The organism is Flavobacterium sp. SM15, from assembly GCF_022012335.1.
Classification (GTDB): domain Bacteria; phylum Bacteroidota; class Bacteroidia; order Flavobacteriales; family Flavobacteriaceae; genus Flavobacterium.
Window position 1 is genome coordinate 1 of the sequence record NZ_JAKLTO010000010.1, and the last position, 57,671, is coordinate 57,671.

General features: G+C 37.3%; 46 protein-coding genes (1 of these 46 running past the window's edge). 18 read left to right on the forward strand and 28 right to left on the reverse strand.

Annotation, left to right across the window (positions count from 1 at the left end; all coding sequences use genetic code 11):
- Positions 1-6,372: choice-of-anchor J domain-containing protein (locus LZZ90_RS13365; protein WP_237791211.1), on the reverse strand; the 6,372-nt coding region annotated here is incomplete at its 3' end.
- An 802-nt stretch (positions 6,373-7,174) separates the two neighbouring features.
- Here LZZ90_RS13365 and lysA point away from each other — a divergent pair.
- Entirely contained in the window at positions 7,175-8,380 is a 1,206-nt protein-coding gene (lysA, locus tag LZZ90_RS13370) for a diaminopimelate decarboxylase (protein ID WP_237791212.1), read from the forward strand.
- A 173-nt stretch (positions 8,381-8,553) separates the two neighbouring features.
- Positions 8,554-9,765 (forward strand): hypothetical protein, encoded by a 1,212-nt coding sequence (locus tag LZZ90_RS13375; protein ID WP_237791213.1) that lies wholly within the window; start codon positions 8,554-8,556, stop codon positions 9,763-9,765.
- A 7-nt stretch (positions 9,766-9,772) separates the two neighbouring features.
- Here LZZ90_RS13375 and pafA read toward each other — a convergent pair whose 3' ends face one another.
- The 13 genes from pafA to guaA all read right to left on the reverse strand — a co-directional run bounded on the left by pafA (position 9,773) and on the right by guaA (position 25,174).
- Entirely contained in the window at positions 9,773-11,383 is a 1,611-nt protein-coding gene (gene pafA / locus LZZ90_RS13380; RefSeq protein WP_237791214.1) for an alkaline phosphatase PafA, read from the reverse strand.
- Between the two features lie 42 nt (positions 11,384-11,425).
- Complete coding sequence (locus tag LZZ90_RS13385) at positions 11,426-11,833, reverse strand: hypothetical protein (RefSeq protein ID WP_237791215.1); 408 nt, start codon at positions 11,831-11,833, stop codon at positions 11,426-11,428.
- A 24-nt stretch (positions 11,834-11,857) separates the two neighbouring features.
- Complete coding sequence (locus tag LZZ90_RS13390) at positions 11,858-12,799, reverse strand: nitronate monooxygenase family protein (protein WP_237791216.1); 942 nt, start codon at positions 12,797-12,799, stop codon at positions 11,858-11,860.
- Between the two features lie 8 nt (positions 12,800-12,807).
- Complete coding sequence (locus LZZ90_RS13395) at positions 12,808-14,424, reverse strand: S8 family serine peptidase (RefSeq protein ID WP_237791217.1); 1,617 nt, start codon at positions 14,422-14,424, stop codon at positions 12,808-12,810.
- A 26-nt stretch (positions 14,425-14,450) separates the two neighbouring features.
- Positions 14,451-15,638, reverse strand: a complete 1,188-nt coding sequence (mnmA, locus tag LZZ90_RS13400) for a tRNA 2-thiouridine(34) synthase MnmA (protein WP_237791218.1) — start codon at positions 15,636-15,638, stop codon at positions 14,451-14,453.
- A 6-nt stretch (positions 15,639-15,644) separates the two neighbouring features.
- Positions 15,645-16,361, reverse strand: coding sequence for a toxin-antitoxin system YwqK family antitoxin (locus LZZ90_RS13405; RefSeq protein WP_237791219.1), 717 nt, complete (start codon positions 16,359-16,361; stop codon positions 15,645-15,647).
- Positions 16,362-16,415: 54 nt separating this feature from the next.
- The gene (gene proC, locus LZZ90_RS13410; RefSeq protein WP_237791220.1) at positions 16,416-17,258 is read right to left on the reverse strand and encodes a pyrroline-5-carboxylate reductase; all 843 of its coding nucleotides are present in this window, start codon (positions 17,256-17,258) and stop codon (positions 16,416-16,418) included.
- 26 nt (positions 17,259-17,284) lie between these two features.
- Positions 17,285-19,174, reverse strand: a complete 1,890-nt coding sequence (yidC, locus tag LZZ90_RS13415) for a membrane protein insertase YidC (RefSeq protein ID WP_237791221.1) — start codon at positions 19,172-19,174, stop codon at positions 17,285-17,287.
- A gap of 85 nt (positions 19,175-19,259) precedes the next feature.
- Entirely contained in the window at positions 19,260-20,876 is a 1,617-nt protein-coding gene (locus tag LZZ90_RS13420; RefSeq protein WP_237791222.1) for a CTP synthase, read from the reverse strand.
- 103 nt (positions 20,877-20,979) lie between these two features.
- A complete protein-coding gene (locus LZZ90_RS13425; RefSeq protein WP_237791223.1) occupies positions 20,980-21,210 on the reverse strand; it encodes a DUF3820 family protein in 231 nt (76 codons plus the stop codon).
- 1 nt (position 21,211) lies between these two features.
- Positions 21,212-21,616: an OsmC family protein gene (locus LZZ90_RS13430; protein ID WP_237791224.1), complete on the reverse strand. Its 405-nt coding sequence runs from the start codon at positions 21,614-21,616 to the stop codon at positions 21,212-21,214.
- Complete coding sequence (locus LZZ90_RS13435) at positions 21,616-23,568, reverse strand: LysM peptidoglycan-binding domain-containing protein (RefSeq protein WP_237791225.1); 1,953 nt, start codon at positions 23,566-23,568, stop codon at positions 21,616-21,618. Before LZZ90_RS13435 ends, LZZ90_RS13430 begins: the two co-directional genes overlap by 1 nt.
- 76 nt (positions 23,569-23,644) lie before the next feature.
- Positions 23,645-25,174 (reverse strand): glutamine-hydrolyzing GMP synthase, encoded by a 1,530-nt coding sequence (gene guaA, locus LZZ90_RS13440; protein ID WP_237791226.1) that lies wholly within the window; start codon positions 25,172-25,174, stop codon positions 23,645-23,647.
- Between the two features lie 168 nt (positions 25,175-25,342).
- Here guaA and LZZ90_RS13445 point away from each other — a divergent pair, with 168 nt between their 5' ends.
- The 5 genes from LZZ90_RS13445 to LZZ90_RS13465 all read left to right on the forward strand — a co-directional run bounded on the left by LZZ90_RS13445 (position 25,343) and on the right by LZZ90_RS13465 (position 29,993).
- Positions 25,343-25,903 carry a hypothetical protein gene (locus LZZ90_RS13445; protein WP_237791227.1) on the forward strand — a complete coding sequence of 187 codons (561 nt, stop codon included), beginning with the start codon at positions 25,343-25,345 and terminating at the stop codon, positions 25,901-25,903.
- 128 nt (positions 25,904-26,031) lie between these two features.
- The gene (locus LZZ90_RS13450) at positions 26,032-27,045 is read left to right on the forward strand and encodes a bifunctional oligoribonuclease/PAP phosphatase NrnA (protein WP_370640707.1); all 1,014 of its coding nucleotides are present in this window, start codon (positions 26,032-26,034) and stop codon (positions 27,043-27,045) included.
- 84 nt (positions 27,046-27,129) lie between these two features.
- Positions 27,130-27,699: a gliding motility-associated peptidyl-prolyl isomerase GldI gene (gene gldI, locus LZZ90_RS13455; RefSeq protein ID WP_237791228.1), complete on the forward strand. Its 570-nt coding sequence runs from the start codon at positions 27,130-27,132 to the stop codon at positions 27,697-27,699.
- A gap of 7 nt (positions 27,700-27,706) precedes the next feature.
- Positions 27,707-28,789, forward strand: coding sequence for a peptidylprolyl isomerase (locus LZZ90_RS13460; protein WP_237791229.1), 1,083 nt, complete (start codon positions 27,707-27,709; stop codon positions 28,787-28,789).
- A 70-nt stretch (positions 28,790-28,859) separates the two neighbouring features.
- A complete protein-coding gene (locus LZZ90_RS13465; protein WP_237791230.1) occupies positions 28,860-29,993 on the forward strand; it encodes a peptidylprolyl isomerase in 1,134 nt (377 codons plus the stop codon).
- Positions 29,994-30,066: 73 nt separating this feature from the next.
- Here the strand turns inward: LZZ90_RS13465 and LZZ90_RS13470 are convergent, their stop codons facing one another.
- Positions 30,067-30,501 (reverse strand): hypothetical protein, encoded by a 435-nt coding sequence (locus tag LZZ90_RS13470; RefSeq protein ID WP_237791231.1) that lies wholly within the window; start codon positions 30,499-30,501, stop codon positions 30,067-30,069.
- 223 nt (positions 30,502-30,724) lie between these two features.
- Between LZZ90_RS13470 and LZZ90_RS13475 the strand changes: the two genes are divergently transcribed.
- Both LZZ90_RS13475 and LZZ90_RS14110 read left to right on the forward strand, forming a co-directional pair.
- Complete coding sequence (locus LZZ90_RS13475) at positions 30,725-31,576, forward strand: class I SAM-dependent methyltransferase (protein ID WP_237791232.1); 852 nt, start codon at positions 30,725-30,727, stop codon at positions 31,574-31,576.
- Positions 31,577-31,872: 296 nt separating this feature from the next.
- Positions 31,873-32,799, forward strand: coding sequence for an acyltransferase family protein (locus LZZ90_RS14110; protein ID WP_370640708.1), 927 nt, complete (start codon positions 31,873-31,875; stop codon positions 32,797-32,799).
- Between the two features lie 85 nt (positions 32,800-32,884).
- Here LZZ90_RS14110 and LZZ90_RS13480 read toward each other — a convergent pair whose 3' ends face one another.
- The 9 genes from LZZ90_RS13480 to katG form a co-directional block, all read right to left on the reverse strand.
- Entirely contained in the window at positions 32,885-34,063 is a 1,179-nt protein-coding gene (locus tag LZZ90_RS13480; protein ID WP_237791233.1) for an AIR synthase related protein, read from the reverse strand.
- 200 nt (positions 34,064-34,263) lie between these two features.
- The gene (locus LZZ90_RS13485; protein WP_237791234.1) at positions 34,264-35,118 is read right to left on the reverse strand and encodes an OmpA family protein; all 855 of its coding nucleotides are present in this window, start codon (positions 35,116-35,118) and stop codon (positions 34,264-34,266) included.
- Between the two features lie 66 nt (positions 35,119-35,184).
- Positions 35,185-35,940 carry an OmpA family protein gene (locus LZZ90_RS13490; protein WP_237791235.1) on the reverse strand — a complete coding sequence of 252 codons (756 nt, stop codon included), beginning with the start codon at positions 35,938-35,940 and terminating at the stop codon, positions 35,185-35,187.
- A gap of 586 nt (positions 35,941-36,526) precedes the next feature.
- Positions 36,527-38,716: a glutamine synthetase III gene (locus LZZ90_RS13495; RefSeq protein WP_237791236.1), complete on the reverse strand. Its 2,190-nt coding sequence runs from the start codon at positions 38,714-38,716 to the stop codon at positions 36,527-36,529.
- Between the two features lie 231 nt (positions 38,717-38,947).
- Positions 38,948-40,042, reverse strand: coding sequence for a hypothetical protein (locus LZZ90_RS13500; RefSeq protein ID WP_237791237.1), 1,095 nt, complete (start codon positions 40,040-40,042; stop codon positions 38,948-38,950).
- A gap of 161 nt (positions 40,043-40,203) precedes the next feature.
- Positions 40,204-40,728, reverse strand: a complete 525-nt coding sequence (locus LZZ90_RS13505; RefSeq protein WP_237791238.1) for a hypothetical protein — start codon at positions 40,726-40,728, stop codon at positions 40,204-40,206.
- A gap of 160 nt (positions 40,729-40,888) precedes the next feature.
- Positions 40,889-44,314, reverse strand: a complete 3,426-nt coding sequence (locus tag LZZ90_RS13510) for a methylmalonyl-CoA mutase family protein (protein WP_237791239.1) — start codon at positions 44,312-44,314, stop codon at positions 40,889-40,891.
- A gap of 116 nt (positions 44,315-44,430) precedes the next feature.
- Positions 44,431-45,090, reverse strand: coding sequence for a VOC family protein (locus tag LZZ90_RS13515; protein WP_237791240.1), 660 nt, complete (start codon positions 45,088-45,090; stop codon positions 44,431-44,433).
- A 12-nt stretch (positions 45,091-45,102) separates the two neighbouring features.
- Entirely contained in the window at positions 45,103-47,310 is a 2,208-nt protein-coding gene (katG, locus tag LZZ90_RS13520; protein ID WP_237791241.1) for a catalase/peroxidase HPI, read from the reverse strand.
- 215 nt (positions 47,311-47,525) lie between these two features.
- On the opposite strand from katG, the gene LZZ90_RS13525 reads away from it, so the two are divergent.
- Positions 47,526-48,236 (forward strand): DUF4197 domain-containing protein, encoded by a 711-nt coding sequence (locus tag LZZ90_RS13525; protein WP_237791242.1) that lies wholly within the window; start codon positions 47,526-47,528, stop codon positions 48,234-48,236.
- A 302-nt stretch (positions 48,237-48,538) separates the two neighbouring features.
- Complete coding sequence (locus tag LZZ90_RS13530) at positions 48,539-49,696, forward strand: MFS transporter (RefSeq protein ID WP_237791267.1); 1,158 nt, start codon at positions 48,539-48,541, stop codon at positions 49,694-49,696.
- On the opposite strand, the gene LZZ90_RS13535 is transcribed toward LZZ90_RS13530, so the two are convergent.
- From LZZ90_RS13535 to pyrF, 3 genes are read right to left on the reverse strand one after another with little or no spacing between them, the layout of a single operon-like run.
- Complete coding sequence (locus tag LZZ90_RS13535) at positions 49,693-50,478, reverse strand: ABC transporter substrate-binding protein (protein ID WP_237791268.1); 786 nt, start codon at positions 50,476-50,478, stop codon at positions 49,693-49,695. The genes LZZ90_RS13530 and LZZ90_RS13535 overlap by 4 nt on opposite strands.
- Before the next feature lie 24 nt (positions 50,479-50,502).
- Entirely contained in the window at positions 50,503-50,892 is a 390-nt protein-coding gene (locus LZZ90_RS13540; RefSeq protein WP_237791243.1) for a DoxX family protein, read from the reverse strand.
- 36 nt (positions 50,893-50,928) lie between these two features.
- Positions 50,929-51,741, reverse strand: a complete 813-nt coding sequence (pyrF, locus tag LZZ90_RS13545; RefSeq protein ID WP_237791244.1) for an orotidine-5'-phosphate decarboxylase — start codon at positions 51,739-51,741, stop codon at positions 50,929-50,931.
- Between the two features lie 157 nt (positions 51,742-51,898).
- On the opposite strand from pyrF, the gene LZZ90_RS13550 reads away from it, so the two are divergent.
- The 7 genes from LZZ90_RS13550 to LZZ90_RS13580 all read left to right on the forward strand — a co-directional run bounded on the left by LZZ90_RS13550 (position 51,899) and on the right by LZZ90_RS13580 (position 57,203).
- Positions 51,899-53,029: an AI-2E family transporter gene (locus LZZ90_RS13550; protein WP_237791245.1), complete on the forward strand. Its 1,131-nt coding sequence runs from the start codon at positions 51,899-51,901 to the stop codon at positions 53,027-53,029.
- Positions 53,030-53,082: 53 nt separating this feature from the next.
- On the forward strand, positions 53,083-53,640 hold the full coding sequence (locus LZZ90_RS13555; protein ID WP_237791246.1) for an AraC family transcriptional regulator: 558 nt from the start codon (positions 53,083-53,085) through the stop codon (positions 53,638-53,640).
- Between the two features lie 6 nt (positions 53,641-53,646).
- The gene (locus tag LZZ90_RS13560; RefSeq protein WP_237791247.1) at positions 53,647-54,093 is read left to right on the forward strand and encodes a response regulator; all 447 of its coding nucleotides are present in this window, start codon (positions 53,647-53,649) and stop codon (positions 54,091-54,093) included.
- Positions 54,094-54,110: 17 nt separating this feature from the next.
- Positions 54,111-55,907 (forward strand): sensor histidine kinase, encoded by a 1,797-nt coding sequence (locus LZZ90_RS13565; RefSeq protein WP_237791248.1) that lies wholly within the window; start codon positions 54,111-54,113, stop codon positions 55,905-55,907.
- Between the two features lie 187 nt (positions 55,908-56,094).
- Positions 56,095-56,247: a lmo0937 family membrane protein gene (locus LZZ90_RS13570; RefSeq protein WP_237791249.1), complete on the forward strand. Its 153-nt coding sequence runs from the start codon at positions 56,095-56,097 to the stop codon at positions 56,245-56,247.
- Positions 56,248-56,281: 34 nt separating this feature from the next.
- The gene (locus LZZ90_RS13575; protein ID WP_237791250.1) at positions 56,282-56,503 is read left to right on the forward strand and encodes a hypothetical protein; all 222 of its coding nucleotides are present in this window, start codon (positions 56,282-56,284) and stop codon (positions 56,501-56,503) included.
- Between the two features lie 37 nt (positions 56,504-56,540).
- A complete protein-coding gene (locus LZZ90_RS13580) occupies positions 56,541-57,203 on the forward strand; it encodes a hypothetical protein (RefSeq protein ID WP_237791251.1) in 663 nt (220 codons plus the stop codon).
- Between the two features lie 46 nt (positions 57,204-57,249).
- Here LZZ90_RS13580 and prfA read toward each other — a convergent pair whose 3' ends face one another.
- Positions 57,250-57,671, reverse strand: the 3' end of a protein-coding gene (prfA, locus tag LZZ90_RS13585) for a peptide chain release factor 1 (RefSeq protein ID WP_237791252.1). The gene runs 652 nt beyond the window's last position; 422 of the gene's 1,074 nt are visible here — the last part of the coding sequence; its start codon lies beyond the right edge, outside the window — the gene reads right to left on this strand; the stop codon is at positions 57,250-57,252.

Here is a 57,671-nt window from a genome sequence, read left to right on the forward strand (position 1 = left end):
CGTTGGTAAAGCATTAACTGTAATTACCGCTGAATCTGTAACTGATTGGATACATAAACCTGCATCTGCAGAAGCTACATTCACTAAAGCATAAGTGCTATCCGCTGTTAAAGCTGGAGTCGTAACACTAGCTGTTCCTGAAGCGTCAAGCGTTACCGTTTGATTTGCTCCACCGTCAACTGTATAAGTTATTGTAGCATTTGGTGTTCCGTTGAACGTTACCGTAGCAGTTCCTCCGGAACAAATTGTGGTTGTTCCTGAAATAGTTGCTGTTGGTAGCGCATTTACCTGTGCTGTTATTGCTGTTCTAGGTCCGATACATCCGCCAGCATCTACAACACTCACATAATAAGTTGTTGAACCGATTGTCGAAGTATCTGGAGTTGGAGCAGTTGTGCTTCCTGTTCCACCTACTGGCTGTGTATACCACATTAACGTATAACCTGCCGGAGCATTGGCTGTTAATGACGAACCTGTCTGAGTAACACAATAATTTGCCGGAGAAGTCACACTTGCAACTTCGTTGATTCCTTGATAAGTTATTGAAATCGTTTTATCACAATAACGTGTTTTCCAATGATATACATAAACACCAGGAGTATTGAATCCTGAAATATTTGTAGATTTAACGTTTGGTGTTTCAATAATAGTCGCAGTCGGGTTAGCAGCATCAGCAATCCACTGGCCTATTCCTTCTGCTTCAACAAGAGTAGTCACTTCATTACAAGTTAATGTCTTGTCGGCAGTTTTAATTTCATTGTTTACTTTGAAATTCGCCGCATCTAATAGATTTCCAATTACATTTTCTTTAGATCTGAAGATAAAACGTGTAGTATTCTGACCAACAGGAACGGTGTAAGCTCCTTGGTTAAAATGCCAGTTTACATCTGTAGGATTTGATTCTGTAACCAAAGTAAATGGTCCCGAAGGTGGTCCTGCATACAACTGAACAGTACTTCCGTTTACTTGTCTCGGAGCATGTGCAAAACTGTAATCGATTACAGTAGCCTCCGAAGTATCAAGGTCTTTATACAAACCTTTGACATTAGGATCACTTGGATTCCAACTGGTTACAGGATCTGCTAACAATTGAATACATTGTCCTCCAGAATAAGGTCCTGTTCCTACCGTATTTAAAGCTTCATTAAAAAAGATCGCATCCCATGTATCTAAATTCACTCTCCATCCCGGTACAACAAATTCGGTTCCAATAGTACTTACACCGGTAACTCGCTGCATCGGCGGATTTTCAAAATCATAGTTAACCGCATCAACATTACATAAATCTAACGGGGTTTTAACACACACTTTGAACTGTCTTGTACTTGGCGCAGCACTATTTAAGGTTAAACGAACTTTATAAGTATCACCAACAATTAATTCGCTGGAATACATTGCCATGATTGAATTGTTGTTACTACATCTCATCTCCTGAAGACCGCTTCCCGTAACTTTATACAAAGTCATGGTCATATCCGGATAAGGTTCATCACCGGAAGAAATATAGAAATTACCTGTAAAGCCATTAGCTTCGATAATGTGCACTCTTGATGTTGCGGTAAATTCAAACCAAACATCTCCATTATTGGTTCCGGTACAAGACATTGGTTCCGGTGAAGGCGTTGCTCCCACAAGAGTCACAACATCTCCGGAAACTGTACATTCTTCGTTGGCATTAATTGGTAATACAAGAGCGTTGGAAGCATCATCATTTCGTACAAATACTTTTGGTCCAGACCAAAAACTGTTATTTCCGCTACCGCAAACAGCTCTTACAAAATACTCGTAAGTTGCCGCATTTGCATCAGTAAAATCTGAAGCCTGAGGTGTATAAGAATTGGTAAACACCATAGTTCCAGATTGAGGCAACTCTCCAAAACCAACCGGTTGGATATATACCTCCCATTGTGTTTCTGAACCACCTGCTGTCCAGGTAAGTACTGATTGACTGTTAACCGCTATGTTTGTTGGCTGTGGACAAACCACCGTGCTACAAGACGAAACTCCCGTATAAAGTGTTCTTCTTGGGGTTCCTAAACCTGGTACACTTGACCAGATTACGTTATTCGAAGCATCTTTAATTCTTACCTGTGCATTTGGCCATTGATTAGGAACTGTTCCAATTGCATCCCAGAATAAAGAGAATTCAACACCGTTACATAAAGAAATTATAAACTCTGATGGAGGCGCCTGTGTTGAAGGGGTTGAACTTGGGAACCTCATCTCCTGTACAATAACACCGTTTTGAATCACCTGAATTGGTCCAGCCGGTCCACTACCTACTGCTCCATTGTCTAAAACAATAGTGTACTGACACATATCAACAAAGCTACATCGGGTTGTAAATTCAAATGGTCCAACCCATTCTCCTTCTTGTGGCCCATTACAAATCGCTCTAATATAGTATTCATATCTAGTTGCAGGAGTAAGTCCTGTAACCGTGTATGGATTAGCAGTTGCAGTATAAAGATATTGCGGCTGTGTAGCTCCTACCGGTGCAGGAGTTCCGTAAGGCTGAACAGAAATTTCCCAAGAAGTTTCCGAACCGTTAGCATCCCAACGAATCTGTGTCTGAGTATCTGTTATTGCCTGAGCAATCGCATTTGATGGTGGCGCACATGCTGGAATATCTTCAACAACAACTTTGTCAATGAACAATAGTTGTCCTCTATATCCCCAAGGGTTTGGCGTCTCAGTTGGTATAAACCATGCAATATTTATATTTCCAGTAATACCCGCTGGCAGGTTAATAATTTTTTCTTTATACAGTTCATTGTTGATTAAAACAGGATCGGAAGACGAATCATACAAAACAGTGGTAAATTCACTTACTTCCACTCCGTTAGTAGATAATCTAATCTCTAAATCTTCTGTAAAGTCTGAACTGTAAACTCTATAATAATAACGTAATCTTTGGTTTGCTGTTACATTGATTGTTGGAGAAATCAACCAATCATTGTTAGCACCATTAGAACCGGTAAAGATTCCAGCTGCATGATTTCCTTCGTAAGGATTAACCGTTACATCTAAATTCCACTGATTTCTGTCGTTATTAGCATTTTTGATTCTCCAACAGTTTTCACTTGTAGAATCAGTATTAAACGTTTCAACAAATGGAGTACTGAATGGAGTACATAAGGTTCTGAAATAAATTGGTCCAATCCAATTACTCGTGTTAGAAGTACCACAATAAGCTCTCACATATACTTCATAATCTGTAGCCGGAGCTAAACCTGTAGCATTATAAACCGCATTTGGAGCTGTAAAAGTAAAGCCTGGAGTTCCTGTACCAACTAAAGTACCTGAACCTGTCGGAACACCTGTTCCTTGTGGCTGGATCGCTACTTCCCACTGAGTTTCCGCATAACCTTGCCTCCATGACAACCTTGCTGAATTTTGAGTGATAAGAGCTGAACTAATCGCTGAAGGATCTGGACAAGCCGGAGCATCTTCAATTTTCACATCATCAATATTCAATACCGATAATGTTCCAGGAGATGGAGCACCAGGAGGTACTCTAAACGCGATATAAACAGGTCCAGTTCCTGTAAAATAAAGTGATTGTTCCTGATATACCGTGTTGTAAAATTCCATCCAAGGCATAATTTCGGTGAAACTTGCCGGATTGGTATCTGTAGTAGAAATTAATACCTGAACACCATGTCTAGGACTAGGAGCAAATATATGTGCTAAAGCTCTATACTTAAACGTTAATTTTTTATTTCCTACCGCATTAATTACAGGAGAAATCAACCAATCGTTAAATCCGGTTGGAGCTGCAAAACCTCTACTGATAGCTGCTTCTCCTCCGGCACTGATAGCCCATTTTAAATTATCCGTATTGGCATCGTTAATCGACCAACAGAATTTTTTTGTGTTGATGTCAGAATCGTTAAAAGTTTCTGTATAAGGAGCATTGAAACTACCACACAAAGTTGTAAAAGCAATCGGCCCTACCCAGTTACTTTTTTGAGTGGATGAACAGTATGCTCTCACATAATACTCATAACGGATTGCAGGGTTTAAACCTGAAGCTGTATAAGTTACATTTGGAGTTGCAAAAGTAACGTTGGCATCACCTACGCCCACTAAAGTTCCGTTTCCTGTTGGCACTCCAGAACCTAAAGGCTGAATTGCCACCTCCCATTGTGTTTCAACATCACCCATTACCCATTTTAAATCTGCTGAGTTGGTAGTGATATTTTGAGCAATCGGAGTTATCGGATCTGAACACGCCGGTTTGTCTTCAATGAAAACATCATCAATAATAACCCTTGTTGCTGTTTGACCCGTTCCCGGTACAACAACAAAAGCAATATTAATTGGACCTGTGAACGAGGTTGGAATATTGATTATCTTTTCTAACGCCGTAGCATTTGTAATTGTTGTTTCCGGCAATAATTCCGTAACAAAATCTGCTGCACCAATACCGGTTGTAGAAATACGAACAGAGTATTTTCCTGTTGGGGTACCTCCACTAACACTGTATTTATAACGCAATCTTTTCTGAACACCAGTAAAGTTTACTTGCGGACTGGCCATCATATCATGATTTCCATTCTGATAAGTACTGGTTTGTAAAAATGTATTGGTAGAATAAGACCAGGTTAATCCGTCGTTATTCACATCAATTGGAGTCCAACATGCTTCTGAAACAGTTGCAGAAGTCCCTGTAAACTGAGTTGAATACGGTGTAGAAAACGGTGTACATTGTGTTTTAAATGGAAAACCCGCACTCCAAGGACCAGGTGTACCACCACATACCGAACGAACATATAATTTATAAGCTGTATTTGCTGTTAATCCAGAAGCGGGATTGTCAACATTTGTACTCGTTGGAGTTCCAGATGTTCCGGCAGTTGGAGCAGCAGCAGCAGTCGGTAATACTAAATATTCCCATGCGTTTGCTAAGTTTCCAACATTATTCCAAGAGAACAATCCACTTGTTTGCAATAAATTTTTATAACTGTATACTGAAGGAGCCGCACAAGTAGCGAATTCTACTTTTAAATTAAAACAGATACTAGCAGTTGGTGTTAAATTCGAAGACAAAACGATGTAATAGGTTTGTCCGGCCTGCACATAAACATTGGAAAGTTGTTTAGGTCCTACTGCATTGGTAGTCATTCCTGCAAGACAGGAAACCCCTACACTGGCACAATCCTGATAAACAAATGTTCCTGTTGAAGTATTCGCAAAACAACCGGCACCACCAGCACTTCCCAAAGGATTGGTAGTAATGGTCATCAAACCGGTTTGTGTTGGTGTAAATTTAAAGAATGCTTTTGCCCCAGAAAGGTAATTCCCTGTAACTCCTGAAGCTAAACATCCTGTACCTGCTGTCGGATAAGTAACCGCAGCATTCTGAAAAATATTCAAATTTGCATTTAACACATAAGGAACTGCCTGGGTTGGTGCAATCACGATAGGATCGTCGCAACGCGTTCCAAGAATAAGCGTCTTGAATGGAAAGGGACCTACCCAACCGCTTGCTGTGGTAGCATCACAAATCGTTTTAATATAAACATCATAATTGGTGTTAGCAGACAATAAAGACGCATTATAACTATTTGCAGTACCTGTACCGGCAGCTGCAGGTGCATTGCCCTGTGGAACTACCTGAATCTCAAAATTGGAAGCGGTTGGATGTGTCCAAGATAGTGTTGCGCTATTTGAGGTTAAATTACTTACTGTGAAATTGGTTTGCTCAACTTTCAAACAACCTTCGATCACCCGAACGTTATCAACATACCAAGAATCGCCACTTGCAACAGCCCCAGTTTGGGTATTTACTGCTACAAATGCGAAATAAACATCCAATCCAGCCGGAATACCCGTTGGGATTGGTACATTTTTTTCTTCATAAGTTGTTGCTAACTGTGCTTCCGTCCAAGTTTGCAAGATTACGTTAAAACCGTCGATGTCCGGCTGTGAAGAAGTGGACATACGCAATTGGTAAATAGTACCATTATCAGTAGCACTCCCTTGTTTCGTTAGAAAACGAACTTCTCCATTTACAGGAACAGTTACTAAAGGAGTGGCTAAATAGTATTCTGCGGTATTACCTGAACCGATATTATCGGAAGCAGGATTAATATAAGCAGCATTCCCTCCAAGATATCCATCTGGGATGGTTGTCCAACTAGCTACTCCGAAAGTGTTTTGGAAGCGGGTCCAGCTGCCTGGAATACCACCTTCAAAACCTTCAGTAGACAATTGGCTGTAACCTGAAAAGGAGAAGATTAAGAGAAAGAAAAACAAGAGTTTCTCTTTTAGTTTATTATGCAAAAGGTACTCATGAGTTTTGGAGAAAAAATCATCAATACAATTCCATAAAAAACCTGATTGAGTTGGGTGTAATTTTTTTTGCATTTTCATTACAATTTTCAGTTATGGTTCTGCAATAAAAATACCCATAGTATATATACTATTATATGGTATAGCTTTCCTTTTTACCGAATTTAGAAAGCCAATATCAAATCATAAAACACTGTAAAACAAATGGTTATTAATATTTTTTACATTTTTCTAACATTGCGTTAAATTTGAATTAAAATATGGTTTTTTTCTTACTATGAGGTAAAACAATTGGTTTTTACGATGATAAAATCAAACTGATTTTTGCAAAAACCACGAAGAAAAGTGTAAAAAAACAATTGTATTTTTTTGACAGTAATAAAGAAAAACGATCTCACTTTTGCATGAAAAATTTACAACCTAACTCACCATTCTTTTTATGGCTCATCAAAATCACTTCATTTTTTGAACACGAATTACCGTTTGATTAAAATTTTGAGTCGCTCAATTTATTGAAATATTGAAAAATAAAGAATCATTTCATATTATTTTAAGTTGAGTAATTAGCAATAAAAAAAGCCCCTCAATCGAGCGGCTTTTGAAATGATTAAGTGTTTACAAAGTTGTGAGCATTTGTAGAGGCAAGGATAGTAAAAATGCTTAAAACAATCAATCCCTAGTTTTAATGATTTTCTTCTAACTAAATTTAGTGAAAAGAAAAAACCTACATTACCGTTATTAAGTTCAACCAACAATAAGACAAAAAACCAACAACATGTTAAAAAAATAAAAATCAAGTTATATTTTCGTTATAATTATCAATTCAACAATAATCAAATCAAAAACTTTGCTATTTTTACGAAAAATTTAATTAAAAATGGAATCTAATCAATTACTCTCAGTGGCAGAAGAGTTCGGGTGTCCGCTGTATGTGTACGACGCCGCGAAAATCGAATCACAGTACAACCGTTTAACCAATGCGTTTTCCAAGGTGGAGAAGCTGCGCATCAATTATGCAGTAAAGGCATTGTCAAACCTATCTGTTCTTAAGCTACTGAAGAAGATGGGTTCCGGGCTTGACACAGTTTCCATTCAGGAAGTTCAATTGGGTTTACATGCCGGCTTTGCTCCGGATCATATTATTTACACGCCCAATGGTGTTTCTATGGATGAAATTGAAGAAGTGGCCGCTTTAGGGGTGCAAATCAACATTGACAATCTTTCAATTTTGGAACAATTTGGAGCAAAGCATCCGAATACTCCGGTTTGCATCCGTATCAATCCCCATGTAATGGCAGGTGGAAATACAAACATTTCTGTGGGTCATATCGACAGTAAATTCGGGATTTCCATTCACCAGTTACCCCATTTATTACGAATTGTGGAAAATACAAAAATGCACATTAACGGAATTCATATGCACACCGGATCCGATATTTTGGACATCGAAGTATTTTTATATGCAGCCGAAATCCTGTTTGATACTGCAAAACATTTCAAAGAATTGGATTTTATCGACTTCGGAAGCGGATTCAAAGTACCTTACAAAAAAGGTGATATCGAAACCAATGTGGAAGAGTTAGGCAAAAAATTAACCAAACGCTTTTTGGCTTTTGAAAAAGAATACGGCCGTGAACTTACTTTAACGTTCGAACCGGGAAAATTTCTAGTTAGTGAAGCTGGTTTTTTCCTTGCAAAAGTTAATGTGGTGAAACAAACGACTTCAACGGTTTTTGCAGGAATCGACACTGGTTTTAACCATTTGATTCGCCCTATGTTTTACGGTTCGGAACATTTTATTGAGAACATTTCACACCCAAAAGGCAAAGAACGCTTTTACTCTGTAGTAGGTTACATTTGTGAGACTGATACTTTTGCCACCAACCGAAGAATTTCTGAAATTAAAGAAGGTGACATTTTAAGTTTCAGAAATGCGGGAGCCTATTGCTTTACCATGGCATCCAATTACAACTCACGTTTTAAACCAGCAGAAGTACTTTGGAAAGACGATAAAGCACATTTAATACGTCAGCGTGAAACCTTTGAAGATATTCTGAGAAATCAGGTTGAAATTGAATTATAGTTAGAAAAATCCCATCATTGCGATGGGATTTTTTATTTTTCTTGTAACATTTCACCCTTAAAGTCGTTTTAATCTTACAACCTAATTAAAACCAGATGAAGGCACTCATAAATTTTACAAGATTGTTTTTATGCATTTTACTTTTTTCAACACAACAACTTTTTTGTTGCAGTATGTACAAAATCACTGTTAATGGAAAAACTGTTGTAGGCTGCAATGAAGATGCCTGGCGAACAACTCCGCACATTTGGTTCGAAAACGCAAACAACAATTATCAATATGGAGCTGCTTTTACCGGCTCTCGTTTTGATGGCGAGAATGGTTTCGCCCCGCAATCCGGGATGAACGAATACGGGCTTTGTTATTCCAGATTAGCGAGTGCTATTACAAAAAAAGAACGCTCCGGTTTTGAAAATCGTTTAAAAATCACCAATCCTACTGCTTATCTCAAAAATATATTGCACAACTGTAAAACTGTAGATGATGTTCAGAAATTCATCAGTAAATACGATCACAGTTATTTTCTCGAGGATGTTTTTATTTATGCAGAACCTTCGGGAAAATACCTTGTGGTAGAACCTTACCTGATGACTGTTGGTTATGATCCTAAATACGTTTTGTCGAACTTTTGCCCTTCTGAAACCACAACGGAAAAAGCAATGCGACTTGACCGTTACCGCAATGGCGTTACCTTCCTAAAAAACAAAATGGACACTTCCTTAGCTTTTTGTACGGCTTTGTCCGACACCATGAGTGTTTGTCGTGAAAAAATTGGAGACGGAACATTGCTTACCTCTATCTGGAATACAAAAGAAGCAACTGTACATCTTTATTTTTATCATAATTATCAGAAAAGCGTACAATTCAACATTAAAGAAGAGCTGGCCAAAGGCGATCACAGTATTGAAATCCAGAACTTATTTACAAAAAACGAAGAGTTCGAAAAACTGGCTACTTATCAAATACCTCAAAACAACGGAAGATTGCGATTGCTACTGATGCTTATCGGTATATTTTCGGCTTTTTCATCGTTCTATTTCAGTGTTAACTACTTCAGAAACAAAAAACAGTATGCCAAATACATACTGCTCTTTTTACCTTTAGGCATAATCTTATTTTATTACATGTTCGTTTTGTGTACCAACATCAATGTTTTTTACTTTAAAGCACCTTATAAGGATTATTATTCAGGATTGGTATCCGCTACATCATACATCCCCTTTTTACTGCTATTGCTTTTAATGCCAATTGGCAAACATACGGTTAAAGCTTTCCGGGACAAAACCTTCAATAGCATTTCAAAATTCATCCTTATTTTAAACCTGTTGAGTTACATCATCTTAATCGGAGGGTTCATTTACTGGGATTTCTACAACATTTTTTAAACAGAAATTATTTATTTAAAACCTCGGTCAGTACATTGGCTTCCGTACCGTTAGGAAATGTAATTTTCAATTTTTGAGCTAGTGTTGGTGCAATCTGAGTAATGTATTTTTTCTCGTGGGTTTCGCCTTTAGGTATTTTCCATCCATAGAACATCAGCGGCACATGGGTATCGTAACTGTAAGGGCTTCCGTGTGTTGTTCCTGTTGCCGTGTATTCTACGTAACCCGGTTTAAAGTTGATGACCAACTCTCCATTTTGAACCGGGTCATAACCACGAACAATACTTCCTAAATAGTAATCTGAAGGGTTTGCCAACCGAATTTCTTCTTCGGTATAAACATTCTTAACATACTTCTGCGTCATCAAAAAAGTTTTGAATTCTGATTTTACTTTACTTAAATCCAGTCCTTTTTTCTTGATTGATTCTTTATCCAGAAATAAATTATAATTGGAATAATTAAGCACTAAGTTCGCACCAAACATAGTTTCTGAAAACCTGCTCAAATCATTTTCTATATTTTTAAACGGAATATTATCCACCTCGTACTTATTATCTTTTAAATAAGTAACATTCTCAGCACCAGCATGATCAGCAGTTAAAAAAACCAAATAATTGTTTTTCCCGACCGTTTTATCCAGGTATTCTAAAAAATCACCTATGCTCTGATCCAAACGCAAATACGTATCCTGCAACTCTATGGAACGCGGCCCTAAAAGATGCCCTACATAATCGGTAGAAGAAAAACTAACCGTTAAAAAATCGGTGGTTTCGTCTTTTCCAAGTGATTCAGCCTCAATGGCTTTTTCAGCAAAATCTACTATCAAATTGTTTCCAAAAGGTGTAGAACGCAATACCCCTGCATTGTTTTCGGCATACATTTCTTTTAAACTGTAAGGAAAAAATGGCGAACGTTTAAACAATTTCCCTTCATAAGGATTGTTATCGTTTAAACTCTCATTGTACGTTTCTTTAGGTTTGAGTAAGTTCCAACCTTTATCAATGTATTTCTGAAAATGTTTCTGATTGTTAAATTCGGTTACCCAAGACGGAAGTTGTTCCCCATAAAACGTACTGGAAATAAACGCTCCGGTCTGGCTGTACCAAAACGCCCAATTGGCAAAATGACCGGCTGGAAGAATCGCACCTCGGTCTTTTAAACTGATTCCGATTACTTTTCCTTTGAAGTTGGTAGCTAATTTCAGCTCGTCGGTAATTGTAGTTGCCTGAAGATTTTTAGGCGACATCTTTCCTTCACTTACAGTTCCATCCCCAATTGTTTTCACCGATTCATCATCGGTACAATACATTTCTTTACCCGTAGCTTTATTAAACCATTCGTTGCCCACAATACCGTGAACGGCCGGAGTTGTTCCTGTAAAAACAGAAGCATGACCGGGCGCAGTATAAGTTGGCATATAGTTGTAATGCGTGTTGTGAAAGGTAAAGCCGTCGTTCATTAATCGCTTAAACCCTCGATTTGAAAAATCATCTGAAAAACGATAGAGGTATTCCATTTTCATCTGATCGACCACAATTCCAACCACTAATTTTGGTTTTTCTTGTGCCGACAAATTACTAATAGCTGCTAAAACTAAAAACTGAAGAACTCTTTTCATAGTATGGTTTATAAAAAAATCCCGAAAAAACGGGACTTTTACTTATTTTACAAGTTTCATATTGTAGACTAAAACTCTGCTGTCTTCTTTGATGTAAAGCTGTTTAGCACCGCTTGCTTTATCGGAACGAATGGTTACTACACATTTTTCTCCATCGTTGTTCACACATTGAAAGGTGTCAATCCCGTCGTTTTTTGCCTCATCTTCACCTTCATAAGCTAAAATGGTATACAACTGAATAACCTCGGAATAAACTACAATTCGGTCTTTATTTGTGTCCAGAGTAATCACAATCTTAACATCCTTGAAATCGGAATAAGGACTCCATTTCCCTTTAGCATTTTTGATGCTCATACTAACTCCGGTCGTTTCAAAACGATAAGCCTGAGCCGATGCGTTAAAGCCAACAAACAATAAAAAAACTAGTGCGATATTTTTTAAAAACTTCATATTCTTTCTTTTTACTTAGAAATTTTACAATAATGATGCCACTTGCGATTTTGCCAGTTCAAACTCGACCATCACATCGTCAACAATTTGCTGAACCGATTTTATATCATGAATTAAACCTGCAATCTGACCGATTTCCAACTCGCCTTCATCCAAATCACCTTCAAACATACCGCGCTTGGCTCTGGCTCTGCCCAGTAATGTTTTTAATTCGTCTGTGGTAGGGCATTTGGTGTACAATTCCTGTACATCGTTATAGAATTTATTTTTTACTAAACGAACCGGCGCCAATTCTTTCAAAGTTAAATGCGTGTCGCCTTCTTTTACCTCAAGGATAGTCTGTTTGAAATTATCATGCGAGGAACTTTCAAAAGAAGCGGCAAAACGACTTCCCATCTGAACTCCGTCTGCTCCCAAAACCATTGCTGCCAGCATACCGCGACCCGTAGCAATTCCTCCGGCTGCAATAAGTGGAATGGTTATATTTTCACGAACCATTGGAATCAGGGTTAGCGTTGTGGTTTCTTCTCTTCCGTTATGACCTCCGGCTTCAAAACCTTCAGCTACAACGGCATCTACACCTGCTTCCTGAGCTTTTAAAGCGAACTTAGAACTACTAACCACGTGCACTACGGTAATCCCTCTTTCTTTCAAAAAGGACGTCCAGGTTTTTGGGTTTCCTGCAGAAGTAAATACGATTTTCACGCCTTCTTCTGCAATAATATTCATAATTTCTTCAATGTTAGGATACAGCATCGGAACATTTACACCAAAAGGTTTATCGGTAGCTTTTTTACATTTTTGGATATGCTCGCGTAAAACTTCAGGATACATCGATCCGGCTCCCAATAAGCCTAAACCTCCTGCATTACTTACTGCACTGGCTAACTTGTAGCCGCTGTTCCAAATCATTCCCCCTTGAATAATTGGGTATTTGATATTAAAAAGTTGTGTAATTTTATTCATAATAATGATCACTTCTTAATCAGTTTTCCTGTTTCGGAAACACCGTCTAAAGTAATTTTGTAAAGATAGATTCCTGAATTTAAATTATCAAGGGCTAACTCTTTATTGTTCTTAATTTTTTCCTTCAGGACTAATTGTCCTAGGTTATTGTAAAACGCAATCACTCCCTCAGAAATTGTTTCGTTAAAAGTAATAATGATTCTATTTTGAGTCGGATTTGGATATATGCTAAAATCTTTTTTGTCAAATGAAGATGCAGACAAAGCATTGGTATACGCCAACTGAAAATCTGGAATACCATAACCGTAGTTGTTGTTCGGATTCGAAAATCGATCTGCAGAGGCTTTAACCAACTGAATGATTTCTGTATTGGTTTTATTGGGAAAAGCGCTCCAGAAAGAAGCTACTGCTCCGGCTAAAATTGGAGAAGCAAAAGAGGTTCCGTTATTTAAGATAATATCTCCGGTTTGGCTAGCTAATGTGGCACTAACACCTAAAGCCATCAGGTCGGGTTTGATTCTTCCATCCGCAGAAGGGCCAGTTGAACTGAAACCTGCTTTAATTTCCGAATTGGTTACGGCTCCAACGGTCAAAACTGTTGCAGCATCGGCAGGCACGCCAATATGCGGGTTTATTGTACTTCCCGTATTTCCAGCTGAAACCACACAAATCATCCCTTTACTAAAAGCGATATCGGCAGCGCGTGAAGCAAAAGAAACCTGACCGTTCATATCAGCATAAGTATAGGAATAACTCGGTACATCATACGTAAAATAACCTAAAGAAGTATTCACAACGTCCACCCCTAAACTGTCTGCCATTTCCAAGGCTTCTACCCAATAGCTTTCCTCTACGGGGTTTTCCTCTGAAGTATCTTCGGTTTTGAACAAATAATAGTGTGCATCTGGCGCAGTTCCAACTAATTGCCCATCAACATAGCCTCCCATACTGGAAAGAACCTGAGTTCCGTGTTGATAACCAGTATAAGGGTTTTCGTCCCTGTTAACAAAATCGTAACCGCCTAAAATAAGATTATTATCTCTTAAACGCTGAAAAGGTGCTTGGGAATCTACTCCCGGAAAACCAGCGTCCATGATAGCCACAACTTTGCCTGAACCGGTAAAATTTTGCTCATGCAACCACTGGGCGTTAAGCATTTGCACCTGTGTTACCGAATTTCCGTAGTTGTAGTCTGCCTGAATATCCTGAAATTTATTTACAACCGATGAAGGTATTTTTGGTAATGAACCAATTTTAGAGGTTGAATTTAGGCTTCTGTTGGCAAAATCAATATGATTTACGAAAGCCAAATTGACAAGATTCTGGATATCAGAAAGTTCCCCTCGAACATGCAGCGCGTTCATCCACTTAGATTTAGCCATAACAGTAATTCCTGTAGCAACACTTATCTGATCAACATAAGGCTGATGTATTGGTGCATCCTGAACCGATAAACTTATCCCCTGCGCTGTTCTTCTGTCAAGAGCTCTCTGGGAAAGCATCTCCAGAGGATTGTCAAGATAATACTGAGCATCGGGTTTGTCGGTAAAATAAACCCAGGCATCTTCCTGAGAAAAAACAACGAGATTAAAAAGCAACGCAAAAAATAGTACCGTTTTCTTCATAGCTTTTGGTTTTGGTTTAGGCTAATTTATGAAATTACTCCCGAACCAACTAATTCATCATTAATATGCCACGAAACAAACTGTCCTTCGGTGATTGCAGACTGTGGCTCTTCAAAAGCAACATACATTCCGCTTTCAAATTTATAAAGCTTTGCTTTCTGTAAAGGCTGACGGTAACGAATTCTTGCCATGATTTCCATGGATTGTCCATTTTCCAGAGACAAATCTTCACGAATCCAGTGAATTTCAGAATTTTTTACAAATAATGCTTTTTTGAACAACCCAGGGTGATTATTTCCTTGACCAGTATAAATCGCATTGGTTTTTACATCAGTAGCAATAATAAACAACGGTTCCTTAGTTCCACCAACATTAAGCCCTTTGCGCTGTCCGATGGTGTAATAATGTGCACCTTGGTGTTTCCCCACCATTTTTGCAATTTCAGGGGTATAGGTTTTATTTTGAGACTCGAAGATTAGCTCATCTTCCAAAGAGGCAAAACCTGGTTTTTCTTTTGAATACAAAGGATTATCCGCAGTTACTTCATAAATCAAACCTTCTTTAGGCTGAAGTTGTTGTTGTAAAAACTCAGGTAAACGCACTTTTCCAATAAAACAAAGTCCTTGAGAATCTTTCTTTTCAGCAGTTACCAATTCCATTTTGGCTGCAATCTCCCGAACTTGCGGTTTGGTCAATTCGCCAATAGGAAATAACGCTTTGGACAACTGCTCTTGCGATAATTGGCAAAGAAAATAAGACTGATCTTTATTTTCATCCACACCTGCAAGCAACTGATATATTTCTTTATCCTCTTTTTCAATGGTTTCTTTACGGCAATAATGTCCTGTTGCCACATAATCGGCACCAAGACTTAAAGCGATTTTCATAAAAACATCGAACTTAATTTCACGGTTGCACAGCACATCCGGGTTTGGGGTTCTACCGTTTTCGTACTCGTTAAACATATAATCGACAATACGTTCTTTGTACTGCTCGCTTAAATCGACAGTTTGGAAAGGAATCCCTAGTTTTTCAGCAACTAAAAGCGCATCATTACTGTCTTCCAGCCACGGACATTCATTTGAAATTGTAACCGAATCATCGTGCCAGTTTTTCATAAAAAGGCCGATTACTTCATAGCCCTGTTCTTTTAAAAGATAGGCTGCAACACTCGAGTCTACTCCTCCCGATAACCCAACAACTACTCGTTTCATATTCTTTTATTTCCCTTCTCCAACAGGTTTTGTTCTTTTCTGGAATTCTTTACCTTGAAAGTTCATATTAACATTCTTCAACTTACCCTTTTCAAGCATTTTCCAAATACCTGTTTTTTTTCCGTTTTTAAACATTCCTTGTCCGGCTAATTTACCTTCAGGGGTTTTAAAAGTCGCCATCCCATCGTATTCATCATTTTTAAAAGTTGCTTCTTCTAAAACAATTCCTTTTTCGTTGTATTTTTTATAAAGCCCTTCTTTTTTTCCGTTTACATAATTAGCCTCTTCGGTAATTTTTCCGGAGCTGAAATAAACTTTTCGTGTACCATTAAGCTTTCCTTTCACATAAAATTCTTCCGTCATCACAGCAGGAGAATCCAAATGATAGTATTTCCAAGCTCCATCGTAAGTATCTTTTCCAATCACGCGTCCTTCACTTACTTTAAACCCTTTCTGGTTATAAAATGTAGTATAGTGGGAACCGTCGTTGGCCGAAAAATCGCGTGTTGCAATCACAACCAACTTAGCCGTATTATCAAAATATTTGAATACACCTACTTCTTTACCGTGCTCAAAAGTACCCTCATAACGAGGACGTTTTGAATCTTCATAGACGCCTTTCCACAAACCATGACGTTTTCCGTTTTCGTCCATTTTATTGGTTTCCTGAGCAGATATTACGGCTGTAATAAATACAAAAACTAAGGTAAAAAGCTTGTTCATTTTTAAATTTTATTTGTCAAAATTAGTTTTTATTCTTCAATTATTGTTCCAAAATTATGAACCCAATTCCAGAGCTCGTGCATTGGCTGCCATTACCGCCTTACCAATGACGTTTTCTGTTTCATGCGAGGTAAAAACTTCCAATGCTTTTTCTGTGGTTCCACCTTTGGAGGCCACTTTTGTAATCCATTCCTGATTAGACAAAGAACTTCCGTTTTGTAGATTTATTGCACCAATAAACGTTTGATTTACCAACAATTCTGCTTCTGAATGTGAAAACCCGAGTTGCTGCGCGGCCTCAATCATCGAATTCATAAAATAAAACACATAGGCTGGGCCACTTCCTGAAACCGCTGTGGCTGCATCAATCAAAGACTCATTTTCAACATAAACCGATTTTCCTGTAGTATTGATTAAATTCTGAACAATAAACAATTCCTTTCGATCAATATCAGACGAAGCCGAAAACACGGTCATTCCCATACCAATCTGAGTAGCAATGTTTGGCATCGAACGAACAATTTTGGTGCATCCCATTTGTTTCTCGATCGTCTGAATCTTCACTCCTGCCATCACTGAAAGCAATACTTGATTCTCGGTAACAAAACCTTTCAAATTAGAAGACACTAAATTAAAATCCTGAGGCTTAACCGATAAAATTACGATATCCACCTCTGAAATCTTGGTGCTAATCTCGGTAAAAAAATTGCCACAGGGAATACCAAAAGTTTCTTTTTCAGCGGGAATACTTCTTGTGAACACCAAAATATCATCTGCTTTAATAAACCTTGAATGGATAAAACTTCCCGCGTAGGTTTTACCCATATTTCCGTAACCTACAATTGCAATTTTCATATCGATACCAAACAAAAAACCCTGCTTTAAACGTTCATTCAAATGCAGGGCTCTTTTATTTTAAATTATTATTTTTTCTGGTTAGCCTTTTTTTGTGCTTCGGCCTGTTCCATCATTTCCTGCATTTTTCTTTGGAACTTGCTTTGCGGCTTGTCTTTAGTTTTGTTCTCCTGAATTTGAGCGTGAATTTTCTTTTCGTTGATAATGTAATTCTTGATTACCAACATGATACCAATAGTAATGGTATTCGAAATGAAATAGTACAAACTCAATCCTGATGCATAGTTATTAAAGAAAAACAACATCATGATCGGAGATACATAAATCATCACTTTCATGATTTTACCCATATCCGGCATACCTTCCTGTGGTGGCGTACTCATGGCCTGATCACCTGTGGTCATTCTCATATAGAAGAAAATAGCAATCGATGCTAAAATCGGGAACAAACTCACGTGGTCACCGTAAAACGGAACATGGAACGGTAATTTAAAAATCGAGTCGTACGATGATAAATCATCTGCCCATAAGAAACTCTTCTGACGTAAATCAAACATAGACGGGAAGAACTGGAACAAGGCATAGAAAATCGGGATTTGCGCAAAGGCCGGTAAACATCCTGCCATAGGGTTCACGCCCGCTTTCGAATACAACTTCATCGTTGCCTGCTGTTTCTTCATTGGATCTTTGGCAAACTTGTTATTGATTTCCGCAATTTCCGGACGCAATACTTTCATTTTTGCCTGAGACAAATACGATTTATAGGTTACCGGAGACATTACCAAACGCACTAACATTGTGAAGATGATGATTGCGATTCCGTGAGGGATAAATCCGCTTAACACGCCGTAAGCAGGGATGAAAACATAACGGTTGATCCAACCGAAAATCCCCCAACCTAGTGGCATAACTTCGTCTAAGTTCTTTTTATAACCGTCTAAAATCTTATAATCTGCCGGCCCGTAGTACCAGTTCATATTGTAGTTCAGCTCGCCACCTTTAAAAGCCAATGGCAATTTTGCAGCAAAGTTTTTGGTGTAAACAGTATCCACCTTTTCGTCATGAACTAAGTTCTCTGATTTTAACTGCGCTCCTTTAATTGGAGTTTCCGTTAATAAAATGGAAGTAAAGAAATCCTGTTTGAAAGCAACATAAGTTAAATCTTCAACGGTTTCTTCGTCTAGTTTACTGGCTGCACTTAAGCTGTTGTCTTTTCCAGACTCGTATTCGTAACGCAAATCTGTATAACGGTTTTCATAGCTAACGCTTTTCTCGTTACGGTATGCTTTCAAATTCCAATCTAAATCAAGTGGTTTTGAAGTATTAATTACATTGCTCAATCCTTGAGTACGAACAGAGAAGTCCATCATATATTCCTTTGGCTTAAGCACGTAACGGTACTCTAAAAACTGATTTTCACCTGCTTTTAAACGCATCGCAACAACCTGATTGGCTCCTTCCTTAGTAACTGTTGGTTCAAAATACAAATCCTTTGTATTTAAAACGCGGTTGTCTTTAGTCTGGAATTGAATATTAAGGTTGGCATTGTTGTTTTTGATGATCTCAATCGGTTTCTTGGAACCTTTGTGAAACTGCTCAAAATTATTTACGATTGCTTCGGAGATATATCCTCCTTTGTTTGCAATCTTCAACGTTAAAACTTCATTTTTGATTTCAGTCACAGCATCTTTAGCAGAAGGCAGCGATGCAGAATAGGCAAACGATCCCAAAACACCTTGTAATGCTTTGGCTTTAGTGGAATCCGAAGTAGCTGTAGCAACCGCATTTTGAATTTCCTGCTGTTTTGCTTTTTCAACTTTTTCCGTAGTTGCTTTTTTAGCATCTTCCTTAATGGATTTTTTCTCTTCGGAAATGTTGTTGAACATCATCCAAATCATTAATCCTGTGATTAGTACAAATCCTAAAATGGTTTTACCGTCTAATTTTTTTTCTTCCATTGTTATTTTGCTTCAAGCATTAGGCTTTAAGCAGTAAGTTGTTATATAATTTCAATTTGTCTTCACAACTTCAATTTGTTACAGTTTAGCAACAAACCTTATTTTTTACCGCTGCCGCTACAAAATTAACGAACAACGGGTGCGGGTTGGCTACCGTACTCTTATACTCCGGATGGTATTGCACCCCAATAAAGAATGGATGATTCTCCAATTCCACTACTTCCACCAAACCTGTATCAGGGTTGATTCCTGTAGCTTTCAATCCAGCATTCTCCAATGCTTCCAAATACTCCCCATTGAACTCATAACGGTGACGGTGACGCTCTAAAATATCGGTTTTCCCGTAAATTTTATGAGCCAGCGTATTGTCTTTCAAATGACATTTCCAAGCCCCTAAACGCATCGTTCCTCCTTTATCGGTAATGTTTTTCTGCTCTTCCATAATGCTGATCACCGGATGCAGTGTACTTTCGTTCATCTCAGTAGAATTAGCATCAGCATATCCTAAAACATTACGGGAATATTCAATTACCGCCATTTGCATTCCTAAACAAATTCCGAAGAACGGAACATTGTTCTCTCTTGCATAACGAACGGTTTCGATTTTACCTTCAATTCCGCGACCGCCGAATCCCGGAGCAACTAATATGCCATCCAATCCTTTTAACTGATTTTCTGCCGTTTTGGCATCTAAATATTCAGAATGGATACTGATTACGTTCACTTTTGTCTCATTGGCAGCACCCGCGTGAATGAAAGCTTCCAAAATAGATTTATAAGAATCCTGTAATTCTACATATTTCCCTACCAATCCAATGTTTACTTCGTGTTTCGGGTTTTTTAGTTTGTGTAAGAACTCGTTCCAGTTGGCTAAATCCGGAGTATTTTTTTCCGGTAAATCCAAACGCTTCAAAGCAACTTTATCAAGACCTTCTTCCAACATTAAATTCGGAACATCGTAAATAGTAGAAGCATCAATTGACTGAATAACCGCTTCTTTCTTCACATTACAGAACAACGCCAATTTCTGACGCAAATCCTGTGATAATTCGTGCTCGGTTCTGCAAACTAGAATATCCGCTTTAATTCCGCTTTCCATCAAGGTTTTTACAGAATGCTGCGTAGGTTTCGTTTTCAATTCTCCAGCAGCAGCCAAATAAGGCACAAGCGTTAAGTGAATCACGATCCCGTTATTATCTCCCAATTCCCACAACAACTGACGCACCGATTCAATATAAGGTAACGACTCGATGTCACCCACAGTTCCTCCAATCTCAGTAATCACAATGTCATAATCACCCGATTTTCCAAGTAACTGCATGCGCTCCTTGATTTCGTTGGTAATGTGTGGCACAACCTGAACCGTTTTTCCTAAAAATTCTCCGCGACGTTCTTTTTCAATAACCGAAAGATAAACTCTTCCAGTGGTTACGTTATTCGCCTGAGAGGTCGGCACATTCAAGAATCGCTCATAATGTCCTAAATCCAAATCGGTTTCAGCTCCGTCGTCGGTTACGTAACATTCTCCGTGTTCATATGGGTTCAATGTTCCCGGATCTACGTTAATGTACGGATCGAATTTTTGGATTGTTGTTCTGTACCCCCTTGCCTGCAATAATTTTGCTAAAGAAGCTGCGATAATTCCTTTTCCTAAAGAAGAGGTCACACCTCCGGTAACAAAAATATACTTCGTCTGATTCATTGTGTTGTGTTATTTGTTGTGTTGCTGTTTAAAAAAACTTGGCAAAAATACGATTATAAATTGAAACTTGACAAACCTAATTTGACAATTATTCGTTAAAGAATTATGGCTTTGGGAAGTTTCTTCGGATGTTTCGCACGAGTTCTTCGAGCCCATTGAGTTTTAATTCATAAACCAATTGTAACTGTTCTCCTAATTGTCCTTTTGGAAAACCTTTACTATGGTACCAAACTATATAATGTTCGGGTAAGTCAATAAGAAAATACCCTTCGTATTTTCCGAAGGGCATTTTGGTATGGGCGAGTTTTATTAAAAGTTCTTGCTGCGAATTCAATTTACTTCCAATTAAACGTGATTTCTTTTTTAATCTCCGGGTGTAAGCTAAAATAAACCGGACAAGTTAACGCAGTACGTTCCAAAACGGTTTTCGTTTTTTCATCGGTGGCCAGATTCATATCAAAATTCACATGGATTTCGACAATTCTTCTTGGATCAGGTCCCATGATTTTAGTTACTTCTGCAGTTGAACCAGTAAAATCAACTTCTAAATCTTTAGCTTTAATCCCCATAACAGTAAGCATGCAAGTCGCTAAGGCATTAGCCACAGAATCTGTTGGAGAAAATGCTTCACCTTTACCATGGTTATCTGTTGGAGCATCTGTAATTATAGTATTTCCCGATTGCAAATGCACGGAAGATGTGCGCAAATCGCCTAAATAAGTTACTTTTGAAGTTGCCATTAATTTGCTTCTTTTAAAGTTAAATCCTGATCATAAAACAACAGATAAACTCCTTTATTGTAGTATCCGCCATCAATATTAGCGTAGTTGAATTTGCTTTCAATCTGCTCGGAAGCCTTCTCATTTACCGATTCTTTATAACCTCCATCTTGGAACAATCTCAGGATTACGTCGAAAGTCACATCAAATCCACGGGTTGCAAAACGGTTCGGAAAAATATTATTTTTCTTTTTGAAAACCTTGGCAAAAATCTCAGCCTCAGGCGTTTCGTTGTCTCTTGAAACGGAAGGATAAAGCAACTTCAGACGCGTCAGTTTACTTAACGGAATTTCCTCAAAATCAAGGGTTTCGTTTTTCTCCAAAGTCACTAACTGTACTTGGTATTCCGAAGAAGCCGTTACAAGAATATTACACGTACTCAAAACCATTCCTGTTTTTTCAGATTCTAAAATCACATAATTAAGCTTGGTCTTATCCATTAAGCTTTTTACATTTTCCAATGTCGGAACACCTTTATCAGCACTTATTTCCGCAATTTTTACCGATGGATAATTTTCAGTGATAAACTGTTTCGAACTTCCCTTTTTAGGGTCGATGATCGCAATGATGTTTCCGCCTTTGCTGATCATAAAGTCGAACATTTTTCGTTTAACATCCAAAGAATTAGGCATTGCCTGAAACAAATTCGAGTAAGGCTTTCCGCGCTCATTAGACAAAGGCGAAATAACCGGTGTATTGTATTTTTCCAATAAAGACGCTGCAGTTTCTACGTGGTTTTGGAAAAAAGGCCCAATTACGGCATCGGTTTTAGAAAAATCATTTTTAGTTATTAAGGAAGCCACGGCAGAAGAATTTTTAGACTCTTCAGAATCCAAAATCTTAACTGTTAAAGGTAGTCCTAAAGTTTTAGCAGAATCGATAGCAATTAAAGCTCCGGCATAAAAATCAAGAGTCATGTTTAAAAACTTGTCTTTCTTTAAACGCTCCTGAACTGTATTAGTTGAATCTGATTCGATTTTATCAAGGTGAAACGGCAATAACAACACCAATTCTTTTCCTTCTTGTTTATTTAAAGTTTTAACAATATCAGATTGCACCTTATTTGGATTGATTTGGTTGAATTTTGACGTAGATGGCATTTTAATGGTCATCCCAATTTTCACTCCGTTAGCCAATTCTGGGTTGGCAGCCAACAATTGCTCCTGACTTAAGCCAGATGATTTAGTCAAACTGTACAGCGTTTCTTTAGGCTGCACCTGATAATCCATATATTGAACTGCCGGTTTTGAAACAACTGCTTGAATTTTTGCAGCCGCTGGAGTATTTTTATTCAAGCGCAGGTTTTGACCAATTTCAAGATTTTCTTTTATTTCCGGGTTTAACGTTTCCAGTTCTTCAACCGATAATCCATATTTTTTTGCGATACCAAATTTAGTTTCTTTAGCTTCCACCATATGGTATTTAGGAGTCGATGCAACATTGCTCTTTACAACAGTAGCCGGTTTTTCAACTTTTTTGCTTGTAAAAACAATAATAGTACTTCCGTTTTTCAGGCCGTCTTTGGCCAGATCAGGATTATTTTTATTGATGGATTCAACGCTAACATCATATTTTCTGGCAATGCTGAAAACCGTTTCTTTTGGTTCCACCACGTGATAAACTTTAACTTCTTTTCCTGCAGGCTTTGGAGCTTCTTTAACAGTTGTAGCAAGATTATTTTTAACAGCCTGTCCTACATTGGAGGGAACTAAAACAACAGCATTTTCATTGACACCATTTTTAGCATCAGGATTTAAACGATAAATATCTTCGGGTGCCACACTGTATTTTTTTGCAATAGAATACACGGTTTCCCCTTTAGTTACTTTATGTTCCTTATAGTTTTTCGCCTGCGAATAAGCCGAAACCGAAACTAATAAAGTGCTACATAATCCAATAAAAAAATGCTTCATATGGTATTTTTTAAGCGAACAAGTCGTTACAAATTTAACCATTGCAACGACTTATTCATTATTTTCTTGTAAAAATTTATTCCCATTCAATGGTTGCAGGCGGTTTCGAACTGATATCATAAACCACTCGGTTCACCCCTTTTACCTTATTGATAATCTCATTGGAGATCTTCATCATGAAATCGTAAGGCAAATGCACCCAATCCGCAGTCATACCGTCGGTTGATTCTACAGCACGAAGCGCTACTACTTTTTCATAAGTACGCTCGTCTCCCATAACTCCAACACTATTTACCGGCAACAAAATTGCTCCAGCCTGCCAAACTTTGTCGTACAAACCGTGCTCTTTCAATCCGTTAATGAAGATATAATCTACCTCTTGAAGGATTCTTACTTTCTCCGGAGTGATGTCTCCTAAAATACGGATCGACAAACCTGGTCCCGGGAACGGATGACGTCCTAACAATTCATCATCGATTCCTAATGTTTTCCCTACTCTGCGTACTTCATCTTTAAATAACATACGAAGTGGTTCCACAACTTTCAGTTTCATAAAATCCGGTAAACCACCTACATTGTGGTGTGATTTAATGGTCGCAGAAGGCCCTTTTACCGAAACCGATTCGATTACGTCCGGATAAATGGTTCCTTGGGCCAAGAATTTCACATCTTCCAATAAATGCGCTTCATCATCAAAAACTTCAATGAACACGCGCCCGATAATTTTTCTTTTGGTCTCAGGATCGTCTACTCCTGCCAATTCCGACAAAAAGCGTTCCGAAGCATCAACACCTTTTACATTAAGCCCCATGTGCTTGTACTGGTTCAGAACACTTTCGAATTCGTTTTTACGAAGTAAGCCGTTGTTTACGAAAATACAATATAAATTTTTACCGATAGCTTTGTTCAACAAAACAGCTGCCACTGTTGAATCTACACCTCCGGAAAGTCCTAAAACTACTTTATCATCTTGAATTTTCTCTTTCATTTCCGCTACAATCTCATCAACGAAAGATTTTGGTGTGAAGTTTTGGGGTACTTCTGCAATTTTTACCAAGAAGTTCTCCAACATCTGTTTTCCGTCTTCGGAATGATACACTTCCGGGTGGTACTGAATAGCATAAGTTGTTTCACCTTCAATACGATAAGCGGCATTTTCAACATCTTTTGTCGATGCTAAACGAACACCTCCTGTAGGCAATTGCTTGATGGTATCACTATGACTCATCCAAACCTGACTGTTGATGTTTACATCGTCGAAAAATATTTCATCCTCTTTAATAAAGGAAAGATTGGCTCTTCCGTATTCACGGATGTTCGATGGCGCTACTTCTCCACCACTGAAATGTGCCAAATATTGTGCTCCATAACAAACCGCCAATAAAGGCATTTTGCCACGGATTTGCGACAAATCAGGATGTGGGGCATCTTCGCCTCGAACTGAAAAAGGGCTTCCGGAAAGAATAACCGCTTTATAGCTCGATAAATCAGATGGAACATTGTTGTAAGGGAAAATTTCGCAGAATATGTTTAATTCGCGAACACGGCGTGCAATCAGCTGAGTGTATTGCGAACCGAAATCTAAAATAAGTACGTTGTGTTGCATGTGCAAAAATAGGCAAATCCTTAAAAAGGAAAAAAAATAAATTTTTAATTATCTAATTTAATTTGAATTTCAATACTACTAAAAGAAGTTAAAAACACAACCAATTCATTATCAGTAAATTAACAAATATATAATTTGTACCTTTATGTAAATTTAAAACGTAGTATTATGAAAAAACTTTCCAAACTCATTTACTATGCCCTATTTTTAATCCTCTCAATTTCATGCGCGTCGGACGATGAAATTACAACAAACAACTCAAGCAGTCCCGTAATAACAAATGATAATGATGACAGCCGCTTTGCATTATTACCAACAAATCAAAATGAATTTTTAAATTACCCTATAGAATCATCGCCAGAACAGCCAATTTTAGGACAATGGAAGTTAATTAAAATTGACCTATACCTTAGAAATTTTTCAGTAGAAACTTTATCAGACAATGATCCCGATGATTTTGAATGTGGTCAAACCCATTTACAATTCAATTCCGAAAATCTTTGCATTCAAAACGTTTTCAAAAAAACCTCAAAAATTTGCAAAGTTTATTCAGGAAAATATTCATGGTATACAGATCAAAACATACTATCCATTACTAACGAAGTTACATCTGAAATATTAAAAGTTGATAAAATTACTACCTCTGACCTTATAGTAATCAAAGAACTTGATCCTAATGAATGGGGATATATTAAAGCGGTATACTTTTTTAAAAAAATTAAAGCTTAATCAATAAAAAAACATGTAAAAATAGGGCATTGTCCCTATTTTTTTTAAAATATATTTCGTTGCTCACAAATATTTAATGAACTAATAAATTAAGTGGATTATTAATTCAAAAAACGTATTTTCGCAACATGATGACATCCAATGAACTTGAAGCGCTTAAAACTCTTTTAGCGTCACCAAAGAAAATTACAATTGTACCACACCGCAATCCCGACGGAGACGCAATGGGCTCAACTTTAGCTCTTTATAATTTTTTATTACAACAAAATCATGATGTTGTAGTGATTTCACCGAACGAATTTCCGGATTTTTTAGCATGGTTGCCCGATTCCGATAAAGTAAAAATATTTGAAAAAGATATTCAAAACTGTACCGCACTACTTAATCAATCGGAAATTATTTTCACTTTAGATTTTAACGCTTTGCACCGTGTTGGAGAACAAATGCAAAAAGCATTAGAGGCTGTTTCAACAACTTTTGTGATGATCGACCATCATCAGTTACCGGATTCGTATGCAAAATTTATGTATTCGGATACTAAAATGGGATCAACCTGTGAAATGGTATATCATTTCATACATCAACTTGGAGGGGAAAAGCTAATCAACAAAACAATTGCCACTTGTATTTACACAGGAATTGTAACCGATTCGGGTTCCTTCCGATTTCCTTTAACCACAAGTACAACGCATAGAGTTGTTGCAGATTTGTTAGACAAAGGCGTGGACAATCCTAAAATCCACAACTTACTTTTTGACACAAGCTCTTACAATCGTTTGCAATTGTTGGGAAGAGCATTGCAGAACATGAAACTACTGCCGGAATACAAAACTTCCTATATTACCTTAACCCAAGACGAATTAGATCAGTTTGGATATGTGAAAGGCGATACCGAAGGCATTGTAAACTACGGATTATCTCTAAAAGGATTTGACTTCACTGCAATTTTTATCGAAAACAAAGAAGAAAACATCATCAAAATATCGTTCCGTTCGCAAGGTGCTTTTGATGTAAATCAGTTTGCACGCACTCATTTTAACGGAGGCGGTCATATCAATGCTGCTGGAGGAAAATCTTTAGCAACTATGGAAGACACCATTAATCAATTTATCGCTATTTTAGCCAAAGAAAAGAACAACTGATTATGAAAGAGTCATTTACCAAAGGTAAATAAACCCTTAAAAATGCTATTCCATAGAAGTGTTAACAAACAATAAAATTGACTTATGAAAAAGATACATCTGTACGGCGTTATGTTTTCTGGCATATTATTTGCCTGTTGTACACAAAAACAAGAGGCAAGACGTCCGGTTTCACATACATCGGGAACCTTTATTAAGGAATCGATTGAGCGAAATAAAAAATTGATCGTCAATGAAGAAACGCTCATCAAAGACATCATAAAAAAAGATACGGCTCAAAATTATATTGCTTCTCCTAAAGGCTATTGGTATCGTTATGACCTCAAAAGTGCTACCGAGACTAATACTCCGAAAAAAGGAGATATTGCTAACTTTGATTATCAGGTAACCGACATTAACGGAAAGGTTATCTATACAGCCGATGAACTGAAAACGCAAAATTATGTTGTAGATAAACAAAATATAATGATTGGACTCAGAGACGGAATCAAATTAATGAAAAAAGGAGAAAAAATCACATTCCTTTTCCCGTCACACATGGCTTATGGCTATCATGGAGACAACGACCGCATCGGGACCAATCAGCCTGTTATCTGTACAGTAACCCTAAATCATTTTGAACCTAGTAAAGAAAAACCAAAACCAATAGAATAATTCCCCAATGAAAAAGTTTCTTTTACTTTTTATCTTATTAAACCTTACTTTCACTTCCTGTGAAAAACAATACGACAAACTTCCTGATGGATTGTATGCAAATATCGAAACCGTAAAAGGCAATGTATTAGTTGCTCTGGAATACAAAAAAACGCCGGTAACCGTTGCAAATTTTGTTTCGCTTGCTGAAGGAAAAAATCCATTTGTAAATGCTAAATACAAAGGAAGACCATTTTATGACGGACTGAAATTCCACCGTGTAATCAATCATTTCATGGTGCAGGGTGGTGATCCAGAGGGAACCGGAAACGGAAACCCAGGTTATAAATTTAAAGATGAGTTTGACGAATCTTTATCTCATAACAAAGAAGGAATTTTATCTATGGCCAATGCGGGGCCAAACACAAACGGAAGCCAGTTTTTCATCACACATAATCCTACTCCACACTTGGATGGAATGCACACCATTTTTGGTCATGTTGTTGAAGGAATGGATGTGGTAAACAGTATCGAAATGAATGACGAAATCGTACATGTTACCATTATTCGCAGAGGAAAAGACGCCAACCAGTTTGATGCAGCTAAGGTTTTCAAAAACTATTACGAGAAAGAAGCCATCGAATTAAAAAAGATTGAGGAAAAATACGCTCAGGTTAAAAAAGATAAAGTAGCCGAATTCGAAGTGCTTAAGCAAAAAGCAACCAAAACCGAATCCGGTTTAAAATATGCTTTTATTAAAAAATCGAACAATCCTAAACCGGTGGTGGGAACAGAAGTACTTTTCAGTTATTCAGGTTATTTCACTAATGGTGATTTGTTCGACACAAACTACACTGAAGTTGCTAAGGCTTTCGGCAAATACGATATCAATCGCGACCGACAAGGTGGTTATGTGCCATTTCCATTTACCTACGGCAATAAGCAAGGTTTAATACCAGGTTTTATTGAAGGAATTGAAAAAATGGCTGTAGGCGACAAAGTAGTTTTGTTTATTCCGTCTTATCTTGCCTATGGAGAACGAGGAGCGCAAGGGGTTATCCCGCCAAATACCGATTTGATTTTCGAAATGGAATTATCAGCAAAAAAATAATTTACAATAAAGGGACAAATCCTGAACATCCCGCAACAAGCAAACAAAGTAAGGAACATATTAAACGAGCATGAAAACCAAAATTATGATTTTACTGTTTTTGGGAATGATGAGCGGCTATGCTCAGAAAACAAAAACAGAAGCAAAGAAAACAACTAAAAACACTGCAGCTGCCAACGAAGGTATTTTTGCAGACATTGAAACCAATAAAGGAACAATTTCCTTAAAACTGGAATTTCAAAAAACCCCTATCACCGTTGCAAATTTCGTTTCCCTTGCAGAAGGCACCAATACTATGGTTAGCGATGCTTACAAAGGAAAACCTTTCTATAACGGATTGAAATTTCACCGCGTTATTAAAGACTTCATGATTCAGGGTGGAGATCCACTTGGAACCGGAGCTGGCGAACCGGGCTATAAATTTAAAGACGAAATTGTTCCCGAATTAAAACACACAAAAGGAGGAATTTTATCTATGGCGAATTCCGGCCCCGGTACTAATGGAAGTCAATTTTTTATCACTCACAAAGACACTCCTTGGTTAGACGGAAAACACACTGTTTTTGGTGAAGTTACCAAAGGAATGGAAGTGGTTAACAAAATTGAACAAGACGATCAGATTGTAAAAATCACCATTACCCGCAAAGGAAAATTAGCTAAGAAATTCGATGCTGCTAAAATCTTTAGCGATTACTATGCTGCTAAAAAAGCAGAAGATAAAGCTCTTGAAGAAAAAATGAGCGTTGTGGTTAACGCTAAAAAAGCAGAATTTGAAAAACTAAAAGCTACTGCAACCAAAACAGCAAGCGGTTTACAATATGTTATCCTTAAAAAAGGAAGCGATAAAAAACCGGTTGAGGGTGCACAAGTACAAATTGGATATGCAGGTTATTTCGAAAATGGAAAACTGTTCGACACCAGCTTTGAAGACGTAGCAAAATTATACGGAAAATACGATGCTAACCGTGCTAAACAAGGTGGTTATGCCGGATTCCCTTTCACTTATGGCAACAAAGCAGGTTTAATCCCTGGTTTTCTTGAAGGATTGGAAAACATGAATTCAGGAGACCGAGCTTTAATCTTTATTCCTTCAAAACTAGGTTATGGTGAAAAAGGTGCCGGAGGAATCATCCCACCAAACACAGACTTGGTTTTCGAACTGGAAATGAACGAAAATGCTGCATCAGCAACTCCAAAGCAATAAGCTAAATTTTATACAAAATAGAAAAAGGCTCATGAAATCATGAGCCTTTTTTATTTCCGATTTTAAAAAAAAATTATCCCTTAAACTTCCAGACGAATTCATCGTTTTCTATTAAAGCTCCAACTTCTATTTTGGTAATTGTATCGAATTCTGAAATAAAAATTAGCCAGTTGTCTTCGTTAAACACGGTTTCAATTCCATCTTCATCTGCTGTTTCCCAAGTTTTAAAAACAGTTACCGGAAGTTCTTCAATCACTTCCTTCACAGAACGTCCAATAAGTTTTTTATCAAACAAAGTCGCATCGGAATTCGACACAACTATATACCCTAAACGAAAGGCTTCATCTTCATAAAAAGTAAGGCGAAGTTTCTGCTCGTTGTACATATAAATAATATTCTGGTCTTCGTCTTTAAACTTTTTATTGGGTATTCCCAAAAGGTGTTCTACGTGGTTTTGCTTCATTCCGAAAAGCAATTCATCTACCCCATTTTTTGGATTAATGTTCATATTCTTGATTTTAAACAAAGGTAAGCTTTTTAAGAATTTCGAAAACCTTCCATTTACTTATGATTTCACAGGAAAAAATTCTGCTTTTATTTTCAGAAAACGCACATCTTCTTATTCATTTTTACTGTAACTTTACAACTTATTTCACTGCAAATCAAATAATTAAAACCTACTAGTTGCTTTACAAATTCACTGAATAGTAATCCATTAAAATTCTAAAACAATGGAACAGCAACTCGAACAAATTCGCGAACAGCAAAAAGCTTCCTGGAACAAGTTTTCTCCCGGATGGAAAAAATGGGACGATTTAACCATGGATTTCTTAAAACCGATGGGCGAAGAAATCATTAAACTACTTAATTTAAAAGACAATGATATTGTCTTGGATGTCGCAGCCGGAACCGGTGAACCTGGATTAACTATAGCCAGCAGAATGAATGGCCAAGGAAAAGTAATCATTACCGATCTTGCAGAAGATATGCTTGAAATAGCTAGGGAAAATGCAACACACAGAGGCATTAAAAACATTGAAACAGTGGCTTGTGATGTTTGTGAACTTCCTTTTCCCGATAACACTTTTGATGCAATAAGTTGCCGATTTGGTTTCATGTTCTTTCCCGATATGCAACTTGCCGCCCACGAAATGGTACGCGTACTTAAACCCGGAGGAAAAATAGCAACATCGGTTTGGAATATCCCTGAAAAAAATTTCTGGGTAACTGCCATTATGGGAACAATCAATAAAAACATGGTACTTCCTGCTCCCATACCGGGAGCACCCGGAATGTTTCGTTGTTCAGGCGAAGGTTTCATGACCAATTTATTTACGCAAGCCGGTTTAAAAAATGTCTCACAAAAAGAAGTCATGGGTAAATTGAACAGCCAAACCACCGACACCTATTGGAACATGATGACCGAAATAGGCGCTCCAATTGTTGCCGCCCTCAGCAGTGCTGATGAACCTACAAAAGCAAAAATAAAACAAGAAGTTTACGCTCTTGTAAATCAAAAATATCCTGATGGAAAAGTAATTATAGATTCCAGTGCGCTAGTGGTCTATGGTGAAAAACCCTAAACAAAAAATCCCTCCGTTGAGGGATTTTTAATATTCTAACACTCCGCATTCTGAAGTGATCGTCAGTTTTTATTATAGAAAGTCTCTACCCTTCCTACCGTTTGGGCATCAACACCAAATACTTTTAAAATTTCATTAATACCTAAGCAATATCGAAAGAACCCGTTTAGTTCTCACAATTAAACACCTGATGCATTTCTTCCCTTAATCTTTAGCAGATAAATTTAGTTTTATCTAGGAACCTATTCCTTTTGTCTTATTTTTACAGATGTTTTTTTGAAAGATTTAAACAAAAAATGGAAAGAAACTTTTATCTCGATTGCTTTAGGATATTTTTATCTTTTTTGATAATCGGGCTCCACTTCAACTTCCTTAGTGAGGTTAGTCCAACAGTAAATTATATATTTGTACAAGGAATCTCAAGGATAGCAGTCCCTACCTTTTTGATTATTAATGGGTATTATTTTTTTTCGATTTCTTCCAATACCGATTTTTTGAAATGGCTAAAGCGATTGTACCTCCTTTACAGTATCTGGATGATTATTTACGCCTATTTTTGGTTTCATTTCAACAGACCAATTAACTCCTTAATCAATTTTTTCTTTTTTGGATATTATCATCTATGGTACCTTATCTCATTATTACAGTGTGCCCTTGTATTTTGGCTAATAAAAAAACATAAAACTTTATTACTAATTTGCTGTTTTCTTTTTGCAATAATTGGTATCCTTTTACAATATTTAAATGCCTTCGGAATTGTATCTGGGCTTACAACAGGACATCACAGAAATTTTTTGTTTTTCTGTTTTCCATTCTTTACAATTGGTTACCTTATTAACAAAAACAAAATACACCTGCGAACAGCTCCTCATCGTAATAGAATTCGGGTTGGCATATTGATCGGCATTGTATTTCTCCTTTTAGAATCTTACCTGAATTACAAAACCACAAAAGAATCATTTGATATATTGCTAAGCCTATATTTTTTAACTCCTTTGCTTTTCATTGAATTTATAAATTCGAAAACAGTCTCAAATAAAAAAAATTTAGCTCTTATTTCTTCATCAATATACCTATCACATGTTTTGGTGCATTACCTTCTTGCCCTATTTTTTAAAACGGAAGCAAATTATTCCTTATTGGTAATGGCAACATTCCTGATTTGTTATTTAGTTTCGTTCCTTTTAATCCATCTTAACAAACGATATAAGTATATTCTCTAAAGAATTCCAGAGTGTAAAAAAATATCAGAAACAATAACCATAATTTTCAAAAAATAAAAAATCCCTCAGTTGAGGGATTTTCATTTTAATATTCAAATGTTCCGTATTCGGATTTTATGGTCAGTTTTTTATGCTCGGAGGCTTCTACCCTTCCTACTACTTGTGCATCTACACCAAAGGATTTTGAAATTTCAATAATATCTTCCACGATATCCGAAGGAACATACAACTCCATACGATGCCCGCAATTGAACACCTGATACATTTCTTTCCAATCCGTTTTGGATTGCTCCTGAATCAGTTTAAATAATGGCGGAACCGGAAATAGATTGTCTTTAATCACATGGACATTATCCACAAAATGAAGCACTTTGGTTTGTGCTCCGCCACTACAATGCACCATTCCGTGAATTAAACCGGTTGTATATTTTTCAAGTATTGCTTTAATAATCGGAGCATACGTTCTGGTTGGGGATAATACTAATTTTCCGGCATCCAAAGGTGAACCTTCTACTTTATCAGTAAGTTTCACATCTCCCGAATACACCAAATCATTTGGTACGGAAGCATCATAACTTTCCGGATATTTCTCAGCCAAATACTTAGCAAAAACATCATGTCTGGCTGAAGTAAGCCCGTTACTTCCCATACCTCCGTTGTATTGCTTTTCGTAATTTGCCTGACCGTAAGAAGCCAAACCTATAATTACATCGCCAGCCTGAATGTGTGCATTATTTACCACATCGGCCCTTTTCATACGAGCGGTAACTGTTGAATCCACAATAATAGTACGCACCAAATCACCTACGTCTGCAGTCTCACCGCCTGTGGAATGAATTGTCACACCATATTCTTTCAATTCTGCAATCAATTCTTCAGTTCCGTTAATGATTGCTGAAATCACTTCCCCAGGAATTAGATTCTTGTTTCTACCGATAGTTGAGGAAAGCATGATATTATCTGTGGCTCCAACACACAATAAATCATCAATGTTCATGATTAGTGCATCCTGAGCGATCCCTTTCCATACCGACATATCACCGGTTTCTTTCCAATACATATACGCCAAAGATGATTTGGTTCCGGCTCCATCTGCGTGCATAATCAAACAATAATGTTCATCGTCTGTTAAATGATCGGGAACAATTTTACAGAAAGCTTTGGGAAACAATCCTTTGTCAATGTTTTTGATGGCGTTATGCACATCTTCCTTAGAAGCCGAAACTCCTCGAAGGTTATATCGTTGGCTGTTATCAGAACTCATGTGTAGTTATTAGTTGCCCTTTACTTCGGCTATGCTCAGCATAAACTTGCTCAGGGTAAATGTTGTGTGGTGCAAAGGTAAAAATAAGTTATAAGTTATGAGTGATAAGTGATAAGTTTTTTAATAACTGTACCCCGATTTCAACATCATCATCATTTCTTTTATCTCTTTTTCCCTTTTACCTTTCTAATTACTTCCCCTTACTTACTCAAAATCATTATTTCAACACGACGATTGGCAGCCGCTTGTGCATCATTAGCTTCCGGAATAGGAAATTTTGGATGGGAAACACCAAAACCTTTTACCTTTATACGTTTACCCGGAATCATATTACCTTCCAAAATTCTTCTTATTTGTTTGGCTCTTTCAAGAGACAGATTTCTTTTATCCTCTTTTACACAACAAATATGTCCTTGGATTTCAATGCGCATGTTTGGATTTCGGTCTAAAACCATCAATAATTCGTCTATTGCTCTTTTGGAAGAAGGCACAACAGCAAAAGTATTTTGATAAAATAAAATATCTTTCATCACAATTCGCGTTCCAACTCTTGCCAACTTTACTTTATCTTCTAAGGTTGCATTTTCAGGGAAATGCATATCTTCTTCCTCGATAGGAACAATGCCTTCTTCGGTTAACTCCGCAGGTTTTATTCCTAAAATTTCGTTTTCACGGTGTAAATCCTTAGGAAGGATATAATAAATGATGACTTTACGATTCTCGGCCTTGATTTTAGATTGCTGAAAACCCTCTCCGAAACTTCTGGTTTTGAAGTCATCGCGAATTTTCATATTATTTTTCAAGATGATCCCGTGTATTGAGTTCACACGGCGTCGGGATAGCGAATCGTTGTAAACATTGGTTCCCACCTCATCTGCAAAACCGTTGATTGCGACAATTTTGGAATCTTTATTCCCTGTAATCCAGTTTTGTAAAAGCTCTGTCTGTTTTTTGTTTAGTTCATGTTTATTGCTTTCAAAAAAAACAGTAAAACTTTCCTGAGCTGAAATAAACAAAGGAAATAACAGCAACAATAAACCGGCAAAACGTTTCATATCAATAGAATTTTAACTATCAACGAATAAACGAAAATATTATGATATTAAAAAGCAGAAAAATTCTTATTTATTCTCGATAATCTGAATTTCTACACGCCTGTTTTCATCTTTTTCAAATTCGTTCTGCTCAGGGATAGGATATAAGGGCATTGTACTTCCGAATCCGATGTAAGAAAGTCTGGAGGGATGAATTCCATTTTCTGTTAAATAATTGTAGACCGAAGAAGCCCGAAGTGTTGAAATATCATTGATATCGCCTTGTGGCTGACAGCAAATATGTCCTTGAATAGCAATTTTAAGCTTAGGATTTTCTCTCATAATAGCTAATAATTCTTCCAAAACCGGGATTGATTTTGGTACAACAACACCAGAATTATTGTAAAAATTCAAATTTTTAAGGCGAAGTTTATCGCCTGTCTTTACATTTTGAATTTTATCGGAGAGTTTTTCTTCCTTAACCTGAAAATAGATTTCTACTTTTCGGTTTTCATCCTGTGTTTTGGATTGTTTAAATCGTTTACCAAAACCTTTAGATTCAAACCTTTTTGAAAAACTGAAGTGGTTATTTTTTAAAGTCGTAAATACATCATTTACCCGACGATCTGAAAGCCGGTCGTTATATTCAAATGAGCCGACACTGTCACAAAAACCATAAATTTTAAGTATTTCTGCGTTTTTATTTTGCTGCATCCAATCCTGAAGACTCTCACCCGAAGCAACATTAACCCGATGAATATCAAAATCGAAATAAACGGTAACTTTCTCTTGCGAATAGCAATTGGAAATCAAAAACAAAAAAAGAATCAAACAGAGCCTCATACAACAGATTTTGTACGAATTTAGGGATTTATTCTAAAAGAAAAGCGCCTCTTACAAATAAGAAACGCTTTTCTCAACTAAAAAACAAGTTTAATGGATTCTGTTTAAAAAAGTGAGACAGAGCAAGTCTGTCTCACTCTCCAATGGGTTTGGTTTGTTTCTGAGCACAGGACAAACAAAACAAATTATCGAATTCTTTAACACAATCCCTGTGTTGGCCTTGCAAAAACGTGTTGCAAGAGTAAAATTGATGTTTGATCCTGTTTGTTAACAGTTTAAAAATTAAAACTGTGTGTCTTCTCCAAAAAAATAATTGGAACCCATTTATATAATAACAATTAAAAAACATGCCGGAAAAAGGGGAATGCAAAAAAAGGGAAAAGCTAATCCGGAGATTAAGTTTATGGAAGTATAATCTTGTGGTTGATTTATGAGTCAAAATTAAGGCATAAATCCCACTCGAAAAAAAAATTAAACCTCTATTTATCAGTATTTTACAATAAATCTACAAACTACTGAAAACGTCTGCTTAAATGCATAAAAAAAACCTCCCGAAGGAGGTTCTCAAAATAAATAAACAAACAGATTATTTTGTAAACAATAATTCTCTGTATTTGGTTAAGGTCCAGATTTCATCGTCAACTAAAAGTTCCAATTTATCGCAGTGGCTTCTGATGATGTCAAAATAAGGCTTTACTTTATCGCAATAAGCATCCGCCATTTTCTCAGTGCTGGTAAGATTGTTTGCTTTCTTACGCTCTTCGGTCATTGCTTCCACATTGGTGTTGATGCCTTCGATATGCTCTGAAATTTCTTTGATTAATCCAATTTGCTCTTTTGCAATCTTTTCAAAATCTTTTCCGAAAATTTCTTTTAATCCTTTTACGTTTTCAATTAACGTATTTTGATATTTGATAGCCGTTGGAATTACGTGGTTACGAGCAATATCTCCTAAAACACGTCCTTCAATTTGGATTTTTTTAGTGTATTCTTCCAATTCGATTTCGTAACGTGATTCTACCTCAACATGGTTCATCACGTTCATTTCTCCGAAAAGTTCAATGGCTTTTTTAGAAACTTTAGCTTTTAATGCTTTTGGCGTTGTTTTATGATTGCTCAAGCCGCGTTTTTTAGCTTCTTTCTCCCAAGCATCACTGTAACCGTCACCTTCAAATAAAATTGCTTTGGTTTCTTTGATGTATTCTCTTAAAACATTGAAGATCGCATCGTCTTTCTTCATGTCTTTTTTCTCGATTAAAGCATCTACTTCAACTTTAAAATCTTTCAATTGTTTTGCTACAATCGTATTCAATGTTGTCATTGAAACAGCGCAGTTTGCGGAAGAACCTACCGCTCTGAACTCAAATTTGTTTCCGGTAAAGGCAAATGGAGATGTTCTGTTTCTATCGGTATTATCTAATAAAACGTCCGGTAATTTTCCAACTACGTTTAATTTTAAATCGGTTTTTTCTTCCGGAGATAATTTTCCATTCGAAACACCTTCCAATTCTGCAAGAACTTTAGTTAACTGTTGTCCGATGAAAACGGAGATAATTGCCGGTGGTGCCTCATTAGCTCCCAAACGGTGGTCATTACTTGCTGAAGCAATTGACGCTCTTAATAATTCTTCATAATCATGAACTGCTTTGATGGTATTGATGAAGAACGTCAAGAATTGTAAGTTGCTCATTGGAGTTTTACCCGGGCTTAACAAGTTGATACCTGTATCGGTAGCCAAGGACCAGTTGTTGTGTTTTCCGGATCCGTTTACACCTTTGAATGGTTTTTCATGGAACAACACTTTAAAATCATGACGCTCAGCCACTTTTTGCATTACGTCCATCAATAACGAGTTATGGTCAATCGCTAAATTGGTTTCCTCAAAAATAGGAGCCAACTCAAACTGATTCGGCGCTACTTCGTTATGACGTGTTTTTACTGGAATCCCTAATAACATACATTCGTTTTCCAAATCTCTCATGTATTGTAACACACGCGTTGGAATCGAACCGAAATAATGGTCATCCAATTGCTGTCCTTTAGAAGATGTATGCCCTAACAAAGTTCTTCCAGTAGCTAAAATATCCGGACGGGAATATGCTAAAGCGCTGTCTACCAAGAAATATTCCTGCTCCCAGCCTAAAGTAGGCGTAATTTTTTTAACGTTTTTATCAAAATATTTAGCTACATCGGTTGCTGCTGTATCGATTGCATGTAAAGCCCTTAACAAAGGGGTTTTATTATCTAATGCTTCACCTGTATACGAGATGAAAACCGTAGGAATACACAAAGTTGTCCCAAAAATAAACGCAGGAGATGTAGGATCCCAAGCGGTATAACCACGAGCTTCGAATGTATTACGAATTCCTCCGTTCGGGAACGATGAAGCATCCGGCTCTTGTTGTACCAACTGACTTCCTCCAAATTTTTCCACCGGGTCGCTACCGTCCATTGAAGTTTCAAAGAACGCGTCGTGTTTTTCAGCAGTGGTACCTGTTAAAGGCTGAAACCAGTGGGTATAGTGAGTAACTCCTTTTGACAATGCCCACTCTTTCATTCCCATGGCGATGTACTCAGCCAGTTTACGATCGATTTTTGTACCGAACTCAATAGCACTCTTTACTGCTTTATAAGCTTCAGGAGTTAAAAACTGTCGCATTGCTTTGTCGCCAAAAACATTGCTTCCGAAAATCGCTGATTTTCTATCCAATTCTTCTACTACTACCGGTTTTCTGTCTGTGGCTTTTTCCAAGGCCTTAAAACGAAATGTTGCCATAAAGTTGTGTTTTTAGAATTATACCCTCTAATTTTATGATGCAAAAATACAAATTTTACATTATAAAAAACACAACCCCTAAAAAATTTAGGGTCTATCTTCAAAATATTAATTTTAAAATAACTTTACCCCATAAAAAAAGACATTTCAAATCAAAATATCTTTTTTAAATTGTTTTAGTCCAAAAAAGGCTATTCAAAATTAATAATCTCAAGCAATTCTTGACAATACCTAATATTTATCGTTTTGCTTGGTTTCTTTAAATTCTGCAGAAGCCTCGTAAATCATACCCCACAGCGTGCTTTGCAATCTATACTTCATTTTTGACAAAGCTTTATCATTAGACTTCACATCAATTTTATCCAATTTGTCAATTTCATTTTTCCACGATTTATAATCTACACCCTTTTTTATATTCTTTAAATCTGAATTGAACTTTACTAAAAATTCTTCTTCCAGTTTATTTTCTAAATCAAATATTTCTTGCTCATTTTTGATTTGTTGCTTGTATATTTTAGATTCTTTCAATTCAATCATATTTTTCCTTACGGCTTTCTGAACTAACGCTTTATCAAAATTGTTTATGATTCGCTCATATTCCTTAACTGCCGAAATAGCATTTTTGCTGCTCATTAAGCTATCGGCAATTGTTACATTTTTCTGATAAATTCTACCAATAACGCTTTGGTCATTTCTTTTAAGATTCTTTCTATAAGCCTGGATTTCCAACCAATCAAACGCTCTTAAAACCTGTTCTTGACTTGGCCAAACATGCTTATCTTCTGAAACAAAGAGTTCATTATTAATATTAATTCTGGTCAACCATGATTTATTTCCAACCATCTCCTGAAAGTTCATATCGCTGTCCCCAACCAATCCGGCATACGAAAATCTATTGGCAGGAGGAAGAACTTTATCAAATGAATTAAATGAAGCCCCACAAGCAATAATCCCTGCAAAAGCTCCTGTGGTCATTGCTGTATTCGAAGCAAATCTTGAACCTCCTGAAAAACCTGCAACATACATTCGCTTATGATCAATAAAATATTGGGTGAAAACAAAATCAAATAATCGGCCCGCAATCTCCTTATTGGTTTTAATTGGTCCGTTTTTACAATTATTTGAACAAACCAAAATATAACTATATGTTTCTGAAGCTAAAACAAAGGGTTCTATTCCAACTTTTCCTCTTGCACCGGGTTCAAAAATAAAAACAATCGAAGCCGGTGTTTTGGGGTCATAATTTTTAGGAAGATAAACCGCAAAGGTTTCGTTTGGGGAATTCGCAACTAAAACCGAATCAATAATTATTCCGATACTCTGCAATTCTCCTTTCTGTGAAAAACTACAAATTCCCGAAAAAAGAAAAAATATAAAGCAAACAAACGTTTTTCATACTTATAAAAGTACAAAAAAGTAACTTTTCCGCTACAACAAAAAAAGACCATCACTAAGGATGGCCTTCTTATTATAATCTTCTTTATGTTTTACAATTTAATTTTCTGAACTTTAGATTCATCAATATTAAAATGTTTGATCACTTCGCTGTAATTATTGTAGTCTACACCACTTGAAGATTTATTGCCCATATAAGCAGGAACCACAACTACTCTGAAAATCTGATCTAACTTGTAATTGTTAGATAATCCAAATAAATCATAGCCGTACAAATCAATTTTAACATCGTATTGCGTAAAGTCATTTTTATATCCGAAGTCTAATGTCCCATCAGGAAAATAATAGGTTTCAGGAAGCAGTTTCCAAACATCACCAGCAGTACTTCCTCCTGCTAAACGATATACTAAAACCATATCCGAAGAATATATTGTATGAGGAAAATTCAAATAAACACTATAACTATTAGGAATAAAATCCACGTTTCCGTATTCAAAAACCTCACTAATTGTATCTTGATCCGGTGCCGGCACCTGAGTAACAACCTCTTCCCTAACACAGCTTTGAAGCCCCATCATCCCGACAAGGGCCAATAATAAAGTAATTTTTTTAATCATGGCTTTATATTTTAAGTTTTCGAATAATTGCATAATTGGTTTCATGATAATCTGTTTTATTTTCTACAATTCTATAAATGCAATAGTCGTGCCAAAACTCAAAAAACAAAAAAGGTCTTCCGTTATCCGAAAGACCTTTTCTTTATAATCAACTTATGTATTACATGTTTCTTCGGTACTGACCACCTACTTCAAACAAGGCTGAAGTAATTTGTCCTAACGAACAATATTTGGTAGCATCCATCAGTTTTTCGAAAATATTCTGGTTCTGAATCGCTGCATCCTGAATGATGGTTAATTGCTCTTTTACTTTATCCGCCTGAGCAGTGTGCAAACTTTCAAGGGTTGCAATCTGGAATTGTTTCTCTTCTTCTGTTGCACGAATAACTTCTGCCGGAACAACCGTTGGTGAACCTTTAGAACTTAAGAACGTATTTACTCCGATAATCGGGAATTCTCCGGTATGTTTCAAGGTTTCATAGTACAACGATTCTTCCTGAATTTTAGAACGCTGGTACATCGTTTCCATAGCACCCAACACTCCGCCTCTTTCTGTGATTCGGTCAAATTCTGCCAATACAGCTTCTTCCACTAAATCCGTTAATTCTTCGATGATGAACGAACCTTGAATTGGATTTTCGTTTTTCGCCAACCCTAATTCTTTATTAATAATTAGCTGAATTGCCATTGCGCGACGTACCGATTCTTCCGTTGGAGTGGTAATCGCCTCATCATACGCATTGGTATGCAACGAGTTACAGTTATCATAAATCGCATACAACGCCTGTAAAGTTGTACGGATATCATTAAAGTCAATTTCCTGAGCATGTAATGAACGTCCTGAAGTCTGGATGTGGTATTTCAACATCTGCGCTCTTTCGTTGGCTCCGTATTTGTTTTTTAAGGCTTTTGCCCAAATCTTACGCGCTACACGACCGATAACCGCATATTCCGGATCGATACCATTGGAGAAGAAGAACGATAAATTCGGACCGAAATCGTTAATGTTCATGCCTCGGCTTAAATAGTATTCCACGTAAGTGAAACCATTGGCCAAGGTAAAGGCCAACTGCGTAATTGGATTCGCTCCTGCCTCTGCAATGTGGTAACCCGAAATCGAAACCGAATAGAAGTTACGCACATTCTTCTGGATAAAATACTCCTGAACGTCACCCATTAAACGAAGCGCGAATTCCGTAGAGAAAATACAAGTATTTTGTGCCTGATCTTCTTTTAGGATATCCGCCTGAACCGTTCCTCGAACCTGAGCTAACGTTTTTACTTTAATATCCGCATAAACATCGGCCGGTAAAACCTGATCTCCGGTAACCCCTAAAAGCATTAACCCTAAACCGTCGTTTCCTTGCGGTAAATCACCGTTGTAACGCGGTCTTTCCGTTCCTTTTGCTTTATAGATTGCGTTGATTTTTGCTTCCACCTCTGCTTCTAAACCGTTCTCTTTGATGTATTTTTCACAGTTCTGATCGATGGCGGCATTCATAAAGAAACCTAACAACATCGGAGCCGGACCGTTAATAGTCATGGAAACCGAAGTTGCCGGGTGGCTCAAATCAAAACCGGAATATAATTTTTTAGCATCGTCCAAACAACAGATGGAAACCCCGGCATTACCGATTTTTCCGTAGATGTCCGGTCTGTGATCCGGGTCATTTCCGTATAAAGTAACCGAGTCAAACGCTGTGGATAAACGTTTTGCAGGCATTCCCAAACTTACGTAGTGGAAACGACGGTTGGTTCTTTCCGGACCACCTTCTCCAGCAAACATACGCGTTGGATCTTCCCCTTCACGCTTGAACGGATACAATCCTGATGCGAATGGAAATTCACCCGGAACATTTTCCTGTAAGTTCCATTTTAGAATATCACCCCAAGCCTGATATTTCGGCAAGGCTACTTTAGGGATTTGAGAATGTGATAACGATTCGGTATGTGTTTGGATTTTGATTTCCTTATCACGCACCATGAAACTGTATACCGGATTTTTGTATTTGTTTACTTTCTCATCCCAAGTCAAAATGATTTCCCAGTTATACGGATCTAAATTCATTTTTACGCGGTCGAATTCTTTGGTCAGTAGCGATAAGAATTCTTTTTTCTCAGGCAGGTGATTCAAAGAATCCTCAACAATTCCTGATTTGTCAATTTTCGGTACTCTTCCGGAAACCGTTTCGATGGTTTTGAAGATTCCGTATAATTTCTGAGCTACATCTACCTGTGATAAGGCAGTCTCATCGTATTTTCTGTTGTTTTCTGAAATCTCAGATAAATAACGCGTTCTGTGTGGTGGAATCACGAAGATTTTCTCACTCATCTCACGTGTAATCTGGAAGTTGGAATGCAAATCAATTCCGGTTTTCTCTACAATTTTATCCATGATGGATTTGTAAAGTGTGTTCATGCCTGGGTCGTTAAACTGCGAAGCAATCGTTCCGAATACTGGCATTTGATCCGGATCAACGTCCCACAAATGGTGGTTACGCTGATATTGTTTTTTCACATCACGGATAGCATCCAAGGCACCGCGCTTGTCGAATTTATTTAGTGCCACCAAATCCGCGAAATCTAACATGTCAATTTTCTCCAACTGTGTAGCCGCTCCGAATTCAGGCGTCATTACGTATAGCGAAACATCGGAATGCTCTAAAATTTCCGTATCCGATTGTCCGATACCTGAAGTTTCCAACACAATCAAATCGTATTTTGCTGCTTTCAACACTTCAATAGCTTCCTGAACGTATTTTGATAAGGCCAAGTTCGACTGACGTGTCGCCAACGAACGCATATAAACACGAGGATTGTTAATCGCATTCATACGAATACGGTCTCCTAATAAAGCGCCTCCCGTTTTACGTTTAGAAGGGTCTACGGAAATCAATCCGATGGTTTTTTCAGGGAAATCAATTAAGAAACGGCGAACCAATTCGTCCACCAAAGAGGATTTACCGGCACCACCCGTTCCAGTTATTCCCAGAACAGGCGTTTTGCTTTCTTTATTTTTCTCAAGAATTGCCTCCAAAGCTGGTTTAGCTACATCCGGGAAATTTTCCGCAGAAGAAATCACGCGCGCAATTGCCGTTGGATTTTTATCTTCAAGATGATTTACTTCTCCGTTTAATTTATCCCCTACCGGAAAATCGGCACGCATTACCAAATCATTGATCATTCCTTGCAATCCTAATTCACGACCGTCGTCAGGAGAATAAATACGTTCGATACCGTATTCGTGCAATTCGGAAATTTCAGAAGGCAAAATTACTCCGCCTCCGCCTCCGAAGATTTTAATATGACCTGCTCCTTTTTCGTTAAGCAAGTCGTACATGTATTTGAAATATTCATTGTGACCTCCCTGATATGAAGTCATCGCAATTGCATTGGCATCTTCCTGAATAGCAGTATTCACTACTTCTTCCACACTTCTGTCATGACCTAAGTGAATTACCTCAACACCAGTTGCCTGAATGATTCGGCGCATGATGTTAATTGCCGCATCGTGTCCGTCAAAAAGCGAAGCAGCGGTTACAATTCTAACTTTATTCTTAGGTTGATAAGGTTGTTGTTGTTCCATTTTGGGTACTAAATTTGAGGCTGCAATTTACGCATTTCTTAAAAAGTAACGACTTAAAAATTAAATTCTTCTGAAGAAAAACCAAGCCTTTTTTCAACAACAAAACAAAACGTAATTCAGGGAGTGAAAGTAAGCTGACAAAGCTGGTAATCAATTTCAAAAATCACCTTGGTCCAAAACGATTCTGCTTTATGATCTGTAGGATACCAATTTCGGTTTTCAGAAGAAATGATAAACAAACCATGATCGTCTCCCAACACTGAAAAATTTTCCCTTTTGGGTTGTTTTACGAAAAAATCGGTACCATACATAAAATTGATTTCATCACAAAAAGCGAGAACATCTTCAACGGCAAAGCCAATTTCACTAATTTTCAAAAAAGAATTTCCGCCAAACGGCTCATTACAGATATTGAGCAAATCATAACGGACAATTCCTTCCAGAATATTGCCGTTGTTGTCATAAAAGTAAAACGATTTGGCGTTCCAGTTCTTAAAATCAACTATGTATTTATCGCTTTCGTACGGAATTAATTCAGCCTTCCCTTTAACCCACTCCAAACCTTCTTCCAATTGATTTTCAGGAATATCGAAAGCAAAATGATAGACCGGTTTTTCAGCTTTGTCCGACTGATGAAACCAAAGCCTGGAAACCCCAATTTCAAAACAAAGAAGTTCATCCGTTTGTTCCACAATTTTAAAACCAAGCTGTTCTTTATAAAAGAATTCGGTTTGAGAAAGTGAACCCGTTAACAGATGAACTTCTGATATTTGCATAGTTCTGTATCTTTAAGCTAAATCAAAACGATCCAGATTCATCACTTTAGTCCATGCTGCGATAAAATCGTTTACGAATTTAGTTTGTGCATCGGCACTTGCATAAACTTCTGCAATTGCTCTTAATTCCGAATTGGATCCGAAAATCAAATCGGCTCGGGTTGCAGACCATCTTAATTCTCCGGTAGTTCGGCTTTTCCCTTCAAACAACTCCTGATGTTCGTCTTTTGCATGCCAAACCGTATCCATATCGAGCAAATTCACAAAAAAATCATTAGTTAAAGATTCTGAACGTTTGGTAAATATTCCGTGTTTTGAATGGTCGAAATTTGTATTTAAAGCACGCATTCCTCCAATCAATACAGTCAATTCCGGAGCGGTCAGGGTTAACAACTGTGCTTTATCCACAAGTAAAGCTTCGGTAGGAACAACATATTTTGTTTTTAGGTAATTGCGGAATCCATCGGCTTTAGGTTCCAAAACAGCAAAAGAATCGATATCGGTTTGTTCTTGGCTAGCATCCATACGACCTGGAACAAAAGGAACTTTTAAAGAATGCCCGGCGTTTGAAGCTGCTTTTTCAACAGCCGCATTTCCAGCCAAAACAATTAAATCTGCCAGAGAAACTTTTTTAGCAGCGGATTGCGAGTTGAATTCGGCTTGAATTTTCTCCAACACATCCAACACTTTGGATAATTGTGACGGGTTGTTTACTTCCCAATATTTTTGTGGTGCCAAACGGATTCGGGCACCATTAGCACCACCACGCTTATCCGAACCTCTAAAAGTCGATGCAGAAGCCCAAGCTGTAGAAACTAACTCCGAGACAGAAAGACCAGAAGCCAGTATTTTCTCTTTAAGCGAAGCACTATCATTATCATTTATTAATTCGTGGTTAACCGCCGGAATGGGGTCTTGCCAAATCAGAACTTCTTTCGGAACTTCATTTCCTAAGTAACGAGCCAACGGTCCCATATCACGATGGGTTAATTTATACCAGGCACGGGCAAAAGCATCAGCAAACTGATCAGGATTTTCATAAAAACGTCTCGATATTTTTTCATAGGTAGGCTCAAATCGTAAGGAAAGATCTGTAGTTAGCATTGTTGGCGCATGTTTTTTAGAAGGGTCATGCGCATCGGGAAACGTTCCTGCTCCTGCTCCGTTTTTAGCCACCCATTGATGTGCTCCAGCCGGACTTTTGGTCAGTTCCCATTCATACTCAAAAAGATTTTTAAAAAAGTTATTGCTCCACTGGATCGGAGTTTGTGTCCATGTCACTTCAGGACCGCCGGTAATGGTATCAACTCCTTTTCCTGAACCAAATTTACTCGCCCAACCTAAACCCTGCATTTCTATACCCGCGGCTTCCGGTTCCGGACCTACTAAAGCTGCGTCTCCGGCACCATGCGCTTTACCAAAAGTATGACCGCCTGCAATTAGAGCAACAGTCTCTTCATCATTCATGGCCATACGGGCAAAAGTTTCCCTGATATCTTTCGCAGCCGCTATAGGATCCGGGTTACCGTTTGGTCCTTGCGGATTTACATAAATCAATCCCATTTGAACCGCAGCCAACGGATTTTCAAGATCACGTTCACCGGAATATCGCTGATCGTCTAACCAAACATTTTCCGAACCCCAATACACATCTTCTTCCGGTTCCCAAACATCTTCACGACCACCGGCAAAACCAAACGTTTTAAAGCCCATGGATTCCAAAGCAACATTTCCGGCTAAAATCATTAAATCCGCCCAAGAAATTTTACGTCCATACTTTTGTTTGATTGGCCAAAGCAATCGGCGCGCTTTATCAAGATTAGCATTATCAGGCCAACTGTTTAAGGGAGCGAAACGCTGTTGACCAGCTCCCGCGCCTCCTCTACCGTCACCTATACGATACGTTCCGGCACTGTGCCAGGCCATACGAATAAAAAACGGCCCGTAATGACCAAAATCTGCCGGCCACCATTCTTGAGAATCGGTCATTAAATGGGTTAAATCTTTTTTGAGAGCTTGTAAATCAAGGGATTTAAATTCTTCGGCATAATTAAAATTGCCCCCCATTGGATTGGACAAAGAAGAATGCTGTCTAAGAATATTTACTTTTAATTGATTAGGCCACCAATCGCGGTTTCGGGTTCCCCCTCCGCTTACACTTTGATTCTGATTGGCTCCTGAGAATGGGCATTTTCCGTTGCTGTTTGTGTTGTTTTCCATGTTTAAAAAGTTATTGTTAGCTAATGAATCTTTACTTTATACACAAAAACTTGTAAATCAAAAATTTACAACTTCTAAAGTTACCTAAAATTAGGCAATTGAGAAAGGAAAAACTTATAAATCAAATCGATTGTACTTATTTTTTTATAATCAAAAACTATATGAGAAAATTTGGCATTATGTTTGCCTATCTTTGAAAAACAAAATCCATTTATATGAAGAAACTAATCTTACTATTCGCTTTTATTCCCTTTTTAGGATGTGCTGAAATGCAACAGGTAATTCAACAATTACCGCAAACCCAAGGTGTTTTATCGCAAACCGAAATAGCTTCCGGATTAAAAGAAGCCTTAAACAAAGGAATTGACAAACAAGTGGTGAAACTGACCAATGTAGATGGTTTCTACAAAAATGAAATGGTAAAAATTCTTCTTCCGGAAGAGTTAAAAAAAGTAGACAAAACGTTACGTGATATAGGAATGAGCAAATTAGCCGACGAAGGTTTAAAAGTAATGAACCGAGCTGCTGAAGATGCCGTTAAAGAAGCCACTCCGATTTTTGTTGATGCCGTAAAAGGAATGTCGTTTAACGATGCAAAAAACATTTTATTGGGAGACGATCGTTCAGCTACAACCTATCTTCAAAACACAACCACATCGGCTTTATATACCAAATTCAGTCCGGTAATAAAAAATTCGTATGCAAAAGTGGGTGCTGATAAAGTTTGGAGTCAGATCATTACCAAATACAACAGTATTCCGCTAGTTAAAAAAGTAAATCCTGATTTAACCGATTACACTACCAACAAAGCTATGGAAGGTGTTTTCAAAATGATTGCTGTTGAGGAAAAAGACATCCGAAACAATCTGGCTGCCAGAACCTCAGATTTATTGAAGAGAGTATTTGCACTTCAGGATGGAAAATAAACTTAATTTTTTAATAATCAATAACATACATATAACATATTGTTAACATTAACAAATGAAAAATTATCGGAACTTTGTCTCATAATAAATAGTTTCTCATTTGGTTAGGGTTAGTTAAAAAGAATTCCACGCTTTCGGGCGTGGTTTTTTCATTTTATAGGTACTGAAATTCGTTTTTTATTTCCCTTCTATTTAACTTTATTTTCACGGAATTTCATCTAGCAGACAGTATTTTTGCATCCTAATTTCAAAGGCAGATAATTTTCCACACGCACTTGCCTTTTAGTTTCTCTGCAGTTATGATAAATAAAAGCCTCATAGCATTAGCCTTTGGCGGATTGGCCATTGGGATGACCGAATTTACTATGATGGGAATTCTTCCTGATATTGCCAACGATTTAAAAATTGAAATTCCAACCGCCGGACATTTGATTGCTCTTTATGCTCTTGGAGTTGTAGTTGGAGCACCAATTTTAGTTTTATTCACAGGAAAATACCCTCCCAAAAACGTATTATTGTTCCTGATGCTTTTATTTGTGGCTTTCAATGGTTTATTTGCAATTGCTCCGGAATATAACACATTATTAATATCCCGTTTCCTTTCCGGATTGCCTCACGGTGCTTTTTTTGGCGTGGGATCTGTTGTTGCGGCACAATTAGCGGGTAAAGGAAAAGAAGCGCAAGCCATCTCCATCATGTTTACCGGAATGACCATCGCCAATTTAGCAGGAGTTCCCATCGGCACGTATATCGGACATCATTATTCCTGGCGTTATACTTATCTTTTCATCAGCTTGTTGGGATTACTCACTTTTATTGCAGTTTACTACTGGCTACCGAAAATTGAAGCAAATCAGGAAGGTAATTTGTTTGGACAATTAAACTTTTTTAAACGATGGGAAGCATGGCTTTTGGTTGCTATCATCTCTATCGGAACTGGTGGACTTTTTGCATGGATCAGCTATATTGCACCAATGGTTACCAATGTTTCCAAAATTGATCCGAACCGTGTTCCTTTTATCATGGTTTTGGTAGGATTGGGAATGTTCTTCGGAAATTTATTCGGAGGAAAGTTGGCCGACACGATTTCACCAACAAAAGCTGCAATCGCTTCCTTTTTATCAATGGCACTTTGTCTGGTAATCGTATACTTAACAGCGCATATTGAATGGATGGCGTATGTGATGGCTTTCACAACCGGTTTAATTGCCTTTACCATTGGTTCACCTTTACAAATGATGTTAATCACCACGGCAAAAGGTTCTGAAACATTAGCCGCAGCAGCAGGACAAGCCAGCTTCAACATTGGTAATACTTTAGGCGCTTTCTTTGGAGGAATTCCGATTACGCTTGGTTTTGCATACAATACTCCAGTTTTAATTGGTGTTGGAATGGCAAGTGTTGGAGTGGTTCTTTCCTTTATTTTTCTTCGTTTTGTAGTAATAAAGAAAGGAGTCTAAAGCCTTTGACGCAATTGTTTGAAATAATCGAACGCTTTAACCAATCGGCTTCCGTACCAGGAAAACATTTCTCCATCTACGAAAATTGTGGTGGCATGATGGGTATGACGCCCTAACTCAAAAGCGTGCTCGTCTTTAAACGGATAAGGTTCGGAAGACAACAGTACCAAATCCGGATCACCCTGAATACGCATTTTCTGAATTACGATTTCCGGATAACGGCCTTCGTATTTTGGATGGTTATCGTAGATGTTTTCAAATTTGTTCAGCTTTAATAATTCGTTGATGAAATTATCACCACCGGCTACCATATAAGGATTTGCCCAAATAAAATAAACTACTTTTTTAACCTCTTTATCTTTGATGAAATGCTGAAAATCGGCTAAGGCAAAACGGGTTTTATCAATCCATTTTTGAGCACTGGTGCGCTTGTTGAATAATTTTCCGAAATCTTCAATCATTTGCAGATTGTCTTCAATGGTAATGATATTGGTTACCCAAACCGGACAGATTTCTTTTAAAGATTCTACGATTTCAAGCGTATTTTCCTCTTTATTGGCAATGATAATATCCGGATTCAACGCTTTGATCTTATCGATTTTGACCTGCTTTGTTCCACCAACAATGGTTTTGGTCGATTTAAAATGAAAAGGATGCACACAGAATTTGGTAATTCCAACGATGCTTTCTTCCAAGCCCATATCATAAAGTAGCTCGGTTTGGGAAGGTACAAGTGAAACAATACGCTTGGGAGTCTCTTTAAACTGATGAACAGTTCCCATCTGGTCTGTATAAGTATTCAAATTTTATTCTTTTGTTGTATTAAAATTGATTCCATTCGGATACATGATTGCCAAAAACACGAAAATCAGTAAAAAATTAAATTCGACTCCATTTCTTCCTCCGCCTACAACATACCATCCGTCTGGTAAATGCACCATAAAAATGCCTACTATCAATATAAAAATTGTACCCCAGCCGGCAAGTTTTATATAACGGTTTAATAAAAGTGAAATCGCTGCTGCTAAATGAGACAATTTAATTAACCAAGCGATTGTCAATCCGAAAGGCGCAAAACCTTGAGTGTCCAAATACAACTTCCCAAAATCATGAATCCCGTTGTTGAACATTCCCGGCACGCTGTGCATAATTAAAATGATCGCCACGGAAATTCTGAGCAGTAAAGTATTTTTCATCTGGTTAAGGTTTTGAAACTAGTGTAACAAATATACTTATTTTAGAATCTCAGCCATTTCCTGCTGTAATTTCAAAGCTTCTTCTCTGGCTTTTTCTGCAAAATCGACTCCTGTGGAAGCATAAATAATTCCTCTGGAAGAATTAATCAATAGCCCCACATTTTCGCCCATTCCGTATTTGCAAACTTCTGATAAACTTCCGCCTTGAGCGCCAACACCCGGAACCAACAAGAAACTTTCTGGAACAATTTTTCTAATTTCAGTAAAATATTCGGCTTTGGTAGCGCCAACAACATACATAAGATTTTCGGAGTTTTTCCATGTTTTAGAAGTTTCAAGTACCGTTTTGTATAACTCTTTCCCTTCTACATTTTTGGTTTGAAAATCAAAAGCACCTTCGTTTGAGGTTAAAGCCAACATAATAGTATGCTTGTTTTCAAAAGCTAAAAACGGCTCAACCGAGTCTTTTCCCATATAAGGTGCAACAGTTACCGAATCAAAATTTAAATCTTCAAAAAAAGCTTTGGCATACATTGAAGACGTATTTCCGATATCGCCTCGTTTGGCATCTGCAATGGTGAAGATTTCAGGATACTTTTCGTTGATATAATTGATGGTTTTCGCTAAAGATTGCCAGCCTTTCAACCCATATGCTTCATAAAAAGCGGTATTTGGTTTGTAGGAAACACATAAATCGTGGGTAGCATCAATAATTGCTTTGTTGAATTCGAAAATCGGGTCTTCAGTTTGTAGTAAATGCTGGGGTATCTTGCTTAAATCGACATCCAAACCAATACATAAAAATGTTTTTTTAGTTTGAATCTGTTGTGTTAGTTGTTGTGTGGTCATGGTGTTGTTTTGTGGCGCAAAGTTACAAAGGTTAAGTGGTAAATCTCAAAATTTTATAATATTCTGCCGATATTCTATAACACAAACCTCCAACAAGCCTGATAACTTTGTTGCTGTACTCTAATTTGAATCGTTCAATCGATAAGAACCCAAACTTATGAAAACCTCAACAAACAATTCGCAACTGGCTTACAATCTGTTCTGCTTTATAGCTATTGTTTTGATATTGTATTTTCTGAAACCTTTTATTGTGCCTTTGCTTTTTGCTATCCTCTTTAGTATTATGATGTACCCGGTTGCTATTTATTTAGAACGTAAGTGGCGCTTTAACCGAATTGCATCTTCTTTGAGTGTTGTGCTGCTGCTCCTGATTATTTTCGTGGGTTTATTCACCTTTATCGGTTTTCAGATTAAGGATGTGATTGGAAAGTCTGATTTATACTCTGAACGATTAACGGAATTAAACACTGAAATTCTTCAATACACCGAAGACCATTTTGGCATTGACAAGAAGCAGCTTCTTTCGGACAAAAGCCTTAAAATGGAAAACCTCATCAAGAACAACTTTTCAAGAATCAGTGATTTTGTTACCGAATCGGGCAGTTTTCTGAGCGATATTTTTTTGGTACCGATTTATATTTTCTTTCTGCTCCTGTACCGAAAATTCTTTGTGGCATTTGTTCATCGCGCGTTTCCGAAAAAGGACAATGCCTACCTGAACATTATTCTGAAAAAAATCTACCAAACCCAGCAAAATTACCTCAGCGGGCTTTCTGTAGTAATGTTGATTGTTGCTTTACTGAACAGTTCGGGACTATTGCTTTTAGGCATTGAAAATGCGTTCTTCTACGGATTTTTAGGAGCTTTACTTTTACTGATTCCTTATATCGGTATTATCGTTGGATCTTTAATTCCGGCGCTTATCGCTTTGATTACTAAAGATTCTGTTTGGTATTCTGTCGGGGTTATAGGCGTTTTTGCATTTGTTCAGATCATTGAAGGAAATTTCATTACGCCTAAAATTACAGGCTCAAAAATTAGTGTAAATGCTTTTAGCTGCATTTTGGCTTTGGTAATTTTCGCCCTATTGTGGGGAATTGCCGGAATGGTTTTGGCGCTTCCGGTAACGGCAACTATAAAAATTATTTTTGATCAGATTCCTTCGTTAAAACCCTATGGCTTTTTAATGGGAGAACCCGAGAAAGACTATCTAAGAAGCACCGCATACAACCGATTAGCAAAGTGGAAAAGAATTCGAACTCAAAAAAAGAACACCTTAATGCAATAGTTTCTGGGTTTATCCGCAACAATTCTGTAACTTTAAGATTATAAAATCAATTTATGAAAGCATTTTTGAAATTCGATTTTACTACACTATCCAAAAAAATTCTGGAAGAAAAACTAAGCGAGTTTAACGTAAAGTTCAACATTGTGGGCTTTGGCGAAGTTGAATTTCTCGAGAATCTTTCAGAGGAAAAACTGGAAGAAATCACTGCACTGCTCAACAATTATGGCATCGAAGTAATTGAAAATCAGAAAAGCATTTTAGTTCAAAAAATCAAGGACACCATTGTAGAAATGGTTTTTCAACAGGATGCCACCAATATAAAAAGTTCGGTTTATCTTTCGGAAAAACTCAATCACAGTTACGGCTACCTCTCTAACCTGTTTTCGGAAGTTACCTATACCTCGATTGAGAATTTCATCATTCTGCAGAAAATTGAATTGGCAAAACAGCTTATAGTAAACAACAAACTAACCTTAACCGAAATTGCCTTTCAGCTTAATTATTCCAGCGTTGCACATTTAAGCACACAATTCAAGAACACCACAGGCATTACACCTTCTGCATTTCAGCGTATTATTGCCAAAAGAAGGGAAATCGCCAATAAAAAATAAGACTTTATGGATAAGGAATACATCTACATAATTTTGGCCGATGACGATCAGGACGACCGCCTGTTCTTTACCGATGCCTTCAGCGAACTGAAAATAAACACAAAAGTTGATACTTTTAAAGACGGTGTGGAACTGATGGATTATTTAAATGATCCGGAATCTATTCTCCCCAATGTTCTTTTTCTGGATTTAAATATGCCTAAGAAAAACGGAATCGAATGTTTGCATGAAATTAAACGCAATGAGAAATTCAACGATATCGCCATTGCCATTTATTCGACCTCATCCTCGGAAGAAGACATAGAAGAAACCTTTGTTTGTGGCGCCAATATCTATATTAAAAAACCCAACGATTTTAATCTGCTGAAAAAAGTCCTCTCAGATGTAGTAACCATCAATTGGCAATACCACACCTCGGGATTAAATAAAGACAACTTTCTTTTACGCCTTTAACGCTTAAAAAGCTTTCCATGAAATTTACTGAATTCATACGAACGCCCTTATTTCTAAAAATACTGTTTGTGATTTCCATAGCCGTTATTTTTTTTATTTCGGGAATCACTTACAAACATCTTACCCGACTGTCGAATTCTTCAGATCAGGTTACCCGCGCTTACGAAATGTCATTACAGCTGGAAAAACTAATGTCGCAGATAAAAGACGCTGAAACCGGAAACAGAGGCTATATCATTACTAAAGATTCTACTTTTCTCGAGCCTTATTTGTTTGCCAGACTGCGCATCAATACTTCACTTACGGTACTGGAACATTTTTCAAATAATCGCCAGTTGCCAAACGAAAACCTCATTCTTTTAAGAAAACTTACCAACAGCCGCTTAGCCCAAATGGAAAAATCCATAGTGTTTGCCCAACAAAACAAAACGGAAGCACTCCAGGAAAATCTACTAAAAGGTAAAGCTACAATGGACAGTATTCGGCAATGTATTGCCAACATGACAGATTTAGAAACAAAACTGCTATCGGTTCGTCAGGAAAATTATAAAAACACCTTTTCTATTACCCCCATTTTTATCTACATAGTTATTCTTATCGGACTTATCCTTACCGTATTGTCTTTTGTAAAAATTAACCGTGACTTGAATGAACTTAAAAAAACCAACAACCAATTACTCATAGCAAACGAATCTGGAAATATTGCAGAAATCGTTGGTAATTTTGGCCGCTGGGAATATGACATTGAAAAGAACAAGTACCGTTTTTCCGATAATATGTTTCGTCTTTTAGGTAGTAAGCCCGACGCCTTTCAAGCCAGTCTGGATACTTATATGAAGTACATCCATCCGGATGATGGCGTTTTTGTAAAGCGAACAATGGAAAAAATGATGGCTACAAATAACGACCTGCCGTCTTTTAATTACCGTATCAAACGGGAAGATGGAGAAATTCGTTATTTTAAAACCGTCGGCAAACTGGTAACCAACAAATCAGGTGAACAAATTCTTGTAGGAACAACAAGCGACATTACCGAGGAATACAATACCACAAAAGAAATTGAACAGCGTAATACAGAATTAGAACGCAGTAACAAAGAGCTTACGGCTTTCAATTATGTAGCCAGTCATGATTTGCAGGAACCGCTGCGCAAAATACAAACCTTCATTTCCCGTTTGGCAGATAAAGAAGCAGAAAATCTATCGGAAACCGGTAACGAATACCTCAAGCGAATAACGGCTGCATCGGACAGAATGCGAAACCTAATCGATGATTTACTGGAATTTTCAAGGTCTAACAAAGCCGAAAAAGAATTCGAAACTACCGATTTAAACACTTTACTGCAAAACAGTAAACTGGAGCTTTCCTCAATCATTGAAGATAAAAAAGCCGTGATCATTAGTGATACATTGCCGGTACTAAATGTGATTCCATTCCAAATTCAACAGTTATTCACCAACATTATCGGGAATTCAATGAAATACAGCAAAGAAGGAATTGCGCCTCAGATTTTCATTTCAGCCACAAAAGTAAAAGCTTCTAGTGATGAATTGCTCAACAAAAACCCAAATGATTTTTATTATAAAATCAGCATTACCGATAACGGAATTGGTTTCGAACAGGAATACGCCGAAAAGATTTTCATCCTTTTTAATCGTCTTCACAATAAAAACGAATACGATGGAACCGGTATCGGGTTAGCCATCTGTAAAAAAATCATCGACAACCACAAAGGATATATTCTCGCCAAAGGTGAACCCAATATAGGTGCTGTATTCACTTTCTATCTACCGACCGATTTACACAATAACTAATCCCTGCAATAGCCTAAATTTTAATCCCACAATCGTGGGATTTTTTTATTTACAACCACTCGTACATTGACTTATGGAAATTCTATAACAATTAAAAAATATGTTATAACACAACTCCTTACCAACTGTTGCAACTTTGTAATGTAATCTTTTAGAACTATCTATTAATTAATAAAACCAAACAATTATGCAAAATTTACTTTATATGGTCGCGGTAGTATTGGTAATATTATGGGCCTTAGGATTCTTTGTTTACAGTGCCGGAAATTTGATCCATCTTTTATTGGTAATCGCGGTAATTGCAATCTTGTTAAGACTGATAAAAGGAAAGGAAATATAATTAAAATGAACAGCGCTAACAAAATACCACAACTATGATACGAATAAAAAAATCAACAGGAATTTTAAAAAAAATGAACTTGAAAACAATTTTAGGTCTCATGTTCAAGACATTTAAAACAAGAAGAATCAAAAGTGCTAACGATTTAAAAAACAAAAAGCAGGAAACTACCCCTGAAGATAAAAAATCATTTTATGACAGCCTTTCAAATTTAGCACTTATCAATGAAACGCTATTTCAAAGCCATTCGTTATAAAAAGTAACCTATTCAACACAATTTAAATCTTAAAACTATGAAAAATGCAACCTTTTATATTGCGGTAGCAACACTTGTAACTGCAATGACTTCGTGTAAAGATGAAAAAAAAGAATTCGCTACTACAACAGTAAATGAGTATGTAGCCTATGTGGACTCCCTAAGTGAAACAGATTCTAAAGAAGCAATTCAGAATTGGGAAGAAATTGAAGCTACTACCAACTTAAAAAAGAATAAAGCCGAAAATGCCGTAGCCGAAGTTTCCGATAAAACAGATTATGAAAACAAAATAAGTGCCACATCAACCAAATACGATGAATTTAGAGTTAGCGTTGAAACAGAAAAACAAAAAACAGAAGCCGTCAACCCTAAAAAAACTTTGCGAAAATCACTATTTAGAGATGTTGAAATTGGGGATGACATGAATTTTAATTGGGTAAACAAAGATAATATCGCCAATGTTTATGACAATTTCGTAACTACTGTTTCCAATAATAAAGATTCTTATTCCCGTGAAGACTGGGATGAAATTAAATTGCTATATGAAGCCCTTGATGCCCACAAAAATACGGTAGAGAAAAATGGTTTATCCGGTAAAGACAATACAAAAATTTCTGGATTGAAAATCAAATTCTCCACTATGTACCGTCTTAACAGAATCGGAGCCAAATCAGAAGAAAATGCAACCGCCAAACAGTAATAATTCGGTATAAAAAAAGCGAGGTGAATTCACCTCGCTTTTTTATTTAAAATACTTCGCTTTCTTTAAGTTTCTCGGTATTTGCTACCAATTGAAGTTCGTCGATCATCTTCTGAAGGTTTCCATTCATAAAACCATCCAAGTCGAAGATACTCAAACCAATACGGTGATCAGTGATTCGACCTTGCGCATAGTTATACGTACGGATTTTCGCCGAACGGTCACCTGAACTTACCTGAGAATTACGTTTTTTCGCATCTTCTTCCTGCTTTTTGGCAAGCTCCATTTCATACAAACGCGAACGTAAAACCGTTAAGGCTTTGTCTTTATTTTTGTGCTGTGATTTCTCATCCTGACACTGTGCCACCAAACCTGTTGGAATGTGCGTCATACGAACCGCTGATTTTGTGGTATTTACCGACTGACCTCCAGGACCTGAGGAACAGAAAAAGTCGATACGTACATCGT

What these genes read in the sequence shown, in the direction of transcription:
- lysA (WP_237791212.1), top strand. Translation starts at nt 7,175, where the DNA reads ATGGAATCTAATCAATTACTCTCAGTGGCAGAAGAGTTCGGGTGTCCG.
- LZZ90_RS13375 (WP_237791213.1), top strand. Translation starts at nt 8,554, where the DNA reads ATGTACAAAATCACTGTTAATGGAAAAACTGTTGTAGGCTGCAATGAA.
- pafA (WP_237791214.1), bottom strand. Translation starts at nt 11,383, where the DNA reads ATGAAAAGAGTTCTTCAGTTTTTAGTTTTAGCAGCTATTAGTAATTTG.
- LZZ90_RS13385 (WP_237791215.1), bottom strand. Translation starts at nt 11,833, where the DNA reads ATGAAGTTTTTAAAAAATATCGCACTAGTTTTTTTATTGTTTGTTGGC.
- LZZ90_RS13390 (WP_237791216.1), bottom strand. Translation starts at nt 12,799, where the DNA reads ATGAATAAAATTACACAACTTTTTAATATCAAATACCCAATTATTCAA.
- LZZ90_RS13395 (WP_237791217.1), bottom strand. Translation starts at nt 14,424, where the DNA reads ATGAAGAAAACGGTACTATTTTTTGCGTTGCTTTTTAATCTCGTTGTT.
- mnmA (WP_237791218.1), bottom strand. Translation starts at nt 15,638, where the DNA reads ATGAAACGAGTAGTTGTTGGGTTATCGGGAGGAGTAGACTCGAGTGTT.
- LZZ90_RS13405 (WP_237791219.1), bottom strand. Translation starts at nt 16,361, where the DNA reads ATGAACAAGCTTTTTACCTTAGTTTTTGTATTTATTACAGCCGTAATA.
- yidC (WP_237791221.1), bottom strand. Translation starts at nt 19,174, where the DNA reads ATGGAAGAAAAAAAATTAGACGGTAAAACCATTTTAGGATTTGTACTA.
- LZZ90_RS13420 (WP_237791222.1), bottom strand. Translation starts at nt 20,876, where the DNA reads ATGAATCAGACGAAGTATATTTTTGTTACCGGAGGTGTGACCTCTTCT.
- LZZ90_RS13430 (WP_237791224.1), bottom strand. Translation starts at nt 21,616, where the DNA reads ATGGCAACTTCAAAAGTAACTTATTTAGGCGATTTGCGCACATCTTCC.
- LZZ90_RS13435 (WP_237791225.1), bottom strand. Translation starts at nt 23,568, where the DNA reads ATGAAGCATTTTTTTATTGGATTATGTAGCACTTTATTAGTTTCGGTT.
- guaA (WP_237791226.1), bottom strand. Translation starts at nt 25,174, where the DNA reads ATGCAACACAACGTACTTATTTTAGATTTCGGTTCGCAATACACTCAG.
- LZZ90_RS13445 (WP_237791227.1), top strand. Translation starts at nt 25,343, where the DNA reads ATGAAAAAACTTTCCAAACTCATTTACTATGCCCTATTTTTAATCCTC.
- LZZ90_RS13450 (WP_370640707.1), top strand. Translation starts at nt 26,032, where the DNA reads ATGATGACATCCAATGAACTTGAAGCGCTTAAAACTCTTTTAGCGTCA.
- gldI (WP_237791228.1), top strand. Translation starts at nt 27,130, where the DNA reads ATGAAAAAGATACATCTGTACGGCGTTATGTTTTCTGGCATATTATTT.
- LZZ90_RS13460 (WP_237791229.1), top strand. Translation starts at nt 27,707, where the DNA reads ATGAAAAAGTTTCTTTTACTTTTTATCTTATTAAACCTTACTTTCACT.
- LZZ90_RS13465 (WP_237791230.1), top strand. Translation starts at nt 28,860, where the DNA reads ATGAAAACCAAAATTATGATTTTACTGTTTTTGGGAATGATGAGCGGC.
- LZZ90_RS13470 (WP_237791231.1), bottom strand. Translation starts at nt 30,501, where the DNA reads ATGAACATTAATCCAAAAAATGGGGTAGATGAATTGCTTTTCGGAATG.
- LZZ90_RS13475 (WP_237791232.1), top strand. Translation starts at nt 30,725, where the DNA reads ATGGAACAGCAACTCGAACAAATTCGCGAACAGCAAAAAGCTTCCTGG.
- LZZ90_RS14110 (WP_370640708.1), top strand. Translation starts at nt 31,873, where the DNA reads ATGGAAAGAAACTTTTATCTCGATTGCTTTAGGATATTTTTATCTTTT.
- LZZ90_RS13480 (WP_237791233.1), bottom strand. Translation starts at nt 34,063, where the DNA reads ATGAGTTCTGATAACAGCCAACGATATAACCTTCGAGGAGTTTCGGCT.
- LZZ90_RS13485 (WP_237791234.1), bottom strand. Translation starts at nt 35,118, where the DNA reads ATGAAACGTTTTGCCGGTTTATTGTTGCTGTTATTTCCTTTGTTTATT.
- LZZ90_RS13490 (WP_237791235.1), bottom strand. Translation starts at nt 35,940, where the DNA reads ATGAGGCTCTGTTTGATTCTTTTTTTGTTTTTGATTTCCAATTGCTAT.
- LZZ90_RS13495 (WP_237791236.1), bottom strand. Translation starts at nt 38,716, where the DNA reads ATGGCAACATTTCGTTTTAAGGCCTTGGAAAAAGCCACAGACAGAAAA.
- LZZ90_RS13505 (WP_237791238.1), bottom strand. Translation starts at nt 40,728, where the DNA reads ATGATTAAAAAAATTACTTTATTATTGGCCCTTGTCGGGATGATGGGG.
- LZZ90_RS13510 (WP_237791239.1), bottom strand. Translation starts at nt 44,314, where the DNA reads ATGGAACAACAACAACCTTATCAACCTAAGAATAAAGTTAGAATTGTA.
- LZZ90_RS13515 (WP_237791240.1), bottom strand. Translation starts at nt 45,090, where the DNA reads ATGCAAATATCAGAAGTTCATCTGTTAACGGGTTCACTTTCTCAAACC.
- katG (WP_237791241.1), bottom strand. Translation starts at nt 47,310, where the DNA reads ATGGAAAACAACACAAACAGCAACGGAAAATGCCCATTCTCAGGAGCC.
- LZZ90_RS13525 (WP_237791242.1), top strand. Translation starts at nt 47,526, where the DNA reads ATGAAGAAACTAATCTTACTATTCGCTTTTATTCCCTTTTTAGGATGT.
- LZZ90_RS13535 (WP_237791268.1), bottom strand. Translation starts at nt 50,478, where the DNA reads ATGGGAACTGTTCATCAGTTTAAAGAGACTCCCAAGCGTATTGTTTCA.
- LZZ90_RS13540 (WP_237791243.1), bottom strand. Translation starts at nt 50,892, where the DNA reads ATGAAAAATACTTTACTGCTCAGAATTTCCGTGGCGATCATTTTAATT.
- pyrF (WP_237791244.1), bottom strand. Translation starts at nt 51,741, where the DNA reads ATGACCACACAACAACTAACACAACAGATTCAAACTAAAAAAACATTT.
- LZZ90_RS13550 (WP_237791245.1), top strand. Translation starts at nt 51,899, where the DNA reads ATGAAAACCTCAACAAACAATTCGCAACTGGCTTACAATCTGTTCTGC.
- LZZ90_RS13555 (WP_237791246.1), top strand. Translation starts at nt 53,083, where the DNA reads ATGAAAGCATTTTTGAAATTCGATTTTACTACACTATCCAAAAAAATT.
- LZZ90_RS13560 (WP_237791247.1), top strand. Translation starts at nt 53,647, where the DNA reads ATGGATAAGGAATACATCTACATAATTTTGGCCGATGACGATCAGGAC.
- LZZ90_RS13565 (WP_237791248.1), top strand. Translation starts at nt 54,111, where the DNA reads ATGAAATTTACTGAATTCATACGAACGCCCTTATTTCTAAAAATACTG.
- LZZ90_RS13570 (WP_237791249.1), top strand. Translation starts at nt 56,095, where the DNA reads ATGCAAAATTTACTTTATATGGTCGCGGTAGTATTGGTAATATTATGG.
- LZZ90_RS13575 (WP_237791250.1), top strand. Translation starts at nt 56,282, where the DNA reads ATGATACGAATAAAAAAATCAACAGGAATTTTAAAAAAAATGAACTTG.
- LZZ90_RS13580 (WP_237791251.1), top strand. Translation starts at nt 56,541, where the DNA reads ATGAAAAATGCAACCTTTTATATTGCGGTAGCAACACTTGTAACTGCA.